The sequence below is a fragment of the Actinomycetospora chiangmaiensis DSM 45062 genome (assembly GCF_000379625.1).
In the GTDB taxonomy this organism is placed as follows: Bacteria; Actinomycetota; Actinomycetes; order Mycobacteriales; family Pseudonocardiaceae; genus Actinomycetospora; species Actinomycetospora chiangmaiensis.
The window spans coordinates 57,672-115,342 of sequence record NZ_KB903222.1 but is presented as its reverse complement, the minus strand read 5'-3'; the positions used below and the strand labels follow the sequence as shown (position 1 = coordinate 115,342).

Below are 57,671 nucleotides of genomic sequence, written 5' to 3'. Positions count from 1 at the left end.
GCCCCGCCGGTACGACGGCCCCCGGGACAGCTCCGGCGCTGCTCGCGATGGCGGCGGCCGGACCCAGGATGCGCGACGGTCGGGTCCGCCGCGTGATCGGCGTGATGGCCCGCCGCGTGGAGACCGTCGGGACGGTCCGCCCCGGAGCGAACGGAACGAGGGTTCGCCCGTCGGCGACCGACGTGACGGCCCCGCTCGTGGGGACCGGCGTGACGGTCCGCCTCGCGGCGACCGGCGGGACGGTCCGCCGCGTGGCGACCGCCGTGACGGCCCACCGCGGGGCGACCGACGGCAGGGTCCGCCGCGCGAGCGGGACGGCCGTCCTTCCCGCGACCGCCGTGACGCTCAAAGTGGCGGTGACCGGCCGCGTGACGACCGTGCCCGGGCTCCCCGTGCGGAGGACCGGCCGATCCGCCGGCACCAGGACGCCCAGCCGCGTCCGACCGAGCCGGCGCTGCCGGAGGAGATCACCCCGGATCTGCTGGACTTCGAGGTCCGCCGCGACCTGCGCGGTCTGCCGAAGGACCTCGCCGACAACGTCGCACGGCACCTCGTGGCCGTCGGCGAGCTGCTCGACGACGACCCTGCTGCGGCGCTCGCACACGCCCGCTTCGCGCGGCACCGGGCGTCGCGGGTGGCGGTCGTGCGCGAGGCCTGCGGGCTCGCGGCCTACCACGCCTCCGAGTGGGCCGAGGCGCTCTCCGAACTGCGGGCCAGCCGTCGCATGGGCGGCGCCGCGCACGTGGCCGTGATGGCCGACGCCGAGCGCGCCCTGGGCCGCCCGGAGCGGGCGCTCGAGATCGCGCGGAGCCCCGAGTCGGCCGACCTGCCGCGCGACGAGGCGATGGAACTGCTCATCGTCACCTCCGGCGCGCGCCGGGACCTCGGCGAGTTCGCCGCGGCCGTCGTGGGCCTGCAGGTCCCGGAGCTGGACGTCCGCCGGTCCGACGACCCCTGGACCTGTCGGCTCTTCTACGCCTACGGCGAGGCGCTCGTCGCGGCCGGCCGCCGCGAGGAGGCCGTGCGTGCCTTCCTCGACGCGGCGCAGACCGACGCCGAGGGCGAGACCGACGCCGAGGAGCGGGCCGCGCTCGTCGCGGCGGGGGTCGACACCCCACCCGGGGAGCTCGTCGACACCGAGGCGGACGCGGCCGTGGAGGCCGACGCGGACGCTGCCGCGAACGGTCAGGCGCAGGCGGCCGTCGAGGCCGCCACGGGTGTCGACACCGACACCGACACCGACACCGACACTCGTACCGACACCGACGTCGAGCCCGAGGCCCCGGAGGAGTCGGACCCGTCCGACGACGCCCCGACCACGGACGACGGCACGGAGCTCCCGGACGAGCCGGGACCCGTCGTCGGGAACGGGGAGCCGGACACCGCGGCGGCGCCGGACCGCGAGGACGACGCGCGGTGACCCGGCACGACGCGCTGCTGGTCGACCTCGACGGCACCGTCTACGCGGGTCCCGACGCCATTCCCGGTGCGGTCGAGGCCCTCGAGGCGGCGCGGGGTCGGGGTGCGACGGTCTCCTACGTCACCAACAACGCGTCGCGCACGCCCGGTGCGGTCGCCGGGCACCTCGCCGACCTCGGGCTGACGGTCACCGAGGACGACGTGGTGACGAGCGCCCAGGCGGGCGCCGCGGTCCTGGCGGAGCAGCTCGACCCGGGGGCGACGGTGCTGGTGCTCGGCACCGACGCGCTCGCCGACGAGATCACCGCGGTCGGGCTGAAGCCCGTGCGGACCCACGACGACGAGCCGGTCGCGGTCGTCCAGGGGCACTCGCCCGACACCGGGTGGCGCCAGCTCGCCGAGGCCACGCTGGCCCTGGCGGACGGGGCGACGTGGGTCGCGTGCAACATCGATCCGACCCTGCCCTCGGAGCGGGGCCTCCTGCCCGGCAACGGGTCGATGGTCGCGGCCCTGCGCCACGCCAGCCGTCAGGAGCCGCAGGTCGCGGGCAAGCCCGCCGCGCCCCTGCTGCGTCAGGCGATGGAGCGGGTCGGCGCGCACACGCCGTTGGTCGTGGGCGACCGCCTCGACACGGACATCGCCGGCGGCCACGCGGTCGGGGCGGAGTCCCTCCTCGTGCTCACCGGCGTCTCCACCGCCGCCGACCTGCTGGCGGCCCCGCCCGAGCAGCGCCCGACCTACGTCGCGGCCGGGCTCGAGGCGCTGGGCGACCTCGACGCGGTCCGGGTCGGTCACGACGACGGCTGGCGCGCCACGGCGCACGACGACGGGTCGCTGGAGCTGGCGGCCCCCGCCGACGCCGGCGACACGGCGGAGGACCGGGCCGCCGCGGTGCGGGCCCTGTGCACGGCCCACTGGGACGCCGTCGGCGACGACCCGCGGGCGCCCACGGTCCGTGCGGCGGACGAGGTCGCCGGCCGGACGATCTCCGCCCTGGGCCTCGACGCCGGGTGAGTTAGCGTGGACACCGTGGATCACGGTGGGCCGGACGACGGGCTGGCGCGGCTGCGCGCGGCCGCAGCCGCCGTCGAGAACCTGGACGACCCGGCGTCGGGAACGGACGCGGCGGAGCACGCGGACCGGTTCGAGGCGCTCCACGAGGCCCTGACCGGGGCGCTCGCGGCCGTCGACCGGGGCTGACGTGGCACGGACCTCGAGCCGCCGCCTGCGTCTGGACGCGGAGCTGGTGCGGCGGGGACTCGCCCGGTCCCGGGAGCAGGCGGCCGCCCTCATCGCGGACGGCCGGGTGACCGTCGGCGGCAGCGTCGCCTCGAAGCCGGCGACGGCGGTGGAGACCGCGGCCGCCGTCGTCGTGACCCCCGTGCCCGACGGCACCGTCGATGACTGGGCCAGCCGCGGCGCCCACAAGCTCCTCGGCGCCCTGGACGCCTTCGACGTCGACCCGACTGGCCTGCGCTGCCTCGACGCGGGCGCCTCCACCGGCGGGTTCACCGACGTGCTGCTGCGCCGCGGTGCCCGCGAGGTCGTGGCCGCCGACGTCGGGTACGGGCAGCTCGTGTGGTCGCTGCGCACCGACGACCGGGTCACCGTGCTGGACCGCACCAACGTGCGTGCCCTCACTCCGGAGCAGATCGGCGGGCCGGTCGACCTCGTCGTCGCGGACCTGTCGTTCATCTCGCTGCGCCTCGTCCTCGACGCGCTCGCCGCCTGCACCGCGCCCGACGGCTCGCTGCTGCCGATGGTGAAACCGCAGTTCGAGGTCGGGAAGGACCGGCTCGGGTCGGGCGGGGTGGTGCGCGACCCCGAGCTGCGCGTCGACGCGGTGCTCGGGGTGGTCGCCGCCGCGCGGGCGCGGGGGCTGACGCTCGCCGGGGCGACGGCGAGCCCCCTGCCCGGTCCGTCGGGGAACGTCGAGTACTTCCTGTGGTTGAAGCCGGGAACGGGTACGGGGGAAGAGGACGACGCGATCGTGCGTCGTGCGGTCGAGAACGGGCCACAGTGACGACAGGAGAACGGGTGCGGGACGCGCTGATCGTGGTGCACACCGGGCGCGAGGCGACGCGGAAGGTCGCGTCGACCGTGGCGTGCCGGCTCCACCGCGCGGGGTTCTCGCTGCGGGTGATGCCCGACGAGTACTCCAGCGACGCCGGGCTCTTCGACGACCTGGAGCCGCACGAGCGGCCCCAGCGGGTCGCCCCCGACGACGACGCGGCCAACGGCGCGGAGATCGTCATCGTGCTGGGCGGTGACGGCACCCTGCTGCGGGCCGCGGAGCTCGCGCGCAGCGCCCGGGTGCCGCTGCTCGGGATCAACCTCGGCCACGTCGGGTTCCTCGCCGAGGCCGACCTCGACGACCTCGACGAGGTCCTCGAGGCCGTGGTCCACCAGACCTACCGCGTCGAGGAGCGGATGACGATCGACGTCACGGCCTCCTCGGACGGCCAGGTGCTCGGCCGGACCTGGGCGCTCAACGAGGCGATCGTCGAGAAGACGAACTGGGCGAAGCTGCTCGACGTCGTCCTCGAGGTGGACCACCGGCCGGTGTCGGAGTTCGCCTGCGACGGCGTGCTGTGCGCGACGCCGACCGGGTCGACCGCCTACGCATACTCGGCGGGCGGCCCCGTGGTCTGGCCCGAGGTGCAGGCGATGCTGCTGGTGCCGTCGAACGCCCACGCCCTGTTCTCGCGTCCGCTCGTGGTGTCCCCGGAGTCGCGCGTCGCGCTCGAGGTGTCCCAGCGGGGCGACGCCGGGGTCCTGGTGTGCGACGGGCGGCGGACGCTGGACCTGCCCCCGGGCTCGCGGGTCGAGATCGGGAAGGGCGGGATCCCCGTGCTACTGGTCCGGCTCCGGGTCCAGCCGTTCACCGACCGCCTGGTGCGCAAGTTCGGGCTGCCCGTGCAAGGCTGGCGCGGGCGTCGTCCGTAGGCCCGTAGCCCGGCCACCGCCGTTCACCGACCGTTCGACCACCTGTTCGAATCCGATCGGCGTGTTCGGCCCTGGGTGTCGGACCCCGTCGTTACAGTGATCGCGTGCTCTCCGAGCTGAGAATCCAGGGCCTCGGCGTGATCGAGGACGCGACCCTGGAGCTGCATCCGGGGCTCACCGCGGTGACCGGCGAGACGGGCGCCGGCAAGACGATGGTGATCACCGGGCTGCACCTCCTGGGTGGCGGTCGCGCGGACTCCTCCCGCGTGCGACGTGGGGCGTCGCGCGCGGTGGTGGAGGGTCGCTACGTGCTGCCGGTCCCCGACGCCGGGTCCGGCGGGGGAGCCGGGGACGGGTCCGGCGGGGGATCCGGGGACGGTCCCGACGACGAGCCGCGGGACGCGGGGGAGGTCGCCCGCGACGTGGGGGCGGCCCTCGACGACGACGGGTCGCTCATCGCGGCGCGCACCGTCTCCGCCGACGGGCGCTCGCGGGCGCACCTCGGGGGCCGGTCGGTGCCGCTGGCGGTGCTCACCGACGTCGCCGACGCCTCGCTCGCGGTCCACGGCCAGCACGAGGCGCTGCGCCTGCTGCGGCCGACCGAGCAGCGGGCGGTGCTCGACCGGTTCGCCGGCGCCCCCGCCACCGAGGGGCTCGCCCGCTACCGGGAGACGCGCACCCGGTGGCGCGCCGCCGTCGCCGCGCTCGCCGAGCGCCGTGAACGGACCCGGGAGATGGCCCGCGAGGCCGACCTGCTGCGCCACGGCCTCACCGAGATCGAGGCGCTCGACCCGCAGCCGGGGGAGGACGAGGACCTGGTCGCCGAGGCGCGCCGGCTCGCCGACGTCGACGACCTGCGCTCCGCCGCGCTCACCGCGCTCGCCGCCGTGGCGGGCCCGCCGGAGGGCACGGGGGAGGAGCCGGACGCGACGGCCCTGGTGGGGGAGGCTCGTCGGGCCCTGGCCACCGACGACCCCCGGCTCACGGCGCTGGAGCCCCGGCTCGCCGAGGCCGCCACGCTGCTCACCGACGTCGCCGCCGAGCTCTCCGCCTACCTCGACGGGCTGGAGGCCGACCCGGAGCGGCTCGCGTGGGTGCTCGAGCGGCAGGCCGCGCTCAAGGGCCTGACGCGCAAGTACGCCGCCGACGTCGCCGGGGTGCTGGCGTGGGCCGACACCGCCCGCGAGCGGCTCTCCTCGCTCGACGTCTCCGACGAGGCCATCGCCGCGCTCGCCGCGGAGGCCGACCGGCTGGGAGCCGAACTCGCGCAGCATGCCGCGGCGCTCAGCGCGGTGCGCACCGAGGCCGCCGCCCGGCTGGCCGAGGCGGTGAGCACCGAGCTCGACGGGCTGGCGATGGCCGCCGCCACCGTGACGGTGGTCGTCGGGCGCAAGGACAGCGCCGGCGCCGACGGGCTCGAGGTGGACGGCCGCCGGGTCGCCGCGGGCCCCGACGGCATCGACGAGGTCGAGCTGCTGCTCGCCCCGCACGCCGGGGCGCCGCCCCTGCCGATCGCGAAGGGCGCGTCCGGCGGGGAGCTCTCGCGCGTGATGCTGGCGGTGGAGGTGGTCCTCGCCGGGGCCGACACGGTGCCCACGCTGGTGTTCGACGAGGTCGACGCCGGGGTGGGCGGGCGCGCCGCGGTCGAGATCGGGCGCCGGCTCGCGCGGCTGGCCGAGACCCACCAGGTCGTGGTGGTGACGCACCTGGCGCAGGTCGCGGCGTACGCCGACCGACAGCTGGTGGTGGACAAGGGGTCGGCCACCGAGGGCGTCACCCGCAGCTCGGTGCGCACCCTGGACGACTCGCAGCGCGTCGTCGAGCTCGCCCGCATGCTGGCCGGCACCGAGGAGACCGAGACGGGCCGGGCCCACGCCGAGGAGCTGCTCGCCGCGGCCGCCGACGACAAGCGGGGCGTGCCCGCCCCCACACCGATCAGCCAGGGCGCGGCGAAGGGCGGGGGACGGAGGCCGAAGCGACGCGCCGGGTGAGCCGGGTGGGTGCGGGCGCTCACCCCTGTGACGGATGGGACGCCCGGGTCGAGTGAGACCTGTGTGGTGTCTCGGCGTGGCGGCGTGTCCGGATCGTGATGGGCCGTCAGCATCGACGCCATGCGATGGCCTGGACGCGGGACCCGGACCCGGGCGGCGCTCCCCGGCGTGAGCGGCACGGCCCGGATCGGGCGCCGCGGATCGTCGGGAGCCGATGCCGCCTACCTGCGTCGACTCGGCCCGGGGGACGTGGCCGTCATCGACCAGGTCGACCTCGACCGTGCGACGGCGACCGCCCTGCTGGAGGCGGGGGTGGTCGGCGTGGTCAACGCGGCCCCGTCCATCTCCGGGCGCTACCCGAACCTCGGTCCCGAGATCCTGGTCGAGGCGGGTGTCACGCTCGTCGACGACTGCGGCGCCGCCGTCTTCACCGAGCTCGTCGACGGCGCGACCGTGCGGTTGCACGACGGTGCCGTCCACGTCGGCGACCGGGAGGTGCTGCGTGGCTTCGGGCAGGACCGCGACTCGGTCGCCGACCTCCTCGAGGAGGCCCGCGGCGGCATGGCCGCGCAGCTCGAGGCCTTCTCCGCGAACACGAGCGAGTTCCTCGGCCGCGAGCGCGCCCTGCTCGTCGACGGCGTCGGCGTGCCCGCCATTGCGACCTCGATGCGCGACAAGCAGGTCGTCGTGGTCGCCGGTGGACCGGGCACCGCCGAGGAGGTCCGCTCCCTCACGGGCTTCATCCGCGAGTACAAGCCGGTGCTGATCGGGGTCGGCGACGGCGCCGAGGCGCTGCGCGAGGCCGGGCACACGCCCACCGTCGTGCTCGGCACGGTCGCCGAGCTCGACCCGGGGATCGCCCGCAGGGCACGCGACGTCGTGGTGCCCGCCGACCCGGACGGGTTCGTCGCCGGCCTCGACCGGATGCAGGACCTCGGCGTCGACCCGGTCGCGTTCCCGTCGTCGGCGAACCCCGAGGACATGGCCCTGCTGCTCGCGCACGCCCACGGCGCCGCGCTCGTGGTCGCCGTCGGCTTCGACGCGAGCCTCGGCGGCTTCCTCGACCGGGGCCGCTCCGGCTCGATCCCGTCCACCTTCCTGACGCGGCTGCGGCTCGGCCCGACGCTCGTCGACGCCCCCGCGGTGCTCGCCCTGTACCGCAGCCGGGTCTCGATCCTGACGTTGGTGATGCTCGTCGTCGCCGTCCTCGCCACCGCCGTGGTCGCCGCGCTCGCGCTCGGGGCCGGCCCGTCCCTGCTGCTGCTCCTGCAGACCGGCGGCCGGGCGGTCGTCGACCGGGGCACCGCCGTGGTACGGAGCGTCGTCGGATGATCTCGTTCCGCTACCACATCGTGTCGCTGTGCGCGGTGGTGCTCGCCCTCGCCCTGGGCGTGGTGCTCGGCGCGTCCTCGCTCTCGCAGACCATGCTCGGCGCCCTGTCCTCCGACCGCGCCGACCTCTCCGGGCAGGTCGGGACCCTGACCGCCGAGCGGGACACCGCCCGGGCCCAGCAGAGCGCCGCCGACCGCGTGCTCGCGGGGACCGCGCCCGCCGTCGTCGCCGGGGCGCTGCGCGACCGCACCGTCGTGCTCGTCGCCGCCCCCGACGCCGACCCCGGCGACCTCGACGCGCTCACCGGGCTCGTCGGGCAGGCCGGCGGGCGGGTCACCGGCACGCTCTCCCTCACCGACGCGATGCTCGCGCCCGACCGCGCCGACGCCCTGCGCGGCCTGGTCACCCGGGTGCTGCCCGCCGGGGTGCAGCTGCCGTCGACCTCCGACGTCGGCACCCTGACCGGCTCGCTGCTCGGGTCCCTCGTCACGGCGGGCCGCGGCCCGTCGAGCTCTCCGGCCGAGGTGGGCACGGCCTTCACCGCTCTCGCCGACGGTGGATTCCTCGCCCCCGGCGCGGCCCCCGCCCCCGCCCAGCTCGCACTGGTCGTGACCGGGAGCCCCGCGCCCACCCCGGACGCGGCCGGCCGCGCCTCGACGCTCGCCCGCCTCGCCGGCGGCATCCGGACCGGAGGGGCCGGGACCGTGCTCGCCGCCCGGTCCGCCGACGGGGCCGTCGGCACGGCACGGGCCGACCAGACGCTGCGCGGCCTCTCCACGGTCGACGGGGTCGGCGCGACGGCGGGACGGCTCGCCGCGGTGCTGGCCGCCGCCGAGCAGGGCGCCGGCCGGGCGGGGGCCTACGGCTCCGGTCCCGGGCTCGCCCCGTTGCCGCCGCGGACGCCCGCCGCCTGACCCCGCACCGCGAGGCGCCGGGAGCAGGCTCCGGGGTCGTGGACCTGCCTCGCGGGTGGGGCGGGGGTTCGGCGGGTCGGGTCCACGCTGGTCACCCGGTCGGCGGTGTTAGGCTGAGGTCCCGTGGACCGGTGCCCGAACGCCCGAATCTCCCGGACCGACCCCCGCTCGATCGGGGGGAACTGATGCAGCACTCGCGGACCACGAAGCACGTCTTCGTCACCGGTGGCGTGGCCTCGTCGCTGGGCAAGGGCCTCACGGCCTCCAGCCTCGGCCAGCTGCTCACCAGCCGCGGCCTGCGGGTCACGATGCAGAAGCTCGACCCGTACCTCAACGTCGACCCCGGGACGATGAACCCGTTCCAGCACGGCGAGGTCTTCGTGACCGAGGACGGCGCCGAGACCGACCTCGACATCGGGCACTACGAGCGCTTCCTCGACCGTGACCTCTCCGCCCGCGCGAACGTCACCACGGGTCAGGTGTACTCCGAGGTCATCGCGAAGGAGCGGCGCGGCGAGTACCTCGGCGACACCGTCCAGGTCATCCCGCACATCACCGACGAGATCAAGTCGCGCGTCCTCGCGATGCGCGAGGGCGGCGGGGCACCCGCACCCGACGTCGTGATCACCGAGATCGGCGGCACGGTCGGCGACATCGAGTCGCTGCCCTTCCTCGAGGCCGCGCGCCAGCTGCGCCACGAGGTCGGCCGCGACAACTGCTTCTTCCTCCACGTCAGCCTCGTGCCGTTCCTGGCGCCGAGCGGGGAGCTGAAGACCAAGCCGACGCAGCACTCCGTCGCCGCGCTGCGCAACATCGGTATCCAGCCCGACGGCCTCGTGCTGCGCGCCGACCGGCACATCCCCGAGGAGATGACCCGCAAGATCTCCCTGATGTGCGACGTCGACGAGGACGGCGTCGTCGCCTGCCCGGACGCGCCGTCGATCTACGACATCCCGAAGGTCCTGCACTCCGAGGGCCTCGACGCCTACGTCGTGCGCCGGCTCGGCCTGCCGTTCCGCGACGTCGACTGGACGGTCTGGGGCGACCTGCTCGACCGCGTGCACCAGCCCACGGAGCGGGTGACGATCGCGATCGTCGGCAAGTACGTCGACCTGCCCGACGCCTACCTCTCGGTGACCGAGGCCGTGCGGGCCGGCGGGTTCGCCCACCGCGCGAAGGTCGAGATCCGGTGGGTGCCCTCCGATGAGTGCCAGACCGTCGCGGGCGCGGAGAAGGCGCTCGCCGGCGCCCACGGTGTGCTCGTGCCCGGTGGCTTCGGAGTCCGCGGGATCGAGGGCAAGATCGGCGCGCTCGATCACGCCCGCCGGCACGGCGTCCCGGCGCTCGGGCTGTGCCTGGGCCTGCAGTGCATGGTCATCCACGCCGCGCGGGCGCTCGCCGGCATCGAGGACGCGAACTCCGCGGAGTTCGACCCCGACACCGCGAACCCCGTCATCTCGACGATGGCCGACCAGACCGACGTCGTCTCCGGCGCGCGCGACATGGGCGGCACCATGCGCCTCGGCGCGTACCCGGCGGTGCTCGCGGTCGACACGGTGACCCGCGCGGCCTACGGCAGCGGCAAGGTCTCCGAGCGGCACCGTCACCGCTACGAGGTCAACAACGCCTACCGGGACCGCCTCGCCGAGGCCGGCCTCGTGTTCTCGGGGACCTCGCCCGAGGGCACGCTCGTGGAGTTCGTCGAGCTGCCGCGGGCGGTGCACCCGTTCTTCGTCGGCACCCAGGCCCACCCGGAGCTGAAATCGCGTCCCACCCGCGCGCACCCGCTGTTCGCGGCGTTCGTCGCGGCCGCCCTGCGCCACGACGCGTCGTCGCGGCTCTTCGGCAACGACGACGAGGCGCTCGGGCCCGGGGACCTCGAGGGCGGCGACCCGGTCGACGCCGAGGCCGCGCGGCTGCACGAGGCCGGGGTCTCGTGACGCCGCGCGAGCCCGTCACGCCCGCGTCCCTCCGCGACCCCCACGACGGTCACCCGCCGCACTCGTTCGACGTCGTCGACTCCGAGACACTCTACGAGGGCGCGATCTTCGCGTTGCGCGGCGACAAGGTCCGCATGCCCGGCGGGCGGATCGCGACGCGCGAGAAGGTCGAGCACTACGGCGCGGTTGCGATCGCCGCGCTCGACGACGAGGACCGCCTCGTCATGATCTACCAGTACCGCCCGGCCATCGGCCGCCGCATCTGGGAGATGCCGGCAGGCCTGCTCGACGGCGGGTCGGGCGAGGCCCCGGTGGAGGCGGCCAGGCGGGAGCTCGTCGAGGAGGTCGGGATCGAGGCCGACGACTGGTCGACCCTCGTCGACGTCGTGGGCTGCCCCGGGTTCGCCGACGAGTCGGTGCGGGTCTTCCTCGCCCGCGGCCTGCGCGAGGTGGAGCGCCCCGCGGCCGGGGACGACGAGGAGGCGGACCTGGTGATCCGCCGGGTGCCGCTCGACGACCTCGTCACGGGCGCGATGTCCGGCGACCTCGTCAACGGCCCCTGCATCGCCGGCGTGTTCGCGGCGGCCGAGGTCGTCGCGGGACGGTTCCGGCCGCGCCCGGTCGACGCCCCCTGGATCGACCGGCCGACCGAGTACGCCGAGCGCAAGCAGGCCTGACGCCCCGACGAGCGGACCCGGAGCGGGCCGGCGACCGGTGCCGGAGCCCGCTCGGAGTCCGCTCGTCCCGGCCGTCGTGCACGCGCGCAGCGTGGGTGCAGCCCCACCCCGGGGTGGCGGCGGACGGCACCCGCGGCGCGTCACCCGGGGACCGGCGGTCCGAGGGGGTAGAACCGGGACCGTGGGGCACGCAGCGGACGTCGTGGCCACCTACCTCGACCACCTCGACGTCGAGCGCGGAATGTCGGTGCACACCCTCTCGAACTACCGCCGCGACCTGGAGCGCTATCTCGAGCACCTGGAGCGGGCCGGGCGCACCGACCTCGCCGAGGTGACCGCACCCGACGTCGGGAACTTCCTCGTGGCGCTGCGGACGGGGGCAGACGGGCACCGGCCGCTCGCGACGTCGAGCGCGTCGCGGGCCGTCGTCGCCGTGCGGGGGCTGCACCGGTTCGCGCTGGCGGAGGGCGCGGTCGCCCAGGACGTGGCCGCGGACGTCCACCCGCCGGCGCCGCCGCGCAAGCTGCCGAAGGCGCTCGACGTCGACACCGTCACCCGGCTGCTCGAGGCACCGTCCCCGGAGGACCCCCGCGGGGTGCGGGACCGGGCACTGCTGGAGCTGCTGTACTCGACCGGGGCGCGCATCAGCGAGGTCGTCGGGCTCGACGTCGACGACGTGGACGCCGAACAGCGCACCGTCGTGCTGACCGGCAAGGGGGGCAAGCAGCGCCTCGTCCCGGTCGGGCGCCCCGCGCTCGCCGCGCTCGAGGCCTACCGGGTGCGCTCGCGGCCAGGCTTCGCGGTGCGCGGGCGGGGCACACCGGCGCTGTTCCTCAACGCCCGCGGCGCGCGCCTGTCGCGGCAGAGCGCCTGGAACGTGCTCCGGGAGACCGCCGAGTTCGCGGGCATCACCGCGGAGATCTCGCCGCACACGCTGCGGCACTCGTTCGCGACGCACCTGCTCGACGGCGGGGCCGACCTGCGCGTGGTGCAGGAGCTGCTCGGCCACGCGTCGGTCACGACGACGCAGATCTACACGATGGTCACCGTCGACCGGCTCCGTGAGGTCTACGCGACCTCGCACCCGAGGGCGCGCGCTGGTTAGCGTCCCCCGTCCGTGGACTTCACCGAATGGCGCAGAGCGTCCTCGGTCTCGAGCGCTCCTCCTAGGGACCCGTCGGGCGGGCGCGCTCCTCGACCAGCCAGGCGGCGACGTCCCGGACCTTGATGTTGGACTGCTGCGAGGCCTCGACGAGCATGCGGAACGCGCGGTCGGCGTCGACGCCGTGGCGCTCCATGAGAATGCCCTTGGCCTGGCCGATCTGATCGCGGTGCGCGAGCGCGATGTCCAGGCCCTCCGCCCGGCTGGCGCCGTAGAGGGCGATCGCCGCCTGCAGGGCGAACACCTCCAGCGTGACGCGGCCGGCCTCGGAGAAGGCACCGGGGGTGAAGGAGTAGAGGTTCAGCGACCCGACCGGTGCGTCGGGTGGCCCCATCGCGTAGGACAGCATCGCGCGCACCCCGGCCGCGCGGGCCCGGGGCCGCCAGCGGGGCCAGCGGGTCTCGCCGTCGAGGTCGATGGCCTCGACGTGGCTCGGCTCGTCGCGGTCGCCTGCGTCGACGCACGGCCCCTCACCCAGCTCGGCCTGCGCGGCGTCGAGGTCCGCGACCCAGTCGGCCGACGGGGCCCGGCTCGTGACGGTGCCGCGGTCGGTCTGCGTGATCCCGGCACCGTCGGCGCCGGGCACCCGCTCCGTGGCCACCTCGACGATGCGGGTGAGCACCGCCTCGGTCGACCCGAGCCCGCCGTCGGGCCGGGACGAGCCGAGCACGGTGGCCGCGGCGTGGCGGAGCGCGTCGGACAGGGCGTCGACCTCGTGCGGTTCCATCTCTCCTCGGTCCTGGTCGCCGGCCCGCGCGTTCGAGGCAGGGAGGCCCAGCGTAGGAGATTCCGCCCGTGACGCAGGGATCAGCCCGTCTCCTCCGTGGTGCGGACGAGCACCGAGGCGCGTTGGCGGGTCACCCCGAAGAGCCGCGCGATCTCGTTGATGCTCATGCCCGCGCCGTGCAGGGCGGCGGCCTCCCGGCGCCGCCATCGCCCGCCCACCGTGTTGAGCGACTCCAGGGCCCCCGAGATGCGCTCGACGATCAGCGGTGGCTCCTCGGCGCGCACCGCCTCGAGCCAGCCCATCCCGCCGGCCCGGAGCTCCTGCAGTTCCGCCGCCCGCTCGCGCGCGGCCCCGAGACTCGTGATGCACGTCGCGAGTTCCGCGACGAGCTCGGCGAGTGCGGCGTCGACCTCGTCGACCTGCTCCGCGTCGGACACGGGGCTCCTTCCGGGTGGCGGGAATGACAACGGCCCTTGCGGGCAATGGTTGTTGCCTGTCTGGTTGTGTGCCACTGTATTGGGAGCAGCCCCTGTTGCGCACCAGCAGGAGGCTGCTCCGAACGAGTGATGAGCCGGACACCGGCTCGGATCGGACCCGCATGACCACCCTCTCCGCGGCCGTCGACCTCCCGGTCACGGCCCACACGGTGCGTGACGCGCGCACGCTGGTGCTGGACCTGGCCGACAGCTGGGACACCGCCGCCTGCCGCGTCGACCTGGCGCTGCTCATCGACGACCTGACCGACGACGTCGTCTCCCACGCGGGCGGCGAGAACGCCCTGCTGCTGGAACTGACGCTGCACGACCGACTGCTGCGCGTCTCCCTCGCGGACGGCGGCGCCGTCCGACCCGCCGTCGCCGACGCCCTCGTGGGCCGGCTGCCGCTGCTCGGCGCCCTCGCGGAGCGCTGGGGACACGAGCCCTACCAGGGAGGGCGCCGCGTCTGGTTCGAGCTGGACTCCGACCCGTCGGCCCCGGAGGACGGCGTCGACCTCACCCCGGACACCGCGGACCGCATCCGGCGGCTGCTCGGGACGGACCCCGACCCCACGTCGCCCAGGGTGCGGCGGCGGATCGGCCGCCGGGTCCGCGCCGTGTGGGACGCGTTGGCCTGACTACCGGGCTTCCTCGCGCAGGTTGCAGACCACCACGTGCGGCGCCGTCCGCCCGGCGAGTCCCGGGACGACCTCGTCGAGCACCCCGGTGAGCTCGTCGACGGTGCCGACCCGCTGCGCCGGGCACCCCAGCCCGCGCGCGACGGCGGCCACGTCCACCTCGTCGAAGCCCGGCCACGGCGCCTTCCCGCCGGCGGCCGCGGCCAGCCGGTCCATGATCGCGTACCGGCCGTTGTCCAGGACGAGCACGAGCACGCCCACCCCGTAGTGCGCGGCACTCCACAGCGCCTGGACGCCGTAGAGCGTCGACCCGTCGCCGACGACCGCGACCACCGGCCGGTCCGGCGCGCCCATCCGGACCCCGATCGACGCGGGCACCCCGAACCCCAGTCCGCCCTGGGCCGCGGAGAGGAAGCCGAGCGGCGCCCGGGCCGGGACGAGGCGGTGCAGGTCCGGCCGCGACGACGGCGTCTCCTCGACGACGACGGCGTCGGCCGGCAGTCGCGCGGCGAGCGCGGTGAACACGGTGGGTGCGTCGAGCCGGGCCCCGTGAGGGGAACCCTCGCGCGCTCTCGCGGCCCGAGGGTTCCTCTCGCGCGGCGTGGTGGGGAGGGCGGCCGTCAGCGCGGCGACCGTCGCCGCGGGGTCGGCGAGCACGGCCAGGTCGGCCCGGCTGTGGTGGACGTCCTCGGCGTCGTCGGAGACCAGCAGCACGGTGGTGCCGGGCTCGACCAGCTCGCCCGGGGCGTACTGGTACTGCCGGAACACGGGGGCGCCGACGACGAGCACGAGGTCGTGCCCGGCGAGGGTCGCGCGCAGGGCCGCGCGGTCGGGCGGCAGGTGCCCGACGAAGAGCGGGTGGTCCTGCGGGAACCCGGCGCGCGCCGCGAAGGCCTCCTGGTGGACCGGGAGGTCGAGGCGTTCGGCGAGCTCGACCAGGGCTGCCCACGCCGGCGCCGAGTCGGCGTCCGCCCCGACGACGAGCACCGGCGACCGGGCTGCGGCCAGGTGGGTCGCGAGCTCCCGCACTGACCCGTCGTCGGGACGCAGGCCCCGACGGACGACGACGGGGGAGGGGAGGGCGCGGGGGTCGGCCTCGGCGGCCCAGTCGTCGCTGGGGACGGTCACGACGGCGGGTCCGCGCGCCGCGGTGGCCTCGTGGAAGGCGCGGTCGAGGGCGCCCGGGACGTCCTGGGGCCGCGAGGGGGAGGACCACCACACCGGGTAGGAGCCGGCGAGGCCGTCGAGGTCGCCCGCGAGGAACGGGCGGGACGCCAGGTGGCGCCGGTCCTGCTGTCCGACGAGGACGACGAGCGGGGTCCGGTTGACCCGGGCGGTCGCGAGGGCGCCCACGGCGTTGCCGAGCCCCGCCGTCGTGTGCAGGACGACGAGGGCGGGGCGGTCGGTCGCGGTGGCGTAGCCGGTCGCGAGCCCGACGACCGAGCCCTCGTGCAGGGCGAGCACGAAGTCGAGGTCGTCGGGCAGGTCGGTGAGCAGCGTGATCTCGGTCGACCCGGGGTTGGCGAAGACGCGGTCGAGGCCGCGCCGGCGCAGGACGTCGAACGCGGCCTCGCGGACGGTGCTCAGGACGCCGCCCGGTCGCGTTCGACGGTGGTCGCGGCGAGGTCCGGCGCGGGTTCGGTGCGGCGGACGAACACGACGGCGACGGCGCCGAGCGCGGCGACCAGGGCGAAGAAGTAGAAGCCCCACGGGTAGGCCACCCCACCGGCGACGAGCGCGCCGGTGAAGGCCGGGCCGGAGATTGCGCCGAGGCGTCCGACCCCGCTCGCCGAGCCCAGCGCCGAGCCCCGGACGGCCGCCGGGTAGATGCGCCCGACCCAGCTGTAGACCAGCACCTGCGAGGAGAAGACGAAGATGCCGGCGAGCAGGATCGCGACGTAGACGACCGCGCCCGGCAGCCGGATCGAGAGCAGCGCGAGGAACACCGCGGCGACCGCGAACCAGGTGATGGTGGCGGGGCGGACGCCGATGCGGTCGGCCACCTTCCCGCCGATCAGCAGGCCGATCACGGCCCCGACGTTCAGCGCGAGCAGCTGGAACAGGGCCTGCGTGAGGGCGTAGCCGGCGAGCCGCATGATCTCGGGCAGCCACGTGTTGAGGCCGTACACGAGCAGCAGGCCCATGAACGACGCGACCCAGAAGGCGACCGTGGCCACCCCGTACCCGCCGCGGAACAGGTCGCTCAGGGGGTTCTTCCGGCCCGCCGCGGTGTCCCGCGCGACCGGGGCCTCGTCGGCGGGGAGCCGGCGCGCCATGAGCGGCACGAGCAGGAGGGCCGGCAGCGCACCGGCCACGAACATGAACTGCCAGCCGAGGCTCGTCACCAGCAGGGCGCCCAGCAGGGAGGCGGCGACCGCCCCGACGTGGTAGCCGGTCATGAGGATCGTGGTGGCGGAGTTGCCACGGCTCGGCGGGGCGTGCTCGGCGGTCATCGCGAGGGCGACGGGCAGCACCCCGCCGAGCGGCACACCGGCGAGGAAGCGGAGGGTGCCGAGCATCCCGGCGTCCGGCGCGAGTGCGCAGGCCGCCCCGAGCAGCGAGAACGCCGCCACGCAGACGATCAGGGTGCGGCGCCGGCCCCACACGTCGGCCACGGGCCCGACGGCCAGAGCCCCGACCATGACGCCGAGCAGGCCGATGGTGGCCACCGTGGTCGCGCTGCCGGCACTCAGGGCGAAGACCGGGTCGCGGCGCAGGACCGGGATGACGACGCCGAGGACGACGAGGTCGTACCCCTCGAGCGCCACGGCCGACCAGGCGAGCCAGCGGACCCATGTCGTTGACGGCGTCATCACTGCCACCTTCCTGCCGTGACGTCCGTGTCAAGGCGTGCGCGGAGTATGGGAGCGGTGACCTGATCAGGTCACCGCTTCCTCCCACTGGACGGAAGATCGGCTGACCGGATTCAGTGCGGGCGCGACCCCAGGTTCCGCGAGGCCGTCGCGGCCGCGACCTTCACGGCCGGCACGAAGGCGGGGAGCGGGGACACGGCCGGCACCACCACCCCGAGTGCGGCCACGACGGTGCCGTCGGCGGCGACGACCGGGGCGGCGACCGACGACGCGCCCTCGGTCATCTCCTCGCGGGACAGGCAGTGCCCACTCCGACGGATCCCGTCGAGCGCGGCGCGCAGCGCGGCCGGCTCCGTGATCGTGCCGGGCGCGAGCCGGGGGAGGCCCCGGGCGATCACCTCCTCGACGAACGCCGCCGGGGCATGGGCGAGCAGCACCTTGCCGGGCCCGCTGGCGTGCAGCGGCATGTCACGGCCCACGCGGGAGCGCACGGTGAGGGGCTCCCGCCCGGCCAGGCGTTCCACGAACAGGGCCCGGTGGCCGTCGCGCACCACGAGGTGCACGACGTGGCCGGTCACGGCCGCGAGGTCCTGCATCGGGGCGAGCGCGGCCTCCCGCAGCGTCCGCGCGGCCGGCGCGAGGGCGCCGATCCGCCACAGCCGGAGCCCGACGCGGTAGCGCCCGCGCCCGACGCGCTCGAGGGCGCCCCAGGCCACGAGCTCGGCCACGATGCGGTGCGCGGTGGCCGGCGGGAGACCGGTCAGGGTGACGATGTCGGCGAGGGCGAGCTCGGGCGAGGCGTCGGTGAAGGCTCCGAGCACGGTCAGCGCACGGCCGAGGACGGAGCGTGGTGGTCCGTCCTCCGGGGCGTCGGCAGGCGGAGACATGGCCCCCGGGGTCCCCCGGAAGCGCTTCCGTCACACGTCGGCGCGTCATGATGGCTCCGGTCGGGCCCCCCTCCTAGCCTGGGCGCACGACGGGGACGCGGGGTCACCCGGAGGGAGGACGATCACGGATGTCGGCACCTCTCTTCGACGCCGAGTCGCTCCGGATGGGGGAGCCGGCTCGACCGGACGTGGCCGCACCCGTCGTCGCGGAGGTCCCCGACCCGTCGTCGCGACCCCACCGGGAGATCCCGACGCCCGCGCCGCTCTCCGGGCACGGCCCGGCGACGGTCCTCGCGATGTGCAACCAGAAGGGCGGGGTCGGCAAGACGACCTCGACGATCAACCTCGGCGCGGCGCTGGCCGAGTACGGCCGCAAGGTGCTGCTCGTCGACTTCGACCCGCAGGGCGCCCTCTCGGTGGGCCTCGGGGTCCAGCCGCACGAGCTCGACACCACCATCTACAACCTGATCATGGAGCGGCGCGTCACGCTGGACGACGTCGTGCTGCGCACCGGGGTCGAGGGGCTGGACCTGCTGCCCAGCAACATCGACCTGTCGGCCGCCGAGGTGCAGCTGGTCAGCGAGGTCGGGCGCGAGCAGACGCTGGGGCGCGTGCTCGCCCCCGCGCTGCCGCACTACGACTTCGTGCTCGTGGACTGCCAGCCCTCGCTCGGCCTGCTCACCGTCAACGCGCTGGCCTGCGCGCACGGCGTGCTCATCCCCCTCGAGTGCGAGTACTTCTCGCTGCGCGGGGTGGCGCTGCTGATGGACACGATCGAGAAGGTGCAGGACCGGTTGAACCCCGACCTCGAGATCACCGGCATCCTGGCCACCATGTACGACCCGCGCACCCTGCACACCCGCGAGGTCATGGCCCGCGTGGTGGAGGCGTTCGGCGACCTCGTCTTCGACACCGTCATCAACCGGACGGTGCGGTTCCCGGAGACGACGGTGGCCGGCGAGCCGATCACCAAGTGGGCCTCCCGCTCCCAGGGGGCCGAGGCCTACCGGGCGCTCGCGCGAGAGGTCATCGCCCGGTGACCCTCGCCCCGGAGCGCACCGGTTTCCAGGTCACCCTGCACAACTTCACGGGACCGTTCGACCTGCTCCTGCAGCTCATCGGCCGCCACGAGCTCGACGTCACCGAGGTCGCGCTCTCGCGCGTCACCGACGACTTCATCGCCTACACCGCCGCCCTCGGCGGGTCGGCCGACCTGGAGGAGACCACCGGGTTCCTCGTCGTCGCGGCCACCCTGCTCGACCTCAAGGCGGCACGGCTGCTGCCCAGCGCCGAGGTGGAGGACGAGGACGACCTGGCGCTGCTCGAGGCCCGCGACGTGCTCTTCGCGCGGCTGCTGCAGTACCGGGCCTACCAGCAGGTCGCGGCGCTGTTCCGGGAGCTGGAGTCCTCGGCGCGGCTGCGCTACCCGCGGGCGGTGTCGCTCTCCCCGGAGCTCGCCTCGCTGCTGCCGCCGGTCGAGCTCGGGGTCGACGCCGCGGGCTTCGCCGAGATCGCCGCCGCCGTCTTCCGGCCCGCCCCGCCGCCGACCGTGGGCCTCGACCACCTGCACGCGCCGAGCGTCTCCGTCCCCGAGCAGGTCGTCATCATGAGCGGGCGGCTGGAAGCCGCAGGCCAGCTGACGTTCGCGGAGCTGTGCGCGGACTGCGAGCACGGCGTCGAGGTGGTCGGCCGGTTCCTCGGCGTGCTCGAGATGTACCGCTCCCGCCAGGTCGCCCTCGACCAGGACGAGGCGTTCGCCGAGCTCGCCGTCCGGTGGGCGCCCGACTCCGAGGACCGCGGGACGGCGGCGCCGGACCCCGGTGAATGAGCGAGGCATGAGCTCTCCCGACGACGAGCTCCCCGGGCTCGGACGCGACGCCGAGCTGGACGCCGCGCTCGAGGCCGTCCTCATGGTCGTCGACGCCCCGGTGCCCGCGAGTCAGCTCGCCGAGGTCCTCGAACAACCCGCCGCCCGGGTGACCGCCGCGCTGGAGCGACTCGCCGGCTCCTACGCGGAGCACGGCTTCGAGCTCCGCCGCACCGAGGAGGGCTGGCGCTACGCCTCCCGGGCCCGGTTCGCGCCGTACGTCGAGCGCTTCGTCCTCGACGGGCAGCGCGCCCGGCTGACCCGTGCGGCCCTGGAGACCCTCGCCGTCGTCGCCTACCGGCAGCCGGTCACCCGCGCGCGCGTCTCGGCGGTGCGCGGGGTGAACGTGGACGGCGTCATGCGCACGCTCACCGCGCGTGGCCTGATCGTCGAGGCGGGTGTGGACGGAGCCACCGGGGGAACGCTGTACCGGACCACGGAGCTGTTCCTGGAGCGCCTCGGGCTCGGCTCGCTCGACGAGCTGCCCCCGATCGCCCCGCTGCTGCCCGAGGTCGACGACATCGACGAGCTGTAGGGAGCACACGTGGCCGGGCTGGTCATCGTCGGAGTGGGACCGGGGATCGGGACGTCCGTGGCGAAGCGGTTCGCGCGGGAGGGCTTCACGGTCGGGCTGATCGCCCGGCGCGAGGAGACCGTGGCCGCCGCGGCGGAGGCGACCGGCGGCACCACCTGGACCCGGACCGCGGACGCGACCGACGAGAAGGCGCTGCGCGCCGCGCTGCGGGCGTTCGTCGACGCGCACGGCACCCCGGACGTCGTCGTCTACAACGCGGCGATCATCCGCACGGACGAGCCCGGTGAGCTCGACCAGGCGACGATGCTCGACACCTACGCGGTCAACGTCGTCGGGGCGATCACGACGGCGGGGGAGCTGCTGCCGGAGATGGCGGCCTCCGAGGCCCCCGGTTCCGCTGCGCGGCGCGGCGGACCCACCTACGTCATCACCTCCGGCATGGTCCGCCCCGACCCGGCCTTGACGAGCCTGTCGCTGGGCAAGGTGGGGGTGCGCGGGCTGGTGGAGCTGCTCAACGCCTGGCGCCCCGAGGTCCACACGGCGTCGGTGACGGTCGGCGGGCCGGTCGAGCCCGGCGGCCGGTGGGACCCCGACGAGATCGCCGAGCACTACTGGGAGCTGCACACCCGCGCGGTCACCGACCAGGAGGTCCGGCACGGCTGCTGAGCCGGGCCGGCGGGATCGCCACGAGGGTCGCGGCGACGACGAGCGCGCCCCCGAGCGCGAGGGCGGGCCGGGCGTCGTCGCCGCTGGTCAGGGCCACGAGCACCGGGCCGATCACCTGCCCCACGCCGTACAGCGCGGAGAACACCGCGACGACGGGTCCCGCGCCGCGGCCCGCGAGCGTCCGGGCCAGCGGCAGGGTCAGCAGGACGATGCCGACGAAGGTCCCGCCGAACACGACCGCCGAGACCACGACGGCGACCGGTGACGCCACGACCGCGGGCAGCGCCAGCCCCACCGCCTGCACCGCGAGCGCGGTGAGCAGCGCCGGGCCCCGGCCGCGACGGGCGGCGACCCGCGCCCACAGCACGCAGGACGGCACGCCCGCGAGGCCCGCGATCGTCCAGCTGCCCGCGGCCACCCAGGGCGGGCCGATGTCGGTCGCCACGTCCACGAGGAACGTGCCGGTGATGATGTAGCCCGCGCCCTCGAGGAAGTAGGCCAGGCCGAGCGCCACGAGCAGCGCCGTCCGCGGGGGCGGGCCCGCCGTGTCCGCGTCGTCGTCGGTGGTCGGCAGCCGCGCGAGGTGCAGCGCGACCAGGCCCAGGACCAGGGCGAGCACCGCGGCCGCCCACCAGGTCGCGGGCCACCTGCCGAGGGCCGCGGCCGGTGGCGTCACGAGGCCCGACAGCGCGATCCCGCCGCCGACGCCCCCGAACACCCAGCCCGCGAGGTCGTCGCGGTCGCGGCGGCGCAGCAGCGTGAGCACGAGGTCGGCCGCGGTGACGAACGCGAACGCGCTGGCCACCCCGGAGAGCCCCCGGGCCACCGACCACACGGCGAAGTCCGTCGAGAGCGGCATGGCGGCGAGGGTGAGCACCGTCAGGACCAGACCCGCCGTCAGGAAGGCCCCGCGCCGGCGGCGGACGACCGGGGCGGCGGCGAGGACGCAGCCGACGAGGTAGCCGAGGTAGTTCGCGGCGGCGAGCAGGCCCGCGTCGGCGGTCGACAGGCCCGCGCCGGCGCCCATCACCGGGATGATCGGGGTGAAGACGAACCGCCCGACGCCCATCGCGGCGGCGAGCGCGGCGGCCCCGGCGGCGACGGCGGGCCCGAGGCGCGGGCGGGCCGCGACGGTCGACGTCGACACGGTCCCGGAGCCTAACGCCGCGACCCACTACCCTGGAGTCCCGTGACCGAGGGTGAGCAGGGAGTCCGCCTGCAGAAGGTGCTCAGCGAGGCCGGCGTGGCCTCGCGGCGGCAGGCCGAGATCCTGATGCGCCAGGGTCGGGTGGAGGTCGACGGCAAGGTCGTCACGGAGATGGGCCGGCGCGTCGATCCCGACGTCAACGTCATCCACGTCGACGGCAGCCGCATCGTCACCGACGTCGAGACCGTGCACCTCGCGCTGAACAAGCCCGAGGGGATGCTCTCGACGATGTGGGACGAGAACGGCCGGCGCTGCGTCGGCGACGTGGTGCTGGAGAAGGCGGGTTCGACGAAGGGGCTCTTCCACGTCGGCCGGCTCGACGCGGCCACCGAGGGCCTGCTGCTGCTGACCAACGACGGCGAGCTCGCGAACCGGCTGATGCACCCCTCCTACGAGGTGCCCAAGACCTACCTCGCCGAGATCCGCACGCCCGTCGCCAAGGACCTCGGCAAGCGCCTGCGCGAGGGGGTCGAGCTCGACGACGGGCCGGCCGCGGTGGACAGCTTCAAGGTGGTCGACCGGTCGGGCGCGCGGGTGATGGTCGAGGTGGTGCTCCACGAGGGGCGCAACCGGATCGTGCGCCGCATCTTCGAGGCCGTCGACAAGCCCGTCGAGCGCCTGGTGCGCACCGCGGTGGGTGACGTCCGTCTCGGGGACCAGCGTCCGGGCACGTTGCGCAAGCTCGGACGCGACGAGGTGGGAGCGCTTTACCACGCGGTGGGCCTCTAGGTCGCTCCATCAGGCACAATGGACTCCCGGACGGGTCGTGGTCGACGTTCGGGAGGCGCTGGTCGTGGAGAAGGTCCTGCAGGGAGTCGTGGCGGTCGACGGACCGTCGGGCACCGGCAAGTCGACGACCGCCCGCGGCCTGGCGATGCGCCTGGGGGCCCGCTACCTCGACACCGGCGCGATGTACCGGGCGGCCACCCTCGCGGTGATGCGCTCCGGGGTCGCGCCCGACGCCACGACCACGGACGCCGACGGCCACGACGAGGCCGTCGCGGTGGCGCTCGCGGCCGACCTGGTGATGTCCACCGACCCGGCCGAGCCGCGGGTGCGGCTGGGCGGCGAGGACGTCGCCGCCGAGATCCGCGGCGTCGAGGTCACCCGGAACGTCTCGGCCATCTCGGCGCTGACCGAGGTGCGCCGCCACCTGGTCGACGAGCAGCGGCGGATCATCGCCGAGGCGCACGACGACGGGTCGGGCATCGTCGTCGAGGGCCGCGACATCGGCACCGTCGTCGCCCCGGACGCCGACCTGAAGATCTATCTCGTGGCGTCGGACACCGTCCGTGCCGGGCGGCGCAGCGCGGAGGACACCTCCGCCGGGCGCGCCACCGACGCCACCACCACGGGCGCCGACCTCGCCCGCCGGGACCGTCTCGACTCCTCCCGCGCCGCGTCACCGCTGCGCGCCGCGGAGGACGCCGTCGAGGTCGACACCTCGGCGCTCGACGTCGAGGGCGTCCTGGACCGACTCGAGGAACTCGCCGCCGAGCGCGGCATGCTGGTCTCCGCGCTGGTACACACCAGCGCCGACGGAAGGTAAGACGTGACGCAGGAACTACCTGCGGATTTTGACCTGCCCGAGCACGACTCCGAGCGCCCGGCCCAGCCGGTGCTCGCGGTCGTCGGGCGTCCGAACGTCGGCAAGTCGACGTTGGTCAACCGCATCATCGGCCGCCGGGAGGCGGTCGTCCAGGACGTCCCCGGCGTGACCCGCGACCGGGTCGCCTACGACGCCCTGTGGAACGGACGGCGCTTCACCCTGGTCGACACCGGGGGCTGGACGCCCGACGCCAAGGGCATGCAGGCCGCCATCTCGGCGCAGGCCGAGACGGCGATGGCCACGGCCGACGCGATCCTGCTCGTCGTCGACGGGCAGGTGGGCGCGACCTCGGTCGACGAGGCCGTCGCGCGCACGCTGCGCCGGTCCGACCGCCCGGTGCTGCTGTGCGCCACCAAGGTCGACGACGAGCGCGGGCTCGGCGAGATCGCCGCGCTGTGGCGCCTCGGGCTCGGCGAGCCGCACCCGGTGTCGGGGCTGCACGGCCGCGGCTCGGGCGACCTGCTCGACGCCGTGCTCGACGTGCTGCCCGAGTCGCCGCGCGACGACGTCGACCTCGAGGGCGGTCCGCGCCGGGTGGCGCTCGTGGGCAAGCCCAACGTCGGCAAGTCCTCGCTGCTCAACCAGCTGACCGGCGAGAACCGCTCGGTCGTCGACGCGACGGCGGGCACGACGACGGACCCGGTCGACTCGCTCGTCGAGATCGACGGCGAGGTCTGGCAGCTCGTCGACACCGCCGGCCTGCGCCGCAAGGTCCACCAGGCCTCGGGCATGGAGTACTACGCCTCGCTGCGCACCAAGGCCGCGATCGAGGCGGCCGAGGTGACCGTGCTGCTGCTCGACGCCTCCGAGCCGATCAGCGAGCAGGACCTCCGGGTCGCCACGCAGGTCACCGAGTCCGGCCGCGCGCTGGTGCTCGCGATGAACAAGTGGGACCTCGTCGACGACGACCGCCGCGACGCCATGAAGCGCGAGCTGGAGCGGGCGCTCGTCCGGTTCCCGTGGGTCGAGCGGGTCAACATCTCCGCGAAGACCGGCCGCGCCGTGCGCAAGCTCGCGCCCGCGATGCGCACGGCCCTGCAGAACTGGGACCGCCGCATCCCGACCGGCCAGCTCAACCAGTGGCTCGCCGACATCGTCGCCGCCACCCCGCCGCCGGTGCGCGGCGGGAAGCAGCCGAAGATCCTCTACGCGACGCAGGCGCAGAGCCGCCCGCCGACGTTCGTGCTGTTCACCTCGGGCTTCCTCGAGGCGGGCTACCGGCGGTTCCTGGAGCGCCGACTCCGCGAGACCTTCGAGCTCAAGGGCACGCCGATCCAGATCAACGTGCGCGTCCGGGAGAAGCGCAAGAAGTCCTGAGGCCGGACCGGCTCGGGTCACGGGACGAGGGGCGCCCCGTGACCCGGGATGCCGCGGTCGGGCGCCGGGGCCGGTAGCGGCGGCGCGCCGACGAAGCCGATGAAGCCGGTGGCCCCCGCGTGCGCCGCGACGCGACGGTCGTACTCGGCGACGGCCGCCAGCACCTGCGCGAGAGCGGCCAGGAGGACCTCGCCCGCGTGCTCGACCACGGTCGCCTCGTGGGTCTCGAAGGCGATCACGCCGTCGCGCAGCGCGGCGCGCAGCGCGGCGAGGAGGCGTCGGTCGTCCTGCTCCACGAACCGGCACATCGCCGGAGCGCGGGGGGAGCGCACCCCCGCACGCAGCGCCGCCATCGCGTCGAGGGCCGTCCGGTGGTCCGGGTCGTCACGCCGGACGGCGACTCCCGCGGCGAACCAGCCGAGCGCGCGGTGCGGGGCGCAGAAGGCGGTGGTGAGCTCCGCGAGGGTCGCCAGCTCGTCGTCGAGCAGGCCGTCCAGGTAGCTCACCCGGAACCGCCGGTGCGTCTCGGCGAGGAACTGGGCGACGTACGGGGTCGGGACGGTCCCCGCGGCGAAGCCGTAGTCGTTGACCAGCGCGTTGTCCATCTCGACCACGAGGTAGAGGGCCCGCACCCACGCCGTGAACAGCTGCTCCAGCGCGAGCGGGCGCAGGCCGTCGGGACCGAGCACCACCGCCCATGCGGAGCCGAACGCGAGCCGGCGCATCGGCCCGAGCTCGTACATCCCGAGCATCGAGTCGACCTCGGGGCGCTCGTGGTGCAGGACCCCGCGGTAGGCGCCGGTCGCGTCGGTGCCCACGTGGGCGCGCAGGATCTCCACCCCGCCGACGTGCTGCGCGGCGAACTCGGTGACGTCGTAGACCGTGCCCGAGATCGCCATCCACGAGCTGTCGGGTCGGATGTGCTCGACGAGCGTCGAGACGTCGATCGGCGCGCGGGCGCGCGCGTGCCCGCCGTAGGTGGTGAAGACGTCCTGGGCGTAGCGGCCCTCCGCGATCAGCCGCCGCACCGTGTCGGTCCCGGCCGCCCGGCCCACGGTCGCCATCACCGTCGCAGCGACGTCCGCCCGCCCGCACACGTAGAGGTGTCCCCGCTCGGCGATCCCGGCCAGCAGCGCGCTCCGCTCGGCCAGCAGGGCGTCGAGCCGCCGGGCGCGTCCCGGCACCACGACGTGGCCGTCACCGTCGAACTCCAGCGCCTCGTCGGCCCGCGAGAACGCCACCTCCAGGGTCAGCACCCCGGCGCGCACCCAGCGGTCGAGGTCGGGGAGGGCGACGAGGTCGGCCGCACTGCGCACGCCGAGGAGCAGGGTCGTCGGACCGGCGGCGGGGTCGGCCGCCCGGGCGGCGCAGAAACCGAGGAACGGCGCGATCCCGGAGCCGGCGGCCACCATCACGACCGGCACCGACCCGTCGTCGGGAAGGCGGAAGCGCGGGGTGGGCACGACGGTCAGGGCGAGGTCCTTGTGCCGGTACCGCGGTCCGGTCATCCGGTGCAGGAACGACGACGCCGACCCGTGCCGCTCGCGCGGGTAGGACCACGTGGTCCGCTCGGTCGCGTACGCGAGGTTCCCGACGACGAGGCGGAGCCGGTCCGACCCGTCGGGTGCGCTCGCGAGGGAGTAGAGCCGGTGCACCTCGGGCGGCACCACCCGGCAGAGGCTCTCGGGGGAGTCCGGGGCGGCGCGCCAGAGCCGGGTGACGTCGAACCCGCCGGACGCGAGCAGCCCGAGCACGTCGTCGAGCTCCCACTGGTCCTCCATCCGGGCGTCCACGATCCGGCGGAGCGGCCCGTTGGCCGACAGGGCGACGAGCCGCTTCGCCACTCCGCGCGTCATCGGCCGGATGCGGCCCTGGACGAGGACCGAGCGCAGCGGGAGGACGTCCACCGCCCCACCACCGCGGGCGGCCACCGCGGCCCGCCAGTCGGTGGTGAGGGCGACGATCTCGTCGCCGGTCGCGCGCAACGCGGCGAGCGTGCGGCGGACCAGGTCGTCGTCGTTCTCGGCCAGCACCCCGAGGCGGTCCCCGGGTTCGTACTGCACGCCCTGTCCCGCCACGTCGATGTCGATGACGGCGGTGCCGCCCGGGGTGACCGTCCGTCCCGGGAGCACCCGGCCGCGGACGATCGGGCGGCCCGTGGCGGGCCACCGCTCGTCGCGGACCTCGGCGAGCTCGGCGTCGATGACCTCCCACGTCTTGTCGCGGAAGAGCCCGGTGAACCGGGCTCCGGTCGTGACCGCCCGCCCCACGGTGAAGGCGACCTCGAGGAACCCGTAGGCCTTGACCCGGTGCAGTCCCATCCAGCCGTGGTCGCCGGCGTAGGCGTCGAGCACGGCGTCCCAGAGCCCCACCAGGTCGCCGTCGCCGGACCCGGCCACGACGTCGGCGACCGACACCTCGGTCAGGGCCTCGACGACCGCCGTCCAGTGCCGGGGAAACCCGGCGCGCAGCGCGAGGCTCTGCTGCCCGACCGTCGTGGCGTACGCGCCCCGCCCGAAGAACGCGTCCATGGCGTGGAACTGCGGCTGGGCGGTCCCGGCCGGGCTCGGCGCGCCGTCGAGGATCGGGACCCCGGCGATCCCGACGGTCTTCGCCCACAGGACCTGGTTGCAGTGGGTGAGGCTCGCGGGATTGGGGTCGATCTGCGGGTAGATCGTGCGCGTGAGGTGGCGGAAGGTCGCCAGGATCGCGGTGAGCTCGGTCCGGAGGGCGGCGAGGTCGGCGGCGACGGCGGACTCCTGGGCCCGCACCATCGCCCCGAGGACGGGCGCGAGCTCCATCGCGAACTCGGTGGTCACCAGATAGAAGATCCGCTCGGCGTCGTTGCCCCAGGTCGGCACGAGCAGGTCGAGGTTCGCGAGGCGCCGTGGACCGGCCGGGTCACGCAGCCGCCAGTTGTAGAGGAACAGGTCGACGTAGGACACGGAGGGCACCGGCTTGCCCAGCCGCTCGGACACCTGACGCCAGGGCCGTTCGACGGCCTCGGGCAGCGCCGCCGGCGGGTCGATCTCCGCGTACCAGTAGGCGTGGGCGAGGATCCCGAGCAGCGTGGACGCCCGGAACAGGTAGCGGTCGGGCAGCGACGCGGCGTCCGCGTCGAGCAGGGGCAGCCGGTCGACGACGGGCCGGGTCTCGAGCCGGGTGAAGAGCAGGGGGATCCGCTCGGCGAGCTCGTCCCACGCCCGGTGGCTGGCGGGGAGCGCGGTGAGTGGGGGTTCCCGGGGCAGGAAGCCGTGGTCGAAGGACAGGAACCCGCCGAGCTCGTCGTGGGCCGCCTCGACGACCTGGCGGGCCCGGTTCGTCGGGCGCTCGGTGAACGTCCAGGTCACGTGGCTCTCGCCGAGCACCATCGTGTCGTCGGCCCGCAGCGGGTGCCGGTCGACGGCCTCGTCGCCGATCCAGGTGCCGTTCGCGCTGGCCAGGTCGACCAGCACCACACGGTGTCCCTCGGCCTCCAGCCGCGCGTGCCGGCGCGACACCATCCGGTCGGCGATCGCGACGTCCGCCGTGGCCGGGTCGCGCCCCAGCACCGCCGGCAGCGACGCCCGGTGCTCCTCGCGTCCGCCGTCGGGACGGGTGACGACGAGGCGGACCTCAGGCATGGGCGAGCACCGCGCGGCACAGGTCCGTGCGGGAGACGGTCCCGCAGAGGCGTCCGTCCTCGACCACGGGGAGCCGCCGGATGCGGCGGTCGGCCATGACCACCGCGGCCGCCGTCAGGTCGTCCGTCGGCCGCAGTGTGATCGCGTCGGTGATCACCAACGCGTCGACCTCCCGGCCGGCGAGCTCGTGCCCCCGGGCGACGAACGCCGCGAAGGCCGCGGCGATCGACCCGGCCTCGCGGACGTCGTCGGCACGCGGGAGCACCGCGCGGACCACGTCGCCTTCGGACAGGACACCGACGAACCGGCCGTCGTGGTCGAGGACCATGAGCTGTCCGACCTCGGAGCTGCCGATGAGCTCGGCCGCCCGTCGCAGCTCGGCGCCCAGCCGGATCGTAGGGGGGAACCGGGTCATCACTTCGTCGACGCGCATCCGCTACCGCCTCGGGGTGTACGTCGCGTCCGTGGGGGACGGCCCTCCGCGGCGAGGCCGGTACGTGGCGGCCGGTGCGGGAACCGGGGTGCTGTCCCGACGACGGGTCGGGTGCTCCCGGACGACGGCCTCGGGGGCCCCGCGGGCGCGCCGGCGGGGGACGAACGTCGCCGCGGTCGCCGCGGGTACGCCCGGCGTGGACGCCGGGGGTGCGGGGGCGGTGGTCGTCGTCCGGGGACCGGGCGCGGGCGCCACGCCGCCGGCGGCGGCCCGGGCGGCCGCGACGAGTTCGGAGACGGAGCCGTACCGCTGCGCCGGATCCTTCGCCATCGCCGTGGCGACGACGTCGTCGAAGGCGGCCGGGATGCCCGACGTCGCGCTCGGGGCCGGCGGCGGCGAGGTGAGGTGGGCCTTCATCACGGCGGCGAACCCGACCACCGGGAACGGCCGCCGGCCGGTGAGCAACCCGTACAACAGGACCCCGACCGCGTAGACGTCCACGGCCGGACCGGTGCCGCTGTCGAAGACCTCGGGCGCCGTGTGGTCGAGGTCCGTGGCCGCCATGGTTCCCGGGGGCTCGTCGACGAGATCGACGGCACCGTCGTCGGCGATCCGGACGGCCGAGAGACGGACGTCGCCGCACGGGCGGCCCCGCCCGAGCTGGACCTGGACGACCCGGGCGAGGACGTCCACGGCCCGGGCCGGGGAGAGAGGCAGGACCGGGTCGTGGTCACGGGACTCCGTCGGGGCCGGGGGAGGTGCGGCGACCACCGTCGGTGCTTCCCGATCGTCGATCGGCAATGGGGCGGCGTCGCTGAGTGCTGGAGCGGCGTGATCGGGTGCCGGGGCGGCGGGGCCGGGCGCTGGGTTGGCGGGGTCGGGCGCCCGGGCAGCGTGGAGGACCGCAGACGGCACAGGGACCGGGGTGGCCTCGGGGCCCATCGCGACCCGTCGTCGGGAACGGAGGAGGCGCACCCGAGCGCGGACGCGTCGGGCGGGGACGAGGATCACCAGAAGGACGGCCACGACCAGGACCGTCAGCCAGGGTCGGGGGACGTGCTCGCGGGCGAGATCGCCGAGCCGGGAGTTCCACGCGACCACGAGGCACACCGCGGCGAGCAGCCCGACCAGCAGCAGCGCGGCCGGGATCGGCCCGCGGCGGCCCGGCGGGGCGAGGTCCTCGGCCCGGGAGCGCCCGGCGATCCCACCCGCGCGCGGCTGGTCGAAGAGCACCGCGACGTCGCCGACGTGGACGGTGGTGTGGTCGGCGAGGGCGGCCGGCTCGGACCGGACCTCCGTCTCGGCACCGTGCAGCGGGGTGACGGTGGTGCCGTTGAACGAGCCGTGGTCGACGACGCTGTACCCCGAGCCGGTCCGCGTGATCGTGGCGTGGTGCCGGGAGACGCTGCGGTCGTCGATCACCACGTCGTTGTCGACGTCCCGCCCGATCCTGGTGACGGCACCGGAGAGCTGGACGCGCTCCTCACGCATCCCGTGCGCGACGATCCGGAACACCAGCCAGGCGGCCGGGAACTCCACCCCGCTCGCGCCCCCGGGCGACGTCACGCATCGCGGGCAGGACGGCACGTCGCGCCGGGTGTGCGCGTGGCAGGAGCGGCACGACATGCGGATGATCGTCGACGGGTCCGACGTCCGCGTCTGCCGTAATGCACTACTGCATCACGCCTGCCCCCGGCTGCGGTGGATCACCGGTTCGAGGGCAGCCCGTCGGCTCCTCAGACGAAGCCGACGGAGAGGTTCACCAGGCGGAGTCCGGCGCTGGTGTGCTTGTTCTCGAGGGCGACGAAGTCGTCGTAGGGCTCCAGGTAGGCCCAGGCACACCCGTCGGAGCCCGTGCGCCAGATACCGGTGAGGCCCGCGATCGACGTGATCTGGACGAGCCGGAGGCCGGCGGCGTTCTGACGGGCGTCCTCGGCGGAGAACTCGGCGTCGCTCAGTCCGCGGCGGACCTGCTGCTCGCCGCCGCCGATGTCGGCCCGCCACACGCCGTAGTAGGCCTGCTGGTCGACGTCCTGCTGCATCGTGACCAGCCGCAGTCCCTCGGCGACGTGCTGATCGTCGGCGGCCATGAGCTCGTTGACGCTGTGGGTGCGGAGGACCTCCTGGCGCCCGGAGCCGGTGCGCCAGACCGCCGCGTGGTGGGTCGAGTCGACCCGCAGGCTCACGAGCCGGTTGCCCTCGCGCTGGCATTCGTCGTTGCGCTGCACGAAGTCCGGCCAGCTCAGGCCGTACCAGACGACCTGCCCGTCGGTGCCCGGGTGCCAGACGGCCGTGAAGCCGCCGTTGGTCTCGAGGTCGGTGATCCGCATGTTCCGGGCGAAGAGGTCGCGGTTCTTCGCGTCGAAATCGGCGGCCGAGAGCCCGGTCCACCAGGTCTCCTCGCCGCTACCCGTGCGCCACACCCCGTTGAGTCGCCTGTCAGCCATGTCCACGCCCCCGTGATCGTCGTCCCGACCGGGGCCAGCCTGCGGCGTTCGGGGCTGCCTCGTCAGCAGTAGCGAGCTACTGCACCCGACGAGGTCTCGGCCGCCGGAGGATCGGCTGCTCGCGCACGAGTCCCTCCACTGTCCGGCGCGCGGGTCGTCGGCGCGGGACGACGGCCCCGGTGTCCTGCTCGTCGTCCGTCGGGGACGTCCGACGGCTCTCGGCCACCACCTGCTGCCGTCGTGGTCCGGGTGTCGCCGCGTCGTCCGCCACGGGGCGCACTCTCGACGAGGTCCGTCGTCCTGTCTGCCGTAGTGGACTACTGCATCGACGCGGATCCGGCGACGGCGACCAGGTCGGTGCGGTCGGAGAGCCCGAGGCGTGAGCAGGCGCGGTAGATGTGCGACTCGACCGTGCGGACGGAGATCTGCAGGTGCCCGGCGATCTGGCGGTTGGTCAGCCCCTGACCGGCGAGCTGGGCGATCTCGCGTTCCCGGGTCGAGAGGACGACGGGACCGCCCGCCCCGGCGAGCGCGGGGGTGCGGAGGCCGCCGCAGTCCGCCGCGAGCGCCCGGGCCCGGCGCTCCGCCTCGGCCGCGGCCACGAGCCGGCTCCCGGCGCGGGCGAGCGCGGCGGCCTGCGCCGCGGCGTCGGCGGCCTCCGGACGCATGCCCGCCCGCTCGAGCCGTCCGGCGACCAGCAGCAGCCGTGACGCGTCGCCCGCCGCGAGGGCCTCCGCGTGCTCGACCGCCAGCCGGGAGCGGGGCGACCCGAGGACCTCGTCCAGCTGGCGGAGCCGCTCGGCCTGGTCGAGGTCGCCGAGGCGGACGCCGCTCTGCCGGGCGAACACCTCGGCCGCCCCGAGGCCGAGCGACCGGCAGCGGGCGGCGGCGCCCCGCGCCTGGTCGATCGCGGCCCGCGTCCTGCCCGCGGCGGCGTGGACCCAGGCCCCGGCGAGGTCGAGTTCGAACTCCATCATCAGGACCTGGGGATGCCGCCGTCCCTGCGCCGCGGTGAGTGCCGCGAGGGCCGCGTCGGGGTCGCCGAGCATCCCGTGGCACTGCGCGACCAGGGCGAGCAGCCAGGCCGCCCACCCGCCGCCGTGCCCGGGGAACATCGTGAGCACGCCCTCGAACGCGGGGATCGCCGCGCGGGGCGATCCGAAGACCGACGCGAGCCGGCCCTCGTAGAGCGCGACCCAGAGCGCGCCCTCGGCGCCGGGGAGCTGGCGGGCCCACGCGAGCCGGCGGTCGGCGGCGTCGGGCCGGCCCCGCAGGTGGGCGTCGATGATCTCGGCGAAGCCGATGTTGCCCGCGTAGTTGGCCATGACCCGGCCCCGGAGCGCGGCGTCGAGCCCGCGGTCGACGAGGTCGCCGGGCGGGTGGTCGTCGCCGGTCAGGGCGCGGGCGTACCCGAGGCCCCAGCTGGCGAGGACGACGTCGTCGTCGGTCGCCGCCGCGGCGAGGACCCGGCCGCCCCGCCACATCGCCTGCTCGACCTCCCCGCGGCAGGCGGCGATGACGCAGCGGATCCCGTCGAAGCGCGGGTCCTCGGGGGCGTCCGCGCCGGACGTCCGCCGCTCGGCCTTCCGCAGGACGTGCTCGCCGCCCTCCACCGCGTCGGGGCCCGACGCGCCGAAGTGGGCGACCAGGGTCCGCACGAGCACGGCCCGGGTCACCTCGTCCGGTCCGGACGCCTCCTCGACGGCGCCGGCCAGCACGGCGTCGGCCTCCTCGGCGCGCAGCATGTACACGAGGAGGGACGCGAGAGCGGTGCGGGCGTCGACGCCGCCGCCTGCCCCGACCGCGCCGCGCAGGAGCCGTTCGGCCAGCCCGAAGTCGCTCAGCCCCGACGCCTGCCGGGCCCCCGTGAGGAGCAGGTCGGGGTCGGGGCGGCGGCCGTTGTCCAGCGACAGCACCGCTCGCCGCAGGTCGTCACCGGGCCGGTTCGCGTCCGCGCGGGCGAGGGCGTCGGAGAGCTCCGCCCGGAGGCGGCGCGCCCGCGACACGCCGGTCCGGGCCCGGAGCACCTCGCCGTAGAGCGGGTGGGCCGGGCGGGCCTCCCAGCGGTGCCCGGTCTCCTCGATCGACACCAGCGTCCGCTGGGCGACCTCCTCCACGGCGTCGACCCCCGCCAGTTCCTCGAGCACGTCGAGGTCCAGCGGCTCGACGACGGCGAGGAGCTCGAGCACGCGGACCTGCTCGTCGGTCAGTCCGGCCAGCCGGGCCCCGACCAGGTCGGCGAGCACGGGGGACAGCGCGACCTCGCCGGTCCACATCCAGGTGCCGGCGTCGGCCCGGAGGTGCCCGGCCGCCCGCTCCCCGTCGACCAGGTGGCGCAGCCAGAGCAGGTTGCCGCCGGAGGTCTCGTGCAGCCGACGCGCGGTGATGGGCTCGACCGGGGCGCCCAGCGCGGTGGCGAGGGCCGCGACGGTCCGCTCCCGGTCGAGCGGACCGACGTCGAGCCGGACGGCCACGTCGTCCTTCCACAGCGCGGTGACCGCCTCCGGGGTCGGCTCGCCCGCGCGCACGGTGAGCACGAGCCGGACCCCACGCCCCACCAGCCGGCCGACCGCGGACGCCGACAGCTCGTCCAGCAGGTGGGCGTCGTCGACGAGCAGGACGTCGCGCCCGTCGCGCGGACCGAGGGCCCCGACCGCGAGCTGCAGGCCGGAGAGGTCGGCCGACACCTCGGGGACCAGGTCGAGCAGGGCACCCAGCGGCAGTTCCCGCGACGAGGCGGTGGCGCGCACGACGCCGAGCACGCGCGTCCGGCCGAGGTGTTCCAGCAGCTCGAACGCCAGGCGGCTCTTCCCGACGCCGGCCGCGCCCACCAGGACGACCGCGCCCCGGTCCTGCAGCGCGGACGCCGCCCGCGCGAGGTCCTCGTCCCGGCCGGTGAACGGCCACACCGTCGCGGTCACGGTGCCCGCCCGGCCGTGTCCGCGCGCGCGACGGCCGCGAGGGCGCTCCGGTCGGCGAGACCGAGCCGGGTGCACGCCCGGTAGACGTGCGACTCGACGGTGCGCACCGAGACGTGCAGCCGTTCCGCGATCTGCCGGTTGGTCAGGCCCTCGCCGGCGAGCAGCGCGATCTCGCGCTCCCGGTCGGAGAGGGGCACCGGCGCGTCGGCCGCGACGACGGCGGGGGTGCGGACGCCCTCACCGCCGGCCGCGAGAGCCCGCGCGCGCTGCTCGGCCTCGGCGGCGAGGACGAGCCGACGTCTCGCCCGGGCGAGGGTGGCCGCGCGGGCGGCGGCGTCGGCGGCCTCCAGGACCATCCCCGCGTCCTCGAGCCGCGCCGCGATCAGCAGGACGCGTTCCGGGTCCTCGGCGGACACGGCCTCGGCGTGCTCGCGCGCCAGATTCGACCGGGGCGTGCGGAGCCGGCGGTCGAGGTCAGCGAGCCGCCCTGCCTGCTCCCGGTCCCCGAGGCGGACGGCGGTCTGGCGCAGGAGGACCTCGGCGGCGGCGAGGCCGGTGTCCCGGCAGCGGGCGGCCCCCGTCCGGCAGGCGTCGACGGCCTCCTGCGTGCGCCCCGAGGCGGCCGCGGCCCAGGCCCGGGCGAGGTCGTACTCGAAGTCGACGATCGCGATGTGCGGGTGACGACGCCGCTCGGCCTCGGCGAGGGCGGCCCGGGCGGCGGCGCCGTCGCCGAGCGCGCCGTGGCCGCGGGCGATGAGCGCCGCGCTCCAGCCGCCCCACCCGCCGCCGTGACCCGGGAACGACGGCAGGGCGGACTCGAGCGCACGGATCGCCGCCCGCGGCCGTCCGCGGCTGAGGGCCATGCGGCCTTCGAAGAGGGCGGCGAACGACGACGCCTGGGGCCCGGTGAGGTCGTGGATCCAGTCGAGGCGGTGCTGGGCGCGGTCCGGGTCGCCCCGCAGGTCGGCGTCGAGCAGCTCCATGTAGCCGATGTTCGCGGTGACGGTCGCCGTGATGCCGTGGCGGGCGGCCTCGATGCCGCGCTGCACCATCGGCCGCAGGTCGTCGCCGGTGCCGGTCACGGCGTTCACGAGACCGAGCACGAAGACCGCGAGGGCGACGGCCTCGTCCGGGCGGCTCCCGTCGGCCAGGACGCCCTCGGCCAGGTCGCGGGCCTCGCGGACCCGGCCCGCCGAGCCGAGGAACAGGGCGCGCAGGGCGTCGTAGGCCGGGTCGGGGCGGCCGTCGTGGTGGGCGGCCTCGTCCCGGGCGACCAACGCCGGACCGGAGCGCGGCGGGTCGAGCTGGAAGTGGTGGGACAGGCCGCGCAGCATCACCGCCTGGTGACGCTCGACGTCGGTCATCCCGGCGTCGGTCGGGTCGACGACCGAATCGGCCTCGTCCACCCGCATCTGGTAGTCGAGCAGGTGCGCCAGGGCCAGCCGGGCCGTCATCCCGCCCCCGGCCGTGACGGCCGCGCGGAGCAGTCGCTCGGCGAGGACGAAGTCGCGCAGCCCCGACGCCTGCACCGAGGCCGCGACCAGCTCCTCGGGGTCGAGCGGGCGGTCGCTGCCGAGGTCGAGCACCGCGCGGCGGAGTCCGTCGCCGGCCCGTCGGCCGCCGGTGACCGCCAGCGCCTGGGAGAGCTCGCCCCGCACGCGACGGGTGCGCGGCACGCTCATGGTGGCGCGCACCGACTCGCCGTAGAGCGGGTGGGCGAGCCGGACCTCCCAGCGCGCCCCGTCGGGCGAGATCGTGATCAGCCCGCGCTCGGCGACGTCCTCGACCACGTCCTCCCCGACGAGGGCGCCGAGCATGCCCAGCCCGAGCGGTTCGGCCACCGCGAGCAGTTCCAGGACCCGTCGTTGTTGCCGGGTCAGCGTGCCGATCCGGGCGTCGAGGAGGTCGCGCAGCGCGGGGGAGAGGTCGACCTCCCCGGTCCAGACCCACGCCGAGCCCTGGCGGGACAGCCGACCGGCGGTGCGCTCGCCCTCGACGAGGTGGCGCAACCACAGGGCGTTGCCGCCCACGGTCTCGTGCAGCAGCCGCGCGGTCCGCGCCTCCAGGGGCCCACCGAGCACCGTCGTCAGGACCGCGGTGGACTGCTCGCGGGTGAAGGGCTCCAGGTCGATGCGCGGCGCCTCCCCGTCCTTCCACAGGGCCGTCACCGCGTCCGGCGTGGGCTCGCCGCTGCGCAGCGTGACGACGAGACGTGTCCGTCCGCCGCGCGCGAGCTGGTGGACCACCGTCGCCGAGGTGTCGTCGAGCAGGTGGGCGTCGTCCACCACGAGCAGGCCGCCCGGGACGGCGCCGAGCGCGTCGAGGGCCGCGCGGACGTGGTCGGCGTCGGGGACGGCCGCCTCGACCGCCGCCCGCGGGAGGACGTCCACGAGTGCCCCCAGCGGGATCTCCTGGGCGGAGGCCGTCGCCCGGACCGTCCCGACGACGGGTCCGGCGCTGCGCGCCGCCAGCTCCCGGGCGAGGCGGCTCTTCCCGACGCCCGCGGGCCCGCCCAGGATCACGGCCCCCTGCTCGTGCAGCGCGGCGGCCGCGGCGGCCAGCACGTCCTCGCGCTCGGTGAACGGCCACGTCTCCATGGTGTCGTCCGCCCCTCCCGGACCCGTTGATCGCGGCAAGTCTTGCTCATCACGCGCGGTTGTGGTGAAGACGTCGTGAACTGTGTTTGGCTACGGCCCCCGTCCTGGAGGTCCGCCGTGCACGATCTCGGCCCTGCCACCGCAGCCACGGCCCGCGTCGTCGCGCTGGTCACCGACGACGACCTCGACCGACCCACCCCCTGCACCGCGTGGCCCGTCCGGGACCTCGTCGAGCACCTCGCGGGCCTGGCCTGGCACTTCGCGGGCGTCGCGCGCGCCACCCCGCCCACGGCGCCGCCCCCGGCCTCGGACCTGCCCGACGGCTGGCGCGAGCTGCTCGCCGAGGAACTCGCCGAGCTCGCGGCGGCCTGGCGCACCGACGAGGCGTGGCAGGGCTCCGACGAGGCCGGCGGCGTGACGATGCCCCGCGCCGCGCTCGGGATCGTCGCCCTCGACGAGGTCGTGCTGCACGGCTGGGACCTCGCGGCCGCGCTGGAGGTCCCGTTCTCCGTGTCCGAGACCGACGTCGAGCTCTGCCTGCCCTTCGTCGAACAGGTCGCGGGCATGGACGGCGGCCCGTTCGCCCACCCCCGACCGGGCGCCGGCGAGTCGTCGGGCCTCGAGCGGCTGCTCCGCCTGTCCGGCCGCGACCCCGCCGCCGGCCCGCCGTCGCTGTAGGGCCGTCCCGACGGCGGGGGGGCCGGGCTGCATGTCAGCGGTGGCACACGGCTCACACCGATCGTCAGCAGCGCGCCACGCTCGCAGCGGGTGCCCCGTCGACCGGGCCCGGCGATCCCGTGCGGTAGTGTTCACGGCGCTGCAGCGGTCGGGCAGCGGTTCGGGACGTGGCGCAGCTTGGTAGCGCACTTGACTGGGGGTCAAGGGGTCGCAGGTTCAAATCCTGTCGTCCCGACAGAACCGCGAGGCCCGCTGACACTGGCGAGAAGCCAGGTCAGCGGGCTCTTCTCATGCTCCGACCGCGTCGCGCGCGTACTCCCGCATCGCGTCGAGCATCGTGTTCTGCACGGTGACCACGGGGCGCGGCGCGGCCGCGGCCACCTCCCGGTCCATCTCCACGGGGATGTCGGCCCCGTGGTCGTTGCCGACCCGCGCCATCGACCACCCGCCGAACACCCGCTCCCCGACGACGCCGGCGTCGAGCAGGGCGACGTGGTCGTGGCGGTGGTCGGCGTGGATCGTGGCGTAGAGGGTGCGGACCACCGACTCGTCGCCCTCGAGCACCTGGACGAACACGTCCTGCCAGATGAGCAGGGCGCCGGTGACGCCCAGGGCGTCGTTCTTCCAGCGCGCGACCTCGAAGATGTCCGCCAGGGCGGCGGCGCGGAGCTCGGGGAGGAGCCGCACACTGCTGCGGTAGACCAGGTGGAACACGGGGTCGGCGGTGTCGTCCATGCGCTTCGTGTCCTCCGCGGTGCGGGCCCGGGTCCTTCGTCGGCCACACCGGCGGCGTGTCGTGACCACGAGCACACCACAGCCGCCTCAGGGGCGCCATGTCGACCACGGGGCCTGGGCGCGGACCCGAGCCGTCTCACGAGCCACCGCCACCGGGTCACGCCGTGAAGATCGACTTCCGGTCATCCACCAACGGCCCATCGGCACCGCTATCACCCGAATGGTGGGTCTCAGCGCGTACGCTGTGCAACACTATGGCCCGTGCCACTGGTGTCCATGCACCCGGGGGTGACGGATGGAGCGGATCGGGCAGTACGAGCTCCTCGCGCTCGTCGGCGAGGGGGGCATGGGGGAGGTCTGGCGCGCCCGGGATCTCCGGCACGGCCGTGACGTCGCCCTCAAACTGCTGCCCGCCGCCCTGAGCGACAACGCCGAGTACCAGAAGCGGTTCCGCCTGGAGTCCGACCTCGTCGCCCGCCTGCGGGAGCCGCACCTGATCCCGATCCACGACCACGGCGAGATCGACGGCCGCCTGTTCCTCGACATGCGGCTGGTGGAGGGCCGCAGCCTGCAGGACGTGCTCCGCGACGAGGGCCCGCTCTCCCCGGCGCGGACGGTCGCCCTCGTCGCCCAGATCGCCGAGGCCCTCGACGCCGCCCACGCGGACGGTCTCGTGCACCGTGACGTCAAACCGTCCAACGTCCTCGTGACGCCGAGCGACTTCGTCTACGTCGTGGACTTCGGCCTGGCCTTCTCGGTCGGCACCCCGCGCCCGCAGCTCACTCAGACCGGCGTCGCCCTCGGGACGCTCGAGTACATGGCGCCGGAGCGGTTCTCGCGACGCCCGGTCGACGCCCGGACCGACGTCTACTCCCTGGCCTGCGTCCTGTTCGAGTGCCTGACGAAGCAGAAGCCCTTCCCCGGCGACTTCCCGACCCAGATGTACGGGCACCTCAACGTCGACCCCCCGCGGTGCAGCGAGGCCCGCCCCGGCGTGCCGGCGGCGTTCGACGCGGTCGTGGCCCAAGGGATGGCCAAGGACCCCGACGAACGGTTCCCGACGGCGGGTGCGCTGGCCGCCGCGGCCCGTGCGGCACTGCGGGGTGCGGCGACGAGGACGCGCGCTCCCGCGGCGCCCGACGCCCCGACGGTGGCGCGCCCGGCCGAGGGCGCAGCACCGCGGCCCGACCGCCCCGCCGTCACCGCGGTGACCACCGCGCTCGCCCCCGGGCACCGGCCGCTCCCGTCCCGCGCCCGGGAGGCGGCGGTCGCCCTGGCACCGGCCACCGACCGGCCGCGGAGCAGGCCGCACCTCCCGGGCCGGGGTCGCGACCCGCACCCGTCCGGCCCGACACCGGGCGCGCCCCTCCCGGACCTGCGCGACGACCCGCCCCGTCGACACCACGGCCGCTGGTGGGCGGTGGCCGCCGTCGCGGTGCTCCTCGGGATCGGGGCGCTCCTCCTGACGCTGCTGCCCGCGGCGCCGCCGCCCCGGCCGGCCCCCGTCACGAGCAGCCCCACGCCGACCGTGGCGGGCACCGTCCCGGTCGGGGTGGCGCCCGTCGCGATGCAGGTCGCCCCCGACGGACGCTTCGCCTACGTGGCCGACCGCGACGCGGGCGTGGTCACCGTCTTTGACGTCGCCGGCGGCGTCGCCCGCGGGACGATCCCGGTCCCCGGGCACCCGCAGGCCGTCGCCTTCGCGCCCGACGGCCGGCGCGCCTACGTGGCCCTGGCCACCGACACCGCCGGCGAGGTCGCCGTCGTCGACACCGCGACCGGCGCCGTGGTCGCCCGGATCCCCACGGACTCGCCGCCGCGCGCCCTCGCCGTCGCCCCCGACGGCAGCCGGGTGTACGCCTCCGCCCCGGACCCCTCCGCCGTCGTCGTGATCGACCCGGCACAGAACGCGGTCGTCGACCGGATCCCCGTCGCCCCCAGCCCCCACGGCCTCGCCGTCTCGCCCGACGGCCGCCGCCTCGCCGTCGCCGACCACGACGCGGACCTGGTCACCGTGCTCGACCTGGCGACCGGCACCGCGCCGGTGACGGTGCCGGTCGGCGGCGGGCCGCACGCCGTCGCCTGGGACCCCGTCCGCCCGCTGCTGTTCGTCACCGCCTTCACCGGCAACGGGGTGTCGGTCGTCGACGTCGCGGCGGCCCGGGTGGCCGCCACCGTCCCGACCGCGGTGCACCCGCAGGACGTGGCGACGAGCGCCGACGGCCGGCACGCCTACGTGGCCGCGATCGACGCCAACGTGGTGCAGGTCCTCGACACCACGACGTCGACGATCACCGCAACGGTCCCGACCGGCCGCGCGCCGAGCAGCGTCGCCGTCACCCCGGACGGCGGCCGGGCCTACGTGACCGACCTGCTCGACGGGACCCTCACCGTGCTGGACACGGCGGCCGCCCGATGACGGGGACGGCGGTCGGCCGCACGCGCACGGCGCGATCCGGTGCGGCGGGGCCACGGCACGCGACCCGCGAGCAGGACCCCGAACCGGACACCGTGTCCCACGACGCCCGGCAGTGGCGCGAGCCCCGCCTCGACCGGCTGGTGGAGCGCCGGTTCGACGAGTTCCGGCGCGTGGGCCGGGCGCACCACCGGGCGCTGGAGGTCGGCGGGTCGACCGTCGGGTCGCTGTCCTACGTGGAGCTCGAGACCGGCGCCGCCCGCCTCGCCCGCTACCTGCGGCGGCGGCGGTTCGCCGCGGGGGACCGGGTCGCGGTGCTGCTCGAGCGGCCCGCTGACGCCCTCATCGCCCAGCTCGCGATCACGCAGATCGGCGCGGTGTGGGTGCCGCTGGACCACGCGCTGCCCGACCGTGCCCTCGCCGCCGTCGTCCACGCCGCCGGGGCGGGCATCGTCCTGACCACCGCCGAGCACGCGCCCCGGCTCCGGGCCACCGACGTCGACGCCGTCTACCTCGACCGGGTCGCCGCCGCGGTGGACGCCGAGGCGACGCACCGGCTGACGGCGGCCGAGCGGGGGACGGTCGGGGACGCCCCCGCGTACGTCGTCGTGCACGCCGAGGGGGTCGAGGGCGGCCCCGGCCTGCGCGCCGTCGCGGTCGACCACGCGGCCGCGACCCACGTCGTCCGCACCGTCGCCGACCTGCTGGACCTGCGGCCGACCGACCGGGTGCACCACGACCCGCGGTCCGGGTCGGACCGGGCCGTGCTCGAGACGTGGGTGGCCTGGTCCTGCGGCGCCACCGTCGTCACCCCGGCGCCGGGGGAGCACCTGCGCGGCCCCGCCCTCGGTGCGTTCCTGCGGACGACGGGCACCACCGTGCTCCTCGCCGACGCCGCGACCCTGCGGGGGATCGAGGACGCGCTGCCCGACCTGCGCCTCCTCGTGCTCCTCGGACCCGACCGGCCCGCCGACCTCGTCGCCCGCTGGCAGGCCCCGGGCCGGCGGCTGGTCGGCCTGCACGGCGCCCCCGAGACCGGCGTCGTCGCGCTCGCGACCGAGCTGTCCCGGCACGCCCGGCCCACCCTGGGGCGACCGCTACCCGGACGCGACGTCGTCGTCCTCGACCCCGCCGACCCCCGGCGCGCCCTGCCACCGGGTCGGATCGGCGAGATCGGTGTCACCGGGGCCGGCGTCGCCGGCGGGTACGTGGGCCGCACCGACCTCACCGACGAGGTCTTCGTCCCGATCCCCGGCCAGCCGTCCCGGCGGACCGTCCGGACCGGCGACCTCGGCCGGCTCACCGCCGACCGGGAGGTCGAGTGGACCGGGCGCGTCGAGGGGGCGGGGGGCCGGGGCCTGCGGGTGCGGCCGGTCGGCGCCGCAGCGCCCACGCTGCGGCACTCCGGCGCCCCGGGCCGGACCGCGGTGCTCCCGCTGCCCGCCGACCCGGCCCGGACCCCGCCGCGCCGGCAGACCCGGCCCGGGACCCGGCCCGACGCCGGGAAGAGGAGCCGGCCCGAGGTCGAGGGCCTCGACGCCCCGACGGTGGCGCAGCGGCTCACCCCCGACGACACGGTCGCCGTACCGACCGTCGCGCTCCGCCCGACCGCCCTCGCCGGCGCAGCCGCCCTCGCCGGCGCAGCCGCCCGGCCGGATGCCGCCGCCGACGTCCGTGCGGCCCTCCGGACGATCCTGGCCGAGGTCCTCGACCGCGCCGACGTGTCCGACGACGCGGACTTCTTCGCCGACCTCGGCGCGGACTCCCTCCTGATGGCGCGCTTCTGCGCCCGGATCCGCAAGCACCCCGACCTGCCGTCGGCGGCCATGCAGGACATCTACCAGCACCCGACGCTGGCCGGGCTCGCCGATGCCCTCGCGCCCGCCCCGCAGGCACCGGACGTCGCGGGCGCGGCACGCCTCCGCGCGGCGCTCGCGACGATCCTCGCCGACGTCCTGGGGCGCAGCGAGGTGCCCGCCGACGCGGACTTCTTCCGCGATCTCGGCGCGGACTCGCTGCTCATGGCGCGGTTCTGCGCCCGGCTGCGCAAGGAACCCGACCTGCCCTCGATCGGGATGCCGGACGTCTACCGCACCCCGACCCTCGTCGGGCTGGTCGCGGCGGCGGCGGGGTCGGAGGCCGCCGAGCCCGCCGCGGCCGACCCGGTCGAGGCCGACACCGGCACGGACACCGCGGGCGCGGACCCCGATCGCCCGCGCGCCGGGACCGCCGCCTTCGTGCTCTGCGGCGTCGCCCAGCTCCTCTGCTTCCTCGTCTACAGCTACCTGGCCGCCGTGCTGCTGACCTGGGCGGCGACGTGGGTGACCGCGCCGGGCGGGCTCCTGCTCACCTACGGCCGCTCGGTGCTCTCGGGCGCGGCGGGCCTGGCGGTCGGGATCGCCGTCCCGATCGTCGCCAAATGGGTGCTCGTCGGCCGGTGGCGACCGGGGTCGGTGGCGGTGTGGAGCCCGGCCTACCTGCGCTTCTGGGTGGTCAAGACGCTCGTCCGGACGAGCCCCGTGCAGCTGTTCACCGGCACGCCGCTGCAGACGCTCTACCTGCGGGCGCTCGGCGCGCGGATCGGGCGCGGCGTCGTGGTCCTCACCCCGCAGCTCCCGGTCTGCACCGACCTGTTCAGCGCGGGCGACGGGGCGCTGATCCGCAAGGACGCGGTCGTGGCGTGCTACCGCGCGCACGACGGGCGGGTCGAGATCGGCGGGGTCAGCCTCGGGGCTGGGGTGGTGATCGGCGAGTCGACGGTCCTCGACGTCCGGACGGCCATGGGCGACGGGGCGTCCCTCGCGCACAGCTCGTCGCTGCACGCCGGCCAGTCGGTGCCGGCCGGGGAGAACTGGCACGGGTCACCCGCCCGGCGCGCCGACGCCCCGATGCCGCCCGTGCCGCCGGCCGCCGGGAGGGCGCCGCGCCGCACGCTCTACTCGCTCGGCGTGCTCGTGCTGGTGATCGGGCTGGTGCTCCCGGCCGGCCTGCTGGCCTTCGCCGTCCTGCGGACCCGGTTGCCGCAGTTCGCGGCGCTGTTCGAGCCGCCCGCCGGCGCGCTCCTCGACCCGTACTTCTACCTGCAGACGCTCGCCCTGTCCGGGGGGCTCTACCTCGGGGCGATCGTCCTGGGTCTGCTCGTCGTGACGACGCTGCCGCGGCTGCTGGCCCTCGGGCTGCGCCCCGACACGGTCTACCCGCTCTTCGGCGTGCGGTACTGGCTGCATCGCGCAATCGGCACCCTCACCAACGTGACCCCGTTCGTCGAGCTCTTCGGGGACAGCTCCGCGATCGCCCACTACCTCGTGCTCCTCGGCTACCGGCTGCGCCCGCTGCAGCAGACCGGGTCGAACTTCGGGATGGCCGTCAAGCACGAGAACCCGTTCCTCACCTCCGTCGGCGCCGGCACGGTGGTGGCGGACAACCTCTCGGTGATGAACGCCGAGTACTCGGCGACGTCCTTCCGCGTCAGCGCGACGCGGATCGGGGCGAACAACTTCCTCGGCAACCGCATCGCCTACCCGCCGCAGGGCCGCACCGGCGACGACTGCCTGCTCGCGACGAAGGTCCAGATCCCGCAGCACGGCCCGATCCGGCAGGGCGTGGGCCTGCTCGGCTCGCCCAGCTTCGAGATCCCGCGCATGGTCGCCCGCGACAGCGACCTCGAGGTCACCGACCCCGCCGAACTGGCCCGGGCGCTGCGCCGCAAGAACCGGCACAACGCCCTCTCGATGGCGCTGCACCTGCTCGTGCGCTGGCTCTACACCTTCCTGCTGCTCGTCGCCGTCGCGGCCGTCGGGTCCATCCCGGCCAAGGTGGGTGCCGTCGCCGTGGTGATCGGCGAGGTGCTCGGCCTGCTGCTCCTCGCCGGGTGGTACGCGCTGGTGGAGCGCTGCGTCCGGCCGCTGATGGCCCGGGCCCCGGACGGCTGCTCGATCTACGACCCGGCGTTCTGGCGCCACGAGCGCTACTGGAAGGTCCCCGCCCCGGACTGGGTGCAGGTCGCCAACGGCACCCCGTTCAAGCCCTGGATCTGGCGCCTCCTCGGCGTCCACGTGGGTCGGCGGGTGTTCGACGACGGGGCGGTGCTCACCGAGAAGTCCTTCACCACGATCGGCGACGACGCGACGCTCGGCGAGGGCACGGTCGTGCAGTGCCACTCCCAGGAGGACGGCGGGTTCAAGTCCGACCACGTCGTCCTCGGCGCCCGCACCACGCTCGGCGTCGGGTCGTTCGTCCACTACGGCACCACCCTCGGCGACGGGGCGGTCCTCGGCCCGGATACGTTCCTCATGAAGGGCGAGGAGGTCCCGGCGGGGGAGCACTGGAGCGGCAACCCCGCCCGGGCGACCCGACGGGCCCCCGCCCGCCCCGCCCGCCCCGCCCGTCCCACGGCGCCCGACCCCGATCCCGGCCCGGTGCCCGCCGCGCGGGCCCCCGCGCCGCCGCCCGCCCTGCCCGCCGGCCGCGGCCCGGCCGTCATCCCCGGAGCACGCGTCGGTCGGGCCGACGTCCCCGGGACCCGAGCGAGAGAGGACCGACGGCTGCGATGACCACCGTCCAGGACACCCATCCCACCGTCCGCGTCGACCGGCGCGCCGTGATCGCCAGCGGCGCGACCCCGCTCCCGCGCTGGGCGCCCGGGTCGGGCGCGCCGGAGCCGGCCACCGGCACCCACGTCGTACCGGTGCCCGCCGACCTGGCGGCGGTCCTCCGGCGGGTCGCGGCCGACCACGGCGTCGGGCCGGAGGTCGTCGTCCTCGCCGCGCACGCGCGGGTCGTCGCGGCGCTCACCGGCGAGCCGGAGACCCTGACCGCGCTCGCCGCCGGGCCGGGTCACGCGCCCCGCCCGTGCCGTGTCGACACCGCGGTCGCCACCGGGTCCGCCCTCGTCGCGACGGCGGCCATCGCCGCCACCGACGCCCTCGGGGGTGACCCCGACGCCATCGACCGCGAGCTGGCCGCCCTGCGCGCCGACCCCGCCGTCGGGCCGTGGCCGTCGACGGTCCTCGAGACGATCGCGACCGAGGACCCCGGGCCGGCGGCCCTGCCGGACGCGGACACCGTGCTGCGCGTGGTCTGGAGCGCCGACGCCGTGCGGGTCGACCACCGCACCGACGTCCTCGACGCCGGCGCCGCGGAACGGATCGCGGGCTACCACCTCACCGCCCTGCGCCTGCTCGCCGCGGACCCCGCCGCGGACCCGGCCCACGGCTGCCTCCTCTCGCCCGAGGAGCTGTCGTTCCAGGTCGACGGCCTGGCGGGCCCGACCCGGACCCTGCCCGACCGGCGCCCGCACGACCTCGTGCGCGACCGCGCGGCCGCCGCGCCCGACGCCGTCGCCGTGATGCGGGGCGACGAGGCCTGGACCTACCGCGAGCTCGACGAGCGCTCCGACGCGATCGCGCGTGCCCTGCTCGCGCGGGGCCTCGGCGCCGAGGACGTCGTCGCCGTGGTCGCCGAGCGCACCCTCGGCTGGGCGGCCGCCGTGCTCGGCATCCTCAAGTCCGGCGGCGCCTACCTGCCGCTCGAACCGCACTTCCCGGCCGAGCGCATCGCGACCGTGCTCAGCCGCGCGGGCGCCCGGTTCGTGCTGACCGAGCCGGGCGCGACGACCACCCTCGACGAGGCCCTCGCCGGTCTCGGCGCGGACGCACCGACGCGGCTGCTCGTGGCGGACACCTGGACCGAGGACCACGCCGACGTCGACCCGCACGTCGAGGTCGGACCGGACCGGCTCGCCTACCTCTACTTCACCTCGGGCTCGACGGGGGAGCCCAAGGGCGCCATGTGCGAGCACGCCGGGATGCTCAACCACCTGCTCGCGAAGATCGCCGACATGGGGATCACCGAGGAGTCGGTGGTCGCCCAGACCGCGCCGCAGTGCTTCGACATCTCGCTCTGGCAGCTCGTCGCGGGCTGGCTCGTCGGCGCGACGACGGTGCTGGTCGAGCAGGAGGTCGTCCTCGACGTGCCCCGCTTCGTCGAGCTGCTCGTCCGGCGCCGGGTGACCGTCGCGCAGCTCGTGCCGTCCTACCTCGACGTCGTCGTCTCGTTCCTCGAGCAGCAACCCGTGCCCCTGCCCGACCTGCACCGCGTGGCCGTGACCGGCGAGGCGGTGAAGAAGGAGCTCGTCGCCCGCTGGTTCGCGGTGCTCCCGGACGTGCCGCTGGTCAACGCCTACGGGCTGACCGAGACCAGCGACGACACCAACCACATGGTCCTGCACGGGGTCCCCGACCACGAGCGCGTCCCGCTCGGCCCCGCCGTGGCGAACGTGTGGATCTACGTCGTCGACCCGCTGCTGCAACCGGTCCCGCTCGGCGCGCCCGGGGAGATCGTGTTCTCCGGCGTGTGCGTGGGGCGCGGCTACGTCAACGACCCGGAGCGCACCCGGGCGGCGTTCGTCCCCGACCCGCTGCGCCCCGGAGAGCGGCTCTACCGCAGCGGCGACCACGGGCGCTGGCTGCCCGACGGCACGCTCGACTTCCTCGGCCGCCGCGACCACCAGGTCAAGATCTCGGGCTTCCGCATCGAGATCGGCGAGATCGAGAACACGCTGCTCCGGGCGCCCGGCGTCCGCGACGCCGCCGTCGTCGTGAGCGAGCGGCCGGGCCGCGGCAAGCAGCTCGTCGGCTTCTACGGCGCGGCCGCCGCGCTTCCCGACGACGAGCTCCGCGGCCTGCTGGCGGCCTCCCTGCCGCACTACATGGTGCCGCCGGTGCTGCACCACCGGCCGGCCCTGCCCACGACGGCGAACGGGAAGATCGACCGCAAGGTGCTCACGGCGCTCGCCCTCGAGCTCGACGGACCGACGGAACCCGTCGCGGACACCGCGCCGCTGTCCCCGACCGAGCGGCGGCTGGCCGCGATCTGGGCGCCGCTGCTCGGCGTCGACGAGGGCGCGATCACCCGCGACACCCACTTCTTCGAGCGCGGCGGCTCGTCGCTGCTCGCCGTGAAGATGGCCGTCCGCCTCCAGAAGGCGGTCAGCCTCCCCGAGATCGGCCGGCACCCGGTCCTCGCCGACCTGGCCGCGCTCCTCGACGAGCGCAGCGCCACCGCCGCCACCGCCGCCACCGACCCCGACCCGGCCCCGTGACCGCCCAGGAGGCGACCATGTCCACCGCCGCTGCCCTCGACGCGGTCCCGTCCGCGACCGACGGGGTGCCCGCCTTCGCCGTCATCCCCGGAGCCCAGGTGGCGCAGGCCCTTGAGGGACGCGAACGCGAGATCGTCGACGTCGTCGCCCGGACCTACCGCATGCACGGCGCCGGCGAGACCGGCAACCCGCCGTCGTACTTCCTGCGCTTCCCCGACAAGCCGAACTCCCGGATCATCGCGCTGCCCGCCTCGGTCGGCGGCGACGTCGGGGTCGACGGCATCAAGTGGGTCTCCAGCTTCCCCGACAACGTGGCGGCGGGGCTGCCGCGCGCCTCGGCGGTGCTGATCCTCAACGACCACCGCACCGGCTACCCGTTCGCCTGCCTTGAGGCCTCGATCATCAACGCCGTCCGCACCTCGGCCTCCGCCGCGCTCGCCGCCGACCAGCTCACGAAGGGGCGCACCCGGCCGCGCCGGGTCGGCTTCTTCGGGGTCGGGCTCATCGCGCGCTACCTGCACACCTACCTCGCCGCGACCGGGTGGACGTTCGACGAGGTCGGGGTGTTCGACCTGAACCCGGAGAGCGCCGCCGGGTTCCGCGGCTACCTCGAGCGGCACGACGCCGCGACGACCGTGCGGATCCACGAGGACGCGGAGTCCCTCGTCCGGTCCAGCGACCTCCTCGTGTTCGCGACCGTCGCCGGCGAACCGCACGTCCACGACCCGGCATGGTTCGCCCACCACCCGCTCGTCCTGCACGTCTCGCTGCGTGACCTCTCACCGGAGATCGTGCTCGGCGCGACGAACGTCGTCGACGACGTCGACCACTGCCTGCGGGCGAACACCTCGCTGCACCTGGCCGAGCAGCAGGTGGGGAACCGCGACTTCGTCCACGGCACGCTCGACGACGTCATGGCGGGCCGGGTGAGCCCGGTTTCCGACCGTACGACCGTATTCTCGCCGTTCGGCCTCGGCATTCTCGATCTCGCCGTGGGAAAGGCCGTGTACGACGAGATCGGGCGCGCCGGCGGACTGCAGGTGATCGACGGTTTCTTCCACGAGCTGCAGCGCTACGGGCAGGGTCCGCAGCAAGATTCGACTGGTCGGTGACCGAACGTGACCGGGTGGGACGAAATTCGCTGAAAAGTTCCTGTGAATCCCACTGATGCGCCATGCTGTGCGCCCGACAACCGTTCGAGGGGGTGGTGGGAGTGACGACGGCCGAGCAGGACGACGCCGCGCCGACGACGCGGATCCAGCTGCACGGGCTCGACGCGGCGACGGTCGCCGTCGCACCCGGGACGACGGTGCGGGTGTCCTACCTCGATGACGGTCGGGCCACCCTCGTGGGGCCGGACGGGCGACGGACGGGGCCGATGCCCGGGCCGGTCCGTGACGGACGGTCCTCGGCGGGGTCACCCGTTCCGCGGCCGACGCACCCGGGCCCCCGGCACGTGCCCCCGCCGAACATCGTGTCCTCCCCGCAGCAGTTCAACACCCACGATCTGTTCGTCGACATGCGTCCGATCGTCGACCAGAAGCTGTTCTGCAAGGTCGAGGGGATGAACTTCGCGGGGTCGGTGAAACTGAAGGCGGCCGCCGCGATGGTCGAGGCCGCCGAGGCGGCGGGTCAGCTGAACCCGTGGTCGATCATCGTGGAGTCGTCGTCGGGCAATCTCGGCGTCGCGCTGGCGATGGTCAGCGCGAATCGCGGCTACCGCTTCATCTGCGTCACCGACGATCGGTGCAATCCGCAGACCCGCCGGCTCATGGAGACCTACGGCGCGGAGGTCCACGTCGTCTCCGTGCCGAACCCGGTCACCGGTCTGCTCGGCGCGCGCCTCGACCACCTCCGGGCCCTGTGCGAGCGGGACCCCGACACCGTCTGGCTGAACCAGTACGAGAACCCGGCGAACGCCGGAGCCCACTACGCGACCACGGCGCCGTCGATCGCCCGGGCCATCCCCGGGATCGAGGTGCTGCTGGTCGGGGCCGGGACCTGCGGCACCCTCATGGGCAACGCCCGCTGGTTCAAGCAGCACCGCCCCGACGTCCGGGTCGTCGCCATCGACGTCGAGGGCTCGGTGAGCTTCGGCGGCCCGGCGTCCCCCCGCCACATCCCCGGGCTGGGCATGGGCATGACGCCCCCGGCGCTCGACCGCTCGCTCATCGACGACGTGGTGATCGTCCCGGAGGTCGAGACGGTCCGGATGTGCCAGCGCCTGGCGATGCGCGGGTTCCTCTTCGGCGGGTCCACCGGCACGGTCGTCGCCGGCGCCGCCCGCTGGCTCGCCCGCCACGCCCACCCCGGCACCACCGCGGTCACCATCGCGCCCGACCAGGGCGAGCGCTACCTCGACACCGTCTACGCGCCCGAGTGGCGCGAGCAGCACTACGGCCCCGCCGGCGACCTCTCCCGCTCGCACCGCCTGCCCGCCCCGACCGCGGGGCCGCCCGCCGTGCCCACACCCCCGACGTCGGAGGAGTGACCATGTCCGCGACCCTGGGGCCCCCGGCCCTGAACCTGGACCTGCAGGCCGGCCGTCCCCCGGTCCTGCGGGCCGACGCCGGGCCCGACCCCGTGGGGTGGACCGCGCACCACCGCACCGACGTCCGGCAGATCCTGGCCCGCTACGGCTCGGTGCTGATCCGCGGTCTCGGGCTGCGTGATCAGGCGGGTACCGCGGCCGTCATGGCGCGGCTGACGTCGACCGGGCTCCTGCCCGAGCGGGAGCCGTTCGCGCCGCGGACGCAGCTCGGACAGGGCCTGCAGTCCGCGACGCCGTGGCCCGCGAGCCAGCAGATGTGCCTGCACAACGAGCTGAGCTACGTGCCCGACCCGCCGTCGTTCCTGTTCTTCGCCTGCCTCGCGCCCGCCGCGAGCGGCGGTGCGACGCCGGTCGGCGACGGCGCCGCGGTGCTGGCGGCCCTGCCGCGCGAGCTGGTCGCCCGGTTCGAGCGGGAGGGCTGGCTGCTCGTCCGTCACTACAACGACGACATCGGCGCCTCCTGGTCGGAGGCGTTCGGCACCGGCGACCGGGGCGCCGTGGAGCAGTACTGCCGCGCGAACGGCATCGAGTTCAGCTGGGATGCCGACGGCGGGCTGCGCACCCGGCAGCGCCGCCGGGCGGTGGTCCGGCACCCGGTCGACGGCCGCCCCTGCTGGTTCAACCAGGTGGCCTTCCTCAGCGAGTGGGCGCTCGACCCCGACGTCCGCGAGTACCTCCAGGAGTCCTACGGCCCGGACGGCCTGCCCTTCACCACCCGGTTCGGCAACGGCGACCCGATCGGCGAGGACGTCGTGGACCTCGTCAACGAGGCCTACACCGCGCACACGCTGCGGGAACCGTGGCAGGCGGGGGACCTGCTGGTCGTCGACAACATCCGCACGGCCCACGGCCGGGAGCCCTACGAGGGCGACCGAACCGTCGTCGTCGGGATGTCCGACCCCGTCCGCCTCTGACGTCATGGCCGCCACGGGTGTCGTCCGCCGCGACCGCCGGGCGGTCCTGCTCGGCGGCGCCGCCCTGGTGGCGGCCGGGTGCGGGACCCCCGCCCGGCCGGCCCCGGACGACGGCGGCTTCGCCCCCGGCGCCCCGCTCCCCGGTGGGGCGGGCGGCGGACCGGGCACCGTGGTCGGTCCGGCCACCGCGGTCCCGGTCGGGGGCGGCGTCGTCGACCCGCGCCTCGCCGTCGTCGTGACCCGCCCGACCGACACGACCTACCGCGGCTTCTCGGCGGTCTGCCCCCACGACGGCTGCCTCGTCAGCGAGGTGGTCGCCGCGACGATCGTCTGCCCGTGCCACGGCAGCCGCTTCTCCCTCGACGGCGCAGTCGTCCGCGGCCCGGCCGCGACCGCCCTCGCCGCCCGCCCCGTCCGCGTCGACGGCGACCGCGTCGTCCTCGCCTGACAGCACCACCGAGAGCCCCCTGGGGGAGAGATGACGCGCTTCGGGCAGTACGAGGTCGGTGAGCTCATCGGCCAGGGCGGGATGGGCGAGGTGCACCGCGCCTACGACACGCGGCGCAACCGCGACGTGGCCCTCAAGCTGCTGCCCGAGTCGACGAGCAAGGACCCGATCTACCAGCGACGGTTCCGGCAGGAGTCCGACGCCGTCGCGCGACTGCGGGAACCGCACGTCGTCCCGATCCACGACTACGGCGAGATCGACGGCCGGCTCTACATCGACATGCGGCTCGTCGACGGCCAGTGCCTGGCGCGCCTCATCGCCGACGAGGGTCCGCTCGAGCCCGAACGGGCCGTCGCGCTGATCGGCCAGGTCGCGGAGGCCCTCGACGCCGCCCACGCCGAGGGGCTCGTGCACCGCGACGTGAAGCCGTCGAACATCCTGGTCACGCCCACCGGCTTCGCCTACGTGGTCGACTTCGGGCTCGCCCACGCCGCGGGCCACACCCGGTCCTGGGCGACCGTCTCCGGCGCCACGCTCGGGACGCTCGACTACATGGCCCCGGAACGGTTCGAGAACAAGGAGATCGACGCCCGGACCGACGTCTACGCCCTGGCCTGCGTGCTCTTCGAGTGCCTGACCGCCGCCAAGCCCTTCCCCGGCGCCGACCTGCCGTCGCAGATGTACGCCCACGTCTACCTCAGCCCCCGCCCGCCGAGCGAGGTCGTGCCGTCCGTACCCGCGGCACTCGACGAGGTCGTCGTCCGCGGCATGGCGAAGGACCCGGCCCGGCGCTTCGAGAGCGCGGGCGACCTCGCGCGTGCCGCCCGGGAGGCACTCGCGGACGCCCCGGAGCTCGCGAGCACGCCCGTGGGGGTCGGCGCGGGGGAGTCGGGCGCCGTCGCGACGGCGACGGCTCCTGCTGCGCCCGCTCCGGCGGCTCCTGCCGCTCCCGCCGCGGCCGCTCCTGCCGTGACCGCTCCCGCCGCGACCGGTCCGGCGGCGGCCCGGGCGACCGCAGCTGCCGCTCCTGCGCCGTCGACCTCGGCCCCGGCCCCGGCCCCGGCCCCGGCCCCGTCGACGGATGCCCCGTCGACGGATTCCCCGTCGACGCATGCTCCGTCGACGCCCGGTCCGGCCACCGATCTGGACGCGCCGACCACCGCCGTGTCCACCGCGTCGACGGTCAGCCTGTCCACCCGGGCCACGCCACCGTCGCCGCAGCCCCCCGACCCGACGCAGCCACCCCCGCCGTCGTCACCCGGACCGTCCGAACCACCCCCGCCGTCGTCATCCCCGCCGTCGTCACCCCGGCGGGAGGGCCCGCCGCCGGCCTCCGGGGGTGGGCGTCGCCGGACCGTGCTCCTCGCGGCGGGCGTCGTGGCGGCGGTGGTCGTCGCCCTGGTGGTCGGGGTCGTGGTCGGTCCGTCGCTCCGGACCACCGGGGAGGCCGACTTCGCGCCCGGCCAGCAGGGGGCGCCGCCGGTGCCGGGTGCGAGCCGCCCGGTCGCCGCGAACAGCGTCGACGTCCCGAGCGTGGCGCAGACGGTCCAGGTGGGCCCGACCCCGGGCTACATGGAGGTCGCGCCGAACGGTCGCTTCGCCTACATCGCCGACCGGCAGGCCGGGGCGGTGACGGTGTTCGACACGACCCGGAACGCCGCCACCGGCACCATCCCGGTACCCGAGGGCGGCCCGCAGTTCGTCAGCTTCGCCCCGGACGGGGCGCGGGCCTACGTCAGCGTCACGAACCAGGACTTCTCGGTCAACGAGGTCGCCGTCGTCGACACCCGCACGGCCGGCGTGATCGCCCGCATCCCGACCGGGAAGCGGCCGTTCGCGCTGCACGTGTCGCCCGACGGGTCCCGGGTCTGGGTGCCGAACCACGACTCCAGCTCGATCACCGTCATCGACACCGCCACCGACGCCGTGGTCAACACGATCGTCGTGGCCGCGAACCCGCACTGGGTGGCCTTCTCGCCGGACGGGACGCGGCTCTACGCCGCCAACCACGAGTCGAACCTGCTGACCACGATCGACACGGCGACGGGCAGGGTGCTCGGCACGGTGCCGGTGGGGAAGAGCCCGCACTCGATCGTGCGGGTGCCCAACCGGCCGCTGCTGCTCAACGCCAACTACGACGACGACACGCTGTCGGCGACCGACACCGACACGAACCGCGTCGTCGCCACGGTCCCGACGCTCAGCCACCCGCAGGACGTCACCCTGAGCGCCGACAACAAGCACGCCTACATCGCGCCCGTCGACTCGAACGCCATCCAGGTGCTCAACATCGCGACGATGCAGATCACGGCCACGATCCCGGTGGGGCGCGGTCCGACGAGCATCGCGGTCGGCCCTGAGGGACGCCAGGCCTACGTCACGAACCTCCTCGACGGGACGGTGACCGTGCTGAACATCGCGAGTACCGCCTGAGCACGTCCGCCGACGTCGGCCGCCTACCCTGGGCGGCCGTGCGCCCCCGTCGTTGCCCCTGCGGTTCGTCCGAGACGTTCGACGCGTGCTGCGGCCGCTACCTCGGACCGGACGGGGCCGCGCCGCCGACGGCGGAGGCCCTGATGCGCTCGCGCTACACGGCCTTCGTCGACCACGACGTCGAGCACCTGCTGCGGACCTGGCACCCGTCGACCCGGCCGGCGACGCTCGAGCTGGACCCGGACACCCGGTGGCGCGGCCTCGAGATCGTCGACCACGAGGCCGGCGGCCTGTTCGACCCGGAGGGGATCGTCGAGTTCCGGGCGCATCACCGCGACGGCGTGCAGCACGAGCGGAGCCGGTTCGCGCGGGTCGACGGTCGGTGGACGTACGTCGACGGGTCCGTCACGCGCTGACCGGCGGCCGTTCGTGGTTCGATCAGCCCCTCGCGCAACGTTGGGGGTACGACGGTGAACCTCGCACAGAACCTGGTCGACACGGCGGACGGGTCCCCGGACGGGATCGCGCTGCGCGCCGGTGGGGCGGAGATCGACTACGCGTCCTTCCTCACGGCGGCCCGGGCGGTCGCGGGGGCGCTGCGCGAGCTCGGCGTGGCCCCGGGGGACCGGGTGGGCCTGGTCTCGTCGAACGTGCCCGCCTTCCCGATCGGCTTCTACGGCGCGTTGATCGCCGGGGCCGCCGTCGTGCCGATGAACCCGATGCTCACGAAGCGGGAGATCGGCTACTACCTCGAGGACTCCGGCGCGAGCGTGGTCGTCGCGCTCGACGAGGTGGCCGAGGCCGCCCGCGGCGCGGCCGGGGCGGCGGACGTCCCCGTGCTCGAGCTCCCGGCCGCGGGCCCGGCCGAGGGGCAGCTCGACGGCGAACCGGTCGGTGACCCGGTCGAGCGCGGCGACGACGACCTCGCCGTCATCCTCTACACGTCGGGGACGACGGGGCAGCCCAAGGGCGCGATGCTGACCCACCACAACCTGGACTCGAACTGCCGCACGACGGTCGAGGCCCTCATCCGCACCACCCCCGACGACGTGATCATGGGGTGCCTCCCGCTCTTCCACGTGTTCGGCCTGACCTGCGGGCTCAACGCGTCCGTCGTCTCCGGGGCGTCCCTCGCGCTCATCCCGCGCTTCGACCCCGCCGCGGTCCTGCGGATCATCGAGGAGCAGCGGGTCACGGTCTTCGAGGGCGTGCCGACGATGTACGGCGCGCTGCTCGACACCGATGCGCAGGCCGACACCAGCAGTCTGCGGACCTGCATCTCGGGCGGCGCCGCGATGCCGGTGGAGCTGCTGCACGCGTTCGAGAAGAAGTTCGATGCGACGATCCTCGAGGGCTACGGCCTCTCCGAGACCTCACCGGTCGCCTCCTTCAACCAGCCCGACGAGGAGCGCAAGGCCGGCTCGATCGGTCGGCCGGTACCCGGCATGGAGCTGCGGGTCGTCGACGACGAGGGCCACGACGTCCCCGTCGGCGAGGTCGGCGAGATCGCGATCCGCGGCGAGGGCGTCATGGCCGGCTACTTCGGCCGCGAGGAGGCCACCGCCGAGTCGATCCCCGACGGCTGGTTCCGCTCCGGCGACCTCGCCACGGTCGACGAGGACGGCTACCTCTTCATCGTCGACCGCAAGAAGCAGCTGATCATCCGGGGCGGCTACAACGTCTACCCGCGGGAGGTCGAGGAGGTGCTCTACCAGTACCCGTCGATCGCCGAGGTCGCCGTCGTGGGGCTCGAGCACCCGCGGCTCGGCGAGGAGGTCGGCGCGGCGATCTCGGTGCGCTCCGGCGCGGAGATCGACGTCGAGGAGGTCAAGGCGTTCGCGAAGGAGCAGCTCGCCGCCTACAAGTACCCGCGGCACGTGTGGGTCGTCGACGCGCTGCCGAAGGGTCCGACCGGGAAGATCCTGCACCGGGAGGTCACCCCACCGGACGACCTCACCGTCGAGTGACCGGACCCGCATGATCAACGGCCCCTGGGTGGGCTCGGGAGGTGGTCCCGGGCCCGCTGCGGGACCGTTGATCACCCGGGGGCCCGCCCCCGTCGTCAGGACAGGGCGGGCGTCCGCGACTCCAGGGCACTGGTGAGCAGCGCGACCAGGGTGGCGTGCTGAGCGTCGGAGGTCGCGATCTCCTCGTCGGACCCGTCGAGCGCGACCGCGGCGAGCCCAGCCTTGTCGTCGATCAGCTCGGCGATGCGCGCGTCGATGGTCTGCGCGGCGAGGATGCGCCACGCGGTCACCGGCATCGACTGGCCGATGCGGTGGCACCGGTCGATCGCCTGGGTCTGCTCGGCGGCGGTCCACGGGAGCTCGGCGAGCACGATGTCGGAGGCGACCTGCAGGTTGATCCCCACCCCGGCCGCCGTCAGGGAACAGACGATGACCTGCACCTCGGGGTTGTTGACGAACGCGTCGATGTTCTTCTGCCGGGCCGTGCGGGACTGGTCGCCGCGGATCGCGGCCCAGCGCACGCCCTGCTTGTCGAAGGTCGCCTGCGCCTCGTCCATGACGTCGACGTGCTTGGCGAAGAACACGACCTTGCCGGCGCTGCGCGCGAGCTGGGCGGCGTAGTCGGCGGCCAGTGCGGCCTTCGCCTGCCCGATCCGGCGCATCATGCTGAAGACGTTGTCGCCGTTGGGGGAGTTCTCGGCGTCCTTCTGCTCCCAGGTGGCGACGAGGCGCACGAGGTCGTGGTCGATGCCGTCGACCGACCGCTCGCCGCCGGACCGTGCCGCCATCGCCTCGTCGTAGCGCGCGACCATCCGCGCGGCGAGGTCGCGCTCCGCGGCCCGGATCGACCGGCCGGTGGGGCCGTCGAGCTCGACGGGGAGGTCGGCGATGCGCCGCTCCGGGATGTCGGCCGCCACGTCGACCTTGCGGCGTCGGACGATGCCCATGTCGACGACGGCCTGCCGGGCCTCCGGGTAGAAGTCCCGGTCGGCGGGCGTCAGACCGGTGTCGGTCAGGGAGTCCATGAGCTCGCCGAGGGGCTTCTTGTCGTCGATCCAGCCGAGGAACTCCCAGATCGCGAGGAAGTCCTCGATGTCGTTGATCAGCGGCGTCCCGGTGAGGGCCATGAGCAGCGGCCGCCCCGCGAACGAACGGATCCGCTCGGCCAGGCTCAGCACGTGCTGCGAGCGCTGCGAGCCCTTGTTCTTGATGAAGTGGGCCTCGTCGACGACCATCCCGCGGAACCCGAAGTCGCCGAGCCAGCCGACGTGCCGGTCGAGGAC

The 57,671-nt window shown here is 75.3% G+C and carries 44 protein-coding genes and 1 tRNA gene (1 of these 45 only partly in view); 31 read left to right on the top strand and 14 right to left on the bottom strand.

Annotation, left to right across the window (positions count from 1 at the left end):
* Positions 1-553 precede the first annotated feature (553 nt).
* From A3CO_RS38005 to xerD, 11 genes are all read left to right on the top strand, one after another.
* Positions 554-1,420 carry a hypothetical protein gene (locus A3CO_RS38005; RefSeq protein WP_018332212.1) on the top strand — a complete coding sequence of 289 codons (867 nt, stop codon included), beginning with the start codon at positions 554-556 and terminating at the stop codon, positions 1,418-1,420.
* Entirely contained in the window at positions 1,417-2,433 is a 1,017-nt protein-coding gene (locus A3CO_RS0110540; protein ID WP_018332211.1) for an HAD-IIA family hydrolase, read from the top strand. Before A3CO_RS38005 ends, A3CO_RS0110540 begins: the two co-directional genes overlap by 4 nt.
* 6 nt (positions 2,434-2,439) lie before the next feature.
* Positions 2,440-2,619 carry a hypothetical protein gene (locus A3CO_RS31410; protein WP_018332210.1) on the top strand — a complete coding sequence of 60 codons (180 nt, stop codon included), beginning with the start codon at positions 2,440-2,442 and terminating at the stop codon, positions 2,617-2,619.
* 1 nt (position 2,620) lies between these two features.
* The gene (locus A3CO_RS0110530) at positions 2,621-3,442 is read left to right on the top strand and encodes a TlyA family RNA methyltransferase (RefSeq protein ID WP_018332209.1); all 822 of its coding nucleotides are present in this window, start codon (positions 2,621-2,623) and stop codon (positions 3,440-3,442) included.
* 14 nt (positions 3,443-3,456) lie between these two features.
* A complete protein-coding gene (locus A3CO_RS0110525) occupies positions 3,457-4,365 on the top strand; it encodes an NAD kinase (protein WP_018332208.1) in 909 nt (302 codons plus the stop codon).
* Between the two features lie 104 nt (positions 4,366-4,469).
* Positions 4,470-6,356, top strand: a complete 1,887-nt coding sequence (gene recN, locus A3CO_RS0110520; RefSeq protein WP_018332207.1) for a DNA repair protein RecN — start codon at positions 4,470-4,472, stop codon at positions 6,354-6,356.
* Positions 6,357-6,476: 120 nt separating this feature from the next.
* Positions 6,477-7,688 carry a putative cytokinetic ring protein SteA gene (gene steA / locus A3CO_RS31405; protein ID WP_051085910.1) on the top strand — a complete coding sequence of 404 codons (1,212 nt, stop codon included), beginning with the start codon at positions 6,477-6,479 and terminating at the stop codon, positions 7,686-7,688.
* The gene (locus A3CO_RS0110510) at positions 7,685-8,602 is read left to right on the top strand and encodes a copper transporter (RefSeq protein ID WP_018332205.1); all 918 of its coding nucleotides are present in this window, start codon (positions 7,685-7,687) and stop codon (positions 8,600-8,602) included. Before steA ends, A3CO_RS0110510 begins: the two co-directional genes overlap by 4 nt.
* A gap of 185 nt (positions 8,603-8,787) precedes the next feature.
* On the top strand, positions 8,788-10,542 hold the full coding sequence (locus A3CO_RS0110505; protein WP_018332204.1) for a CTP synthase: 1,755 nt from the start codon (positions 8,788-8,790) through the stop codon (positions 10,540-10,542).
* On the top strand, positions 10,539-11,219 hold the full coding sequence (locus A3CO_RS0110500; RefSeq protein ID WP_018332203.1) for an NUDIX domain-containing protein: 681 nt from the start codon (positions 10,539-10,541) through the stop codon (positions 11,217-11,219). The genes A3CO_RS0110505 and A3CO_RS0110500 overlap by 4 nt, the downstream gene beginning before the upstream one ends.
* A 181-nt stretch (positions 11,220-11,400) precedes the next feature.
* The gene (gene xerD / locus A3CO_RS0110495; protein WP_026204475.1) at positions 11,401-12,324 is read left to right on the top strand and encodes a site-specific tyrosine recombinase XerD; all 924 of its coding nucleotides are present in this window, start codon (positions 11,401-11,403) and stop codon (positions 12,322-12,324) included.
* 61 nt (positions 12,325-12,385) lie between these two features.
* Here xerD and A3CO_RS0110490 read toward each other — a convergent pair whose 3' ends face one another.
* Complete coding sequence (locus tag A3CO_RS0110490; RefSeq protein ID WP_018332201.1) at positions 12,386-13,108, bottom strand: GAF and ANTAR domain-containing protein; 723 nt, start codon at positions 13,106-13,108, stop codon at positions 12,386-12,388.
* 80 nt (positions 13,109-13,188) lie between these two features.
* On the bottom strand, positions 13,189-13,545 hold the full coding sequence (locus A3CO_RS31400; protein WP_018332200.1) for a helix-turn-helix domain-containing protein: 357 nt from the start codon (positions 13,543-13,545) through the stop codon (positions 13,189-13,191).
* A gap of 161 nt (positions 13,546-13,706) precedes the next feature.
* Here A3CO_RS31400 and A3CO_RS31395 point away from each other — a divergent pair, with 161 nt between their 5' ends.
* Complete coding sequence (locus A3CO_RS31395; RefSeq protein ID WP_018332199.1) at positions 13,707-14,222, top strand: hypothetical protein; 516 nt, start codon at positions 13,707-13,709, stop codon at positions 14,220-14,222.
* Here the strand turns inward: A3CO_RS31395 and A3CO_RS0110475 are convergent, their stop codons facing one another.
* The 3 genes from A3CO_RS0110475 to A3CO_RS0110465 all read right to left on the bottom strand — a co-directional run bounded on the left by A3CO_RS0110475 (position 14,223) and on the right by A3CO_RS0110465 (position 17,922).
* Positions 14,223-15,809 (bottom strand): thiamine pyrophosphate-binding protein, encoded by a 1,587-nt coding sequence (locus A3CO_RS0110475; protein ID WP_026204474.1) that lies wholly within the window; start codon positions 15,807-15,809, stop codon positions 14,223-14,225. It abuts the gene before it with no gap.
* Positions 15,806-17,035 carry an MFS transporter gene (locus tag A3CO_RS0110470; protein ID WP_026204473.1) on the bottom strand — a complete coding sequence of 410 codons (1,230 nt, stop codon included), beginning with the start codon at positions 17,033-17,035 and terminating at the stop codon, positions 15,806-15,808. The genes A3CO_RS0110475 and A3CO_RS0110470 overlap by 4 nt, the downstream gene beginning before the upstream one ends.
* 113 nt (positions 17,036-17,148) lie before the next feature.
* Positions 17,149-17,922 (bottom strand): IclR family transcriptional regulator, encoded by a 774-nt coding sequence (locus A3CO_RS0110465; RefSeq protein ID WP_018332196.1) that lies wholly within the window; start codon positions 17,920-17,922, stop codon positions 17,149-17,151.
* Positions 17,923-18,086: 164 nt separating this feature from the next.
* Here A3CO_RS0110465 and A3CO_RS0110460 point away from each other — a divergent pair, with 164 nt between their 5' ends.
* The 4 genes from A3CO_RS0110460 to A3CO_RS0110445 are packed head-to-tail and all read left to right on the top strand — an operon-like array spanning position 18,087 to position 20,990.
* Complete coding sequence (locus tag A3CO_RS0110460; protein WP_245561476.1) at positions 18,087-18,962, top strand: ParA family protein; 876 nt, start codon at positions 18,087-18,089, stop codon at positions 18,960-18,962.
* Positions 18,959-19,750, top strand: a complete 792-nt coding sequence (locus A3CO_RS0110455) for a segregation and condensation protein A (RefSeq protein ID WP_018332194.1) — start codon at positions 18,959-18,961, stop codon at positions 19,748-19,750. Before A3CO_RS0110460 ends, A3CO_RS0110455 begins: the two co-directional genes overlap by 4 nt.
* Positions 19,751-19,757: 7 nt before the next feature.
* Positions 19,758-20,324: an SMC-Scp complex subunit ScpB gene (gene scpB / locus A3CO_RS0110450; protein ID WP_018332193.1), complete on the top strand. Its 567-nt coding sequence runs from the start codon at positions 19,758-19,760 to the stop codon at positions 20,322-20,324.
* A 9-nt stretch (positions 20,325-20,333) separates the two neighbouring features.
* Positions 20,334-20,990: an SDR family NAD(P)-dependent oxidoreductase gene (locus A3CO_RS0110445; protein WP_018332192.1), complete on the top strand. Its 657-nt coding sequence runs from the start codon at positions 20,334-20,336 to the stop codon at positions 20,988-20,990.
* On the opposite strand, the gene A3CO_RS31390 is transcribed toward A3CO_RS0110445, so the two are convergent.
* The gene (locus A3CO_RS31390) at positions 20,959-22,137 is read right to left on the bottom strand and encodes a YbfB/YjiJ family MFS transporter (protein ID WP_018332191.1); all 1,179 of its coding nucleotides are present in this window, start codon (positions 22,135-22,137) and stop codon (positions 20,959-20,961) included. The genes A3CO_RS0110445 and A3CO_RS31390 overlap by 32 nt on opposite strands.
* A gap of 42 nt (positions 22,138-22,179) precedes the next feature.
* On the opposite strand from A3CO_RS31390, the gene A3CO_RS0110435 reads away from it, so the two are divergent.
* The 3 genes from A3CO_RS0110435 to der are packed head-to-tail and all read left to right on the top strand — an operon-like array spanning position 22,180 to position 25,123.
* Positions 22,180-22,926 (top strand): pseudouridine synthase, encoded by a 747-nt coding sequence (locus tag A3CO_RS0110435; RefSeq protein ID WP_018332190.1) that lies wholly within the window; start codon positions 22,180-22,182, stop codon positions 22,924-22,926.
* 37 nt (positions 22,927-22,963) lie between these two features.
* Complete coding sequence (cmk, locus tag A3CO_RS0110430; protein WP_018332189.1) at positions 22,964-23,746, top strand: (d)CMP kinase; 783 nt, start codon at positions 22,964-22,966, stop codon at positions 23,744-23,746.
* A gap of 3 nt (positions 23,747-23,749) precedes the next feature.
* On the top strand, positions 23,750-25,123 hold the full coding sequence (der, locus tag A3CO_RS31385) for a ribosome biogenesis GTPase Der (RefSeq protein ID WP_051085909.1): 1,374 nt from the start codon (positions 23,750-23,752) through the stop codon (positions 25,121-25,123).
* Between the two features lie 17 nt (positions 25,124-25,140).
* Here the strand turns inward: der and A3CO_RS0110420 are convergent, their stop codons facing one another.
* The 6 genes from A3CO_RS0110420 to A3CO_RS0110395 all read right to left on the bottom strand — a co-directional run bounded on the left by A3CO_RS0110420 (position 25,141) and on the right by A3CO_RS0110395 (position 37,144).
* A complete protein-coding gene (locus A3CO_RS0110420; protein ID WP_018332187.1) occupies positions 25,141-28,746 on the bottom strand; it encodes a cytochrome b5 domain-containing protein in 3,606 nt (1,201 codons plus the stop codon).
* Positions 28,739-29,179, bottom strand: a complete 441-nt coding sequence (locus A3CO_RS0110415; protein WP_026204472.1) for a CBS domain-containing protein — start codon at positions 29,177-29,179, stop codon at positions 28,739-28,741. Before A3CO_RS0110415 ends, A3CO_RS0110420 begins: the two co-directional genes overlap by 8 nt.
* 3 nt (positions 29,180-29,182) lie before the next feature.
* Entirely contained in the window at positions 29,183-30,805 is a 1,623-nt protein-coding gene (locus A3CO_RS39000) for a serine/threonine-protein kinase (protein WP_084681698.1), read from the bottom strand.
* A gap of 110 nt (positions 30,806-30,915) precedes the next feature.
* On the bottom strand, positions 30,916-31,626 hold the full coding sequence (locus A3CO_RS0110405) for a hypothetical protein (RefSeq protein WP_157647381.1): 711 nt from the start codon (positions 31,624-31,626) through the stop codon (positions 30,916-30,918).
* Positions 31,627-31,943: 317 nt separating this feature from the next.
* Positions 31,944-34,547: a helix-turn-helix transcriptional regulator gene (locus A3CO_RS31380; protein ID WP_157647379.1), complete on the bottom strand. Its 2,604-nt coding sequence runs from the start codon at positions 34,545-34,547 to the stop codon at positions 31,944-31,946.
* Entirely contained in the window at positions 34,544-37,144 is a 2,601-nt protein-coding gene (locus tag A3CO_RS0110395; RefSeq protein ID WP_018332183.1) for a helix-turn-helix transcriptional regulator, read from the bottom strand. The genes A3CO_RS31380 and A3CO_RS0110395 overlap by 4 nt, the downstream gene beginning before the upstream one ends.
* A gap of 117 nt (positions 37,145-37,261) precedes the next feature.
* Between A3CO_RS0110395 and A3CO_RS0110390 the strand changes: the two genes are divergently transcribed.
* Both A3CO_RS0110390 and A3CO_RS0110385 read left to right on the top strand, forming a co-directional pair.
* Complete coding sequence (locus A3CO_RS0110390; RefSeq protein WP_018332182.1) at positions 37,262-37,822, top strand: TIGR03086 family metal-binding protein; 561 nt, start codon at positions 37,262-37,264, stop codon at positions 37,820-37,822.
* A gap of 161 nt (positions 37,823-37,983) precedes the next feature.
* A tRNA-Pro gene (locus tag A3CO_RS0110385) sits at positions 37,984-38,057 on the top strand.
* 53 nt (positions 38,058-38,110) lie between these two features.
* On the opposite strand, the gene A3CO_RS35635 is transcribed toward A3CO_RS0110385, so the two are convergent.
* Positions 38,111-38,557 (bottom strand): BLUF domain-containing protein, encoded by a 447-nt coding sequence (locus A3CO_RS35635; protein WP_018332181.1) that lies wholly within the window; start codon positions 38,555-38,557, stop codon positions 38,111-38,113.
* 295 nt (positions 38,558-38,852) lie between these two features.
* Here A3CO_RS35635 and A3CO_RS38000 point away from each other — a divergent pair, with 295 nt between their 5' ends.
* The 10 genes from A3CO_RS38000 to A3CO_RS0110330 all read left to right on the top strand — a co-directional run bounded on the left by A3CO_RS38000 (position 38,853) and on the right by A3CO_RS0110330 (position 56,388).
* On the top strand, positions 38,853-40,976 hold the full coding sequence (locus A3CO_RS38000) for a protein kinase domain-containing protein (RefSeq protein ID WP_018332180.1): 2,124 nt from the start codon (positions 38,853-38,855) through the stop codon (positions 40,974-40,976).
* A complete protein-coding gene (locus A3CO_RS36710; protein WP_018332179.1) occupies positions 40,973-45,526 on the top strand; it encodes a Pls/PosA family non-ribosomal peptide synthetase in 4,554 nt (1,517 codons plus the stop codon). The genes A3CO_RS38000 and A3CO_RS36710 overlap by 4 nt, the downstream gene beginning before the upstream one ends.
* Entirely contained in the window at positions 45,523-48,075 is a 2,553-nt protein-coding gene (locus A3CO_RS0110365) for a non-ribosomal peptide synthetase (RefSeq protein ID WP_018332178.1), read from the top strand. Before A3CO_RS36710 ends, A3CO_RS0110365 begins: the two co-directional genes overlap by 4 nt.
* A gap of 17 nt (positions 48,076-48,092) precedes the next feature.
* The gene (sbnB, locus tag A3CO_RS0110360) at positions 48,093-49,187 is read left to right on the top strand and encodes a 2,3-diaminopropionate biosynthesis protein SbnB (protein ID WP_033414244.1); all 1,095 of its coding nucleotides are present in this window, start codon (positions 48,093-48,095) and stop codon (positions 49,185-49,187) included.
* 101 nt (positions 49,188-49,288) lie between these two features.
* Positions 49,289-50,566 carry a 2,3-diaminopropionate biosynthesis protein SbnA gene (sbnA, locus tag A3CO_RS31360; RefSeq protein ID WP_018332176.1) on the top strand — a complete coding sequence of 426 codons (1,278 nt, stop codon included), beginning with the start codon at positions 49,289-49,291 and terminating at the stop codon, positions 50,564-50,566.
* Positions 50,567-50,568: 2 nt separating this feature from the next.
* Positions 50,569-51,540: a TauD/TfdA family dioxygenase gene (locus tag A3CO_RS0110350; RefSeq protein ID WP_026204470.1), complete on the top strand. Its 972-nt coding sequence runs from the start codon at positions 50,569-50,571 to the stop codon at positions 51,538-51,540.
* A gap of 4 nt (positions 51,541-51,544) precedes the next feature.
* Positions 51,545-51,988: a Rieske (2Fe-2S) protein gene (locus tag A3CO_RS0110345; RefSeq protein ID WP_018332174.1), complete on the top strand. Its 444-nt coding sequence runs from the start codon at positions 51,545-51,547 to the stop codon at positions 51,986-51,988.
* Positions 51,989-52,018: 30 nt separating this feature from the next.
* A complete protein-coding gene (locus A3CO_RS35625; RefSeq protein WP_018332173.1) occupies positions 52,019-54,421 on the top strand; it encodes a serine/threonine-protein kinase in 2,403 nt (800 codons plus the stop codon).
* Between the two features lie 38 nt (positions 54,422-54,459).
* A complete protein-coding gene (locus A3CO_RS0110335; protein WP_018332172.1) occupies positions 54,460-54,837 on the top strand; it encodes a YchJ family protein in 378 nt (125 codons plus the stop codon).
* A 54-nt stretch (positions 54,838-54,891) separates the two neighbouring features.
* Positions 54,892-56,388 (top strand): long-chain-fatty-acid--CoA ligase, encoded by a 1,497-nt coding sequence (locus A3CO_RS0110330; RefSeq protein ID WP_018332171.1) that lies wholly within the window; start codon positions 54,892-54,894, stop codon positions 56,386-56,388.
* Positions 56,389-56,483: 95 nt separating this feature from the next.
* On the opposite strand, the gene A3CO_RS0110325 is transcribed toward A3CO_RS0110330, so the two are convergent.
* Positions 56,484-57,671 carry the 3' portion of a DEAD/DEAH box helicase gene (locus A3CO_RS0110325; protein WP_018332170.1) on the bottom strand. Its footprint extends 867 nt past the window's final position, so the window shows 1,188 of its 2,055 coding nt (coding positions 868-2,055); its start codon lies off the right edge, out of view; it ends in the stop codon at positions 56,484-56,486.

Bases quoted from the DNA above. Each gene is read 5' to 3' on its own strand.
- steA (WP_051085910.1), top strand. From the start codon at position 6,477: ATGCGATGGCCTGGACGCGGGACCCGGACCCGGGCGGCGCTCCCCGGC.
- A3CO_RS0110510 (WP_018332205.1), top strand. From the start codon at position 7,685: ATGATCTCGTTCCGCTACCACATCGTGTCGCTGTGCGCGGTGGTGCTC.
- A3CO_RS0110505 (WP_018332204.1), top strand. From the start codon at position 8,788: ATGCAGCACTCGCGGACCACGAAGCACGTCTTCGTCACCGGTGGCGTG.
- A3CO_RS0110490 (WP_018332201.1), bottom strand. From the start codon at position 13,108: ATGGAACCGCACGAGGTCGACGCCCTGTCCGACGCGCTCCGCCACGCC.
- A3CO_RS31395 (WP_018332199.1), top strand. From the start codon at position 13,707: ATGACCACCCTCTCCGCGGCCGTCGACCTCCCGGTCACGGCCCACACG.
- A3CO_RS0110470 (WP_026204473.1), bottom strand. From the start codon at position 17,035: ATGACGCCGTCAACGACATGGGTCCGCTGGCTCGCCTGGTCGGCCGTG.
- A3CO_RS0110465 (WP_018332196.1), bottom strand. From the start codon at position 17,922: ATGTCTCCGCCTGCCGACGCCCCGGAGGACGGACCACCACGCTCCGTC.
- A3CO_RS0110460 (WP_245561476.1), top strand. From the start codon at position 18,087: ATGGGGGAGCCGGCTCGACCGGACGTGGCCGCACCCGTCGTCGCGGAG.
- scpB (WP_018332193.1), top strand. From the start codon at position 19,758: ATGAGCTCTCCCGACGACGAGCTCCCCGGGCTCGGACGCGACGCCGAG.
- A3CO_RS0110420 (WP_018332187.1), bottom strand. From the start codon at position 28,746: ATGCCTGAGGTCCGCCTCGTCGTCACCCGTCCCGACGGCGGACGCGAG.
- A3CO_RS0110415 (WP_026204472.1), bottom strand. From the start codon at position 29,179: ATGCGCGTCGACGAAGTGATGACCCGGTTCCCCCCTACGATCCGGCTG.
- A3CO_RS39000 (WP_084681698.1), bottom strand. From the start codon at position 30,805: ATGTCGTGCCGCTCCTGCCACGCGCACACCCGGCGCGACGTGCCGTCC.
- A3CO_RS0110405 (WP_157647381.1), bottom strand. From the start codon at position 31,626: ATGGCTGACAGGCGACTCAACGGGGTGTGGCGCACGGGTAGCGGCGAG.
- A3CO_RS0110395 (WP_018332183.1), bottom strand. From the start codon at position 37,144: ATGGAGACGTGGCCGTTCACCGAGCGCGAGGACGTGCTGGCCGCCGCG.
- A3CO_RS35635 (WP_018332181.1), bottom strand. From the start codon at position 38,557: ATGGACGACACCGCCGACCCCGTGTTCCACCTGGTCTACCGCAGCAGT.
- A3CO_RS38000 (WP_018332180.1), top strand. From the start codon at position 38,853: ATGGAGCGGATCGGGCAGTACGAGCTCCTCGCGCTCGTCGGCGAGGGG.
- A3CO_RS36710 (WP_018332179.1), top strand. From the start codon at position 40,973: ATGACGGGGACGGCGGTCGGCCGCACGCGCACGGCGCGATCCGGTGCG.
- A3CO_RS0110365 (WP_018332178.1), top strand. From the start codon at position 45,523: ATGACCACCGTCCAGGACACCCATCCCACCGTCCGCGTCGACCGGCGC.
- sbnB (WP_033414244.1), top strand. From the start codon at position 48,093: ATGTCCACCGCCGCTGCCCTCGACGCGGTCCCGTCCGCGACCGACGGG.
- A3CO_RS0110350 (WP_026204470.1), top strand. From the start codon at position 50,569: ATGTCCGCGACCCTGGGGCCCCCGGCCCTGAACCTGGACCTGCAGGCC.
- A3CO_RS0110345 (WP_018332174.1), top strand. From the start codon at position 51,545: ATGGCCGCCACGGGTGTCGTCCGCCGCGACCGCCGGGCGGTCCTGCTC.
- A3CO_RS35625 (WP_018332173.1), top strand. From the start codon at position 52,019: ATGACGCGCTTCGGGCAGTACGAGGTCGGTGAGCTCATCGGCCAGGGC.